Annotated in this window: 52 protein-coding genes and 2 tRNA genes (2 of these 54 running past the window's edge); 35 read left to right on the plus strand and 19 right to left on the minus strand. The window is 51.6% G+C overall.

Features of this window, described 5'->3' with window-relative positions; genetic code table 11:
• A protein-coding gene (locus ACJJI8_RS09665) for a DUF4345 domain-containing protein (protein ID WP_444934892.1) crosses the window boundary here: on the plus strand, window positions 1–374 show its 3' portion. 31 nt of this gene lie to the left of the window's left edge; 374 of the gene's 405 nt are visible here — the last part of the coding sequence; its start codon lies beyond the left edge, outside the window; the stop codon is at window positions 372–374.
• Between the two features lie 68 nt (window positions 375–442).
• On the opposite strand, the gene ACJJI8_RS09670 is transcribed toward ACJJI8_RS09665, so the two are convergent.
• The 5 genes from ACJJI8_RS09670 to ACJJI8_RS09690 all read right to left on the minus strand — a co-directional run bounded on the left by ACJJI8_RS09670 (window position 443) and on the right by ACJJI8_RS09690 (window position 5551).
• Window positions 443–1273, minus strand: coding sequence for a sterol desaturase family protein (locus ACJJI8_RS09670; protein ID WP_413664407.1), 831 nt, complete (start codon window positions 1271–1273; stop codon window positions 443–445).
• A 178-nt stretch (window positions 1274–1451) separates the two neighbouring features.
• Complete coding sequence (locus ACJJI8_RS09675; RefSeq protein WP_444934893.1) at window positions 1452–2519, minus strand: helix-turn-helix transcriptional regulator; 1068 nt, start codon at window positions 2517–2519, stop codon at window positions 1452–1454.
• A 3-nt stretch (window positions 2520–2522) separates the two neighbouring features.
• Window positions 2523–3089 (minus strand): lytic transglycosylase domain-containing protein, encoded by a 567-nt coding sequence (locus tag ACJJI8_RS09680; protein WP_108731817.1) that lies wholly within the window; start codon window positions 3087–3089, stop codon window positions 2523–2525.
• Window positions 3090–3210: 121 nt separating this feature from the next.
• Entirely contained in the window at window positions 3211–4938 is a 1728-nt protein-coding gene (locus ACJJI8_RS09685; protein WP_444914739.1) for a proline--tRNA ligase, read from the minus strand.
• Between the two features lie 214 nt (window positions 4939–5152).
• Complete coding sequence (locus tag ACJJI8_RS09690) at window positions 5153–5551, minus strand: HU family DNA-binding protein (protein ID WP_282934239.1); 399 nt, start codon at window positions 5549–5551, stop codon at window positions 5153–5155.
• Window positions 5552–5838: 287 nt separating this feature from the next.
• On the opposite strand from ACJJI8_RS09690, the gene ACJJI8_RS09695 reads away from it, so the two are divergent.
• From ACJJI8_RS09695 to ACJJI8_RS09775, 17 genes are all read left to right on the plus strand, one after another.
• Window positions 5839–6111, plus strand: a complete 273-nt coding sequence (locus ACJJI8_RS09695) for an FmdB family zinc ribbon protein (RefSeq protein ID WP_282934238.1) — start codon at window positions 5839–5841, stop codon at window positions 6109–6111.
• A 77-nt stretch (window positions 6112–6188) separates the two neighbouring features.
• Window positions 6189–7967 (plus strand): aspartate--tRNA ligase, encoded by a 1779-nt coding sequence (gene aspS / locus ACJJI8_RS09700; RefSeq protein ID WP_282934237.1) that lies wholly within the window; start codon window positions 6189–6191, stop codon window positions 7965–7967.
• A gap of 105 nt (window positions 7968–8072) precedes the next feature.
• Complete coding sequence (locus tag ACJJI8_RS09705) at window positions 8073–8816, plus strand: YebC/PmpR family DNA-binding transcriptional regulator (RefSeq protein ID WP_282934236.1); 744 nt, start codon at window positions 8073–8075, stop codon at window positions 8814–8816.
• A gap of 150 nt (window positions 8817–8966) precedes the next feature.
• The gene (gene ruvC / locus ACJJI8_RS09710; protein ID WP_444914738.1) at window positions 8967–9494 is read left to right on the plus strand and encodes a crossover junction endodeoxyribonuclease RuvC; all 528 of its coding nucleotides are present in this window, start codon (window positions 8967–8969) and stop codon (window positions 9492–9494) included.
• A gap of 57 nt (window positions 9495–9551) precedes the next feature.
• The gene (gene ruvA / locus ACJJI8_RS09715) at window positions 9552–10163 is read left to right on the plus strand and encodes a Holliday junction branch migration protein RuvA (RefSeq protein WP_444934894.1); all 612 of its coding nucleotides are present in this window, start codon (window positions 9552–9554) and stop codon (window positions 10161–10163) included.
• 23 nt (window positions 10164–10186) lie between these two features.
• Entirely contained in the window at window positions 10187–11206 is a 1020-nt protein-coding gene (ruvB, locus tag ACJJI8_RS09720) for a Holliday junction branch migration DNA helicase RuvB (protein ID WP_413664411.1), read from the plus strand.
• 12 nt (window positions 11207–11218) lie between these two features.
• On the plus strand, window positions 11219–11623 hold the full coding sequence (ybgC, locus tag ACJJI8_RS09725) for a tol-pal system-associated acyl-CoA thioesterase (RefSeq protein WP_282934233.1): 405 nt from the start codon (window positions 11219–11221) through the stop codon (window positions 11621–11623).
• 4 nt (window positions 11624–11627) lie between these two features.
• Complete coding sequence (gene tolQ / locus ACJJI8_RS09730) at window positions 11628–12317, plus strand: protein TolQ (RefSeq protein ID WP_108731827.1); 690 nt, start codon at window positions 11628–11630, stop codon at window positions 12315–12317.
• A gap of 20 nt (window positions 12318–12337) precedes the next feature.
• A complete protein-coding gene (gene tolR / locus ACJJI8_RS09735) occupies window positions 12338–12769 on the plus strand; it encodes a protein TolR (RefSeq protein ID WP_444892812.1) in 432 nt (143 codons plus the stop codon).
• 7 nt (window positions 12770–12776) lie between these two features.
• Window positions 12777–13571, plus strand: coding sequence for a cell envelope integrity protein TolA (gene tolA, locus ACJJI8_RS09740; protein WP_444912139.1), 795 nt, complete (start codon window positions 12777–12779; stop codon window positions 13569–13571).
• Window positions 13568–14863, plus strand: coding sequence for a Tol-Pal system beta propeller repeat protein TolB (tolB, locus tag ACJJI8_RS09745; RefSeq protein WP_444912140.1), 1296 nt, complete (start codon window positions 13568–13570; stop codon window positions 14861–14863). The genes tolA and tolB overlap by 4 nt, the downstream gene beginning before the upstream one ends.
• Before the next feature lie 99 nt (window positions 14864–14962).
• Window positions 14963–15451: an OmpA family protein gene (locus ACJJI8_RS09750; protein WP_444934895.1), complete on the plus strand. Its 489-nt coding sequence runs from the start codon at window positions 14963–14965 to the stop codon at window positions 15449–15451.
• 18 nt (window positions 15452–15469) lie between these two features.
• Entirely contained in the window at window positions 15470–16309 is an 840-nt protein-coding gene (gene ybgF, locus ACJJI8_RS09755; RefSeq protein WP_413664416.1) for a tol-pal system protein YbgF, read from the plus strand.
• 106 nt (window positions 16310–16415) lie between these two features.
• Window positions 16416–17075 carry a 7-carboxy-7-deazaguanine synthase QueE gene (gene queE / locus ACJJI8_RS09760; RefSeq protein ID WP_108731832.1) on the plus strand — a complete coding sequence of 220 codons (660 nt, stop codon included), beginning with the start codon at window positions 16416–16418 and terminating at the stop codon, window positions 17073–17075.
• 35 nt (window positions 17076–17110) lie between these two features.
• The gene (queC, locus tag ACJJI8_RS09765; protein WP_282934224.1) at window positions 17111–17788 is read left to right on the plus strand and encodes a 7-cyano-7-deazaguanine synthase QueC; all 678 of its coding nucleotides are present in this window, start codon (window positions 17111–17113) and stop codon (window positions 17786–17788) included.
• 132 nt (window positions 17789–17920) lie between these two features.
• Window positions 17921–17996, plus strand: a tRNA-Lys gene (locus ACJJI8_RS09770).
• Between the two features lie 105 nt (window positions 17997–18101).
• Window positions 18102–18177, plus strand: a tRNA-Lys gene (locus tag ACJJI8_RS09775).
• 588 nt (window positions 18178–18765) lie between these two features.
• On the opposite strand, the gene ACJJI8_RS09780 is transcribed toward ACJJI8_RS09775, so the two are convergent.
• The 3 genes from ACJJI8_RS09780 to ACJJI8_RS09790 form a co-directional block, all read right to left on the minus strand.
• Entirely contained in the window at window positions 18766–20337 is a 1572-nt protein-coding gene (locus tag ACJJI8_RS09780; protein WP_444934896.1) for a PepSY domain-containing protein, read from the minus strand.
• 41 nt (window positions 20338–20378) lie between these two features.
• Window positions 20379–22493: a TonB-dependent receptor family protein gene (locus ACJJI8_RS09785; RefSeq protein WP_444934897.1), complete on the minus strand. Its 2115-nt coding sequence runs from the start codon at window positions 22491–22493 to the stop codon at window positions 20379–20381.
• A 204-nt stretch (window positions 22494–22697) separates the two neighbouring features.
• Window positions 22698–23126, minus strand: a complete 429-nt coding sequence (locus ACJJI8_RS09790; RefSeq protein WP_444934898.1) for a hypothetical protein — start codon at window positions 23124–23126, stop codon at window positions 22698–22700.
• A 935-nt stretch (window positions 23127–24061) separates the two neighbouring features.
• Here ACJJI8_RS09790 and ACJJI8_RS09795 point away from each other — a divergent pair.
• From ACJJI8_RS09795 to ACJJI8_RS09810, 4 genes are all read left to right on the plus strand, one after another.
• Window positions 24062–24496 (plus strand): hypothetical protein, encoded by a 435-nt coding sequence (locus tag ACJJI8_RS09795; protein WP_444934899.1) that lies wholly within the window; start codon window positions 24062–24064, stop codon window positions 24494–24496.
• Between the two features lie 24 nt (window positions 24497–24520).
• Window positions 24521–25069, plus strand: coding sequence for a hypothetical protein (locus tag ACJJI8_RS09800; protein ID WP_444934900.1), 549 nt, complete (start codon window positions 24521–24523; stop codon window positions 25067–25069).
• 463 nt (window positions 25070–25532) lie between these two features.
• Window positions 25533–26726, plus strand: coding sequence for a hypothetical protein (locus ACJJI8_RS09805; RefSeq protein ID WP_444934901.1), 1194 nt, complete (start codon window positions 25533–25535; stop codon window positions 26724–26726).
• Window positions 26727–26996: 270 nt separating this feature from the next.
• Window positions 26997–27836, plus strand: a complete 840-nt coding sequence (locus ACJJI8_RS09810) for a hypothetical protein (protein ID WP_444934902.1) — start codon at window positions 26997–26999, stop codon at window positions 27834–27836.
• Between the two features lie 85 nt (window positions 27837–27921).
• On the opposite strand, the gene ACJJI8_RS09815 is transcribed toward ACJJI8_RS09810, so the two are convergent.
• Window positions 27922–29019, minus strand: coding sequence for an NAD(P)/FAD-dependent oxidoreductase (locus tag ACJJI8_RS09815; protein ID WP_444934903.1), 1098 nt, complete (start codon window positions 29017–29019; stop codon window positions 27922–27924).
• Window positions 29020–29181: 162 nt separating this feature from the next.
• On the opposite strand from ACJJI8_RS09815, the gene nadA reads away from it, so the two are divergent.
• On the plus strand, window positions 29182–30234 hold the full coding sequence (gene nadA, locus ACJJI8_RS09820; protein WP_444895159.1) for a quinolinate synthase NadA: 1053 nt from the start codon (window positions 29182–29184) through the stop codon (window positions 30232–30234).
• A 67-nt stretch (window positions 30235–30301) separates the two neighbouring features.
• Here nadA and ACJJI8_RS09825 read toward each other — a convergent pair whose 3' ends face one another.
• Window positions 30302–31810 carry a M48 family metalloprotease gene (locus ACJJI8_RS09825; protein WP_444895158.1) on the minus strand — a complete coding sequence of 503 codons (1509 nt, stop codon included), beginning with the start codon at window positions 31808–31810 and terminating at the stop codon, window positions 30302–30304.
• A gap of 192 nt (window positions 31811–32002) precedes the next feature.
• Here ACJJI8_RS09825 and ACJJI8_RS09830 point away from each other — a divergent pair, with 192 nt between their 5' ends.
• The 10 genes from ACJJI8_RS09830 to ACJJI8_RS09875 all read left to right on the plus strand — a co-directional run bounded on the left by ACJJI8_RS09830 (window position 32003) and on the right by ACJJI8_RS09875 (window position 43660).
• The gene (locus ACJJI8_RS09830) at window positions 32003–32296 is read left to right on the plus strand and encodes a sulfurtransferase TusA family protein (protein WP_444934904.1); all 294 of its coding nucleotides are present in this window, start codon (window positions 32003–32005) and stop codon (window positions 32294–32296) included.
• A gap of 23 nt (window positions 32297–32319) precedes the next feature.
• The gene (locus tag ACJJI8_RS09835) at window positions 32320–33405 is read left to right on the plus strand and encodes an AI-2E family transporter (RefSeq protein WP_282934585.1); all 1086 of its coding nucleotides are present in this window, start codon (window positions 32320–32322) and stop codon (window positions 33403–33405) included.
• A gap of 91 nt (window positions 33406–33496) precedes the next feature.
• A complete protein-coding gene (locus tag ACJJI8_RS09840; RefSeq protein ID WP_444934905.1) occupies window positions 33497–34600 on the plus strand; it encodes a phosphoribosylaminoimidazolesuccinocarboxamide synthase in 1104 nt (367 codons plus the stop codon).
• Window positions 34601–34809: 209 nt separating this feature from the next.
• Entirely contained in the window at window positions 34810–37122 is a 2313-nt protein-coding gene (locus ACJJI8_RS09845) for a marine proteobacterial sortase target protein (RefSeq protein WP_444934906.1), read from the plus strand.
• Window positions 37123–37124: 2 nt separating this feature from the next.
• Complete coding sequence (locus tag ACJJI8_RS09850) at window positions 37125–37703, plus strand: class GN sortase (RefSeq protein WP_444895154.1); 579 nt, start codon at window positions 37125–37127, stop codon at window positions 37701–37703.
• Between the two features lie 448 nt (window positions 37704–38151).
• Complete coding sequence (gene aceE / locus ACJJI8_RS09855; RefSeq protein WP_444934907.1) at window positions 38152–40821, plus strand: pyruvate dehydrogenase (acetyl-transferring), homodimeric type; 2670 nt, start codon at window positions 38152–38154, stop codon at window positions 40819–40821.
• A gap of 17 nt (window positions 40822–40838) precedes the next feature.
• Window positions 40839–42482: a dihydrolipoyllysine-residue acetyltransferase gene (aceF, locus tag ACJJI8_RS09860; RefSeq protein ID WP_444934908.1), complete on the plus strand. Its 1644-nt coding sequence runs from the start codon at window positions 40839–40841 to the stop codon at window positions 42480–42482.
• A 224-nt stretch (window positions 42483–42706) separates the two neighbouring features.
• A complete protein-coding gene (locus tag ACJJI8_RS09865) occupies window positions 42707–42979 on the plus strand; it encodes a hypothetical protein (protein WP_444934909.1) in 273 nt (90 codons plus the stop codon).
• Between the two features lie 95 nt (window positions 42980–43074).
• Complete coding sequence (locus tag ACJJI8_RS09870) at window positions 43075–43377, plus strand: hypothetical protein (RefSeq protein ID WP_282934207.1); 303 nt, start codon at window positions 43075–43077, stop codon at window positions 43375–43377.
• Window positions 43367–43660, plus strand: a complete 294-nt coding sequence (locus ACJJI8_RS09875; RefSeq protein ID WP_444895150.1) for a hypothetical protein — start codon at window positions 43367–43369, stop codon at window positions 43658–43660. The genes ACJJI8_RS09870 and ACJJI8_RS09875 overlap by 11 nt, the downstream gene beginning before the upstream one ends.
• Window positions 43661–43713: 53 nt before the next feature.
• On the opposite strand, the gene ACJJI8_RS09880 is transcribed toward ACJJI8_RS09875, so the two are convergent.
• Entirely contained in the window at window positions 43714–44496 is a 783-nt protein-coding gene (locus ACJJI8_RS09880; RefSeq protein WP_444934910.1) for a glycosyltransferase domain-containing protein, read from the minus strand.
• Window positions 44497–44751: 255 nt separating this feature from the next.
• Here ACJJI8_RS09880 and ACJJI8_RS09885 point away from each other — a divergent pair, with 255 nt between their 5' ends.
• Window positions 44752–45135, plus strand: coding sequence for a hypothetical protein (locus tag ACJJI8_RS09885; RefSeq protein WP_444934911.1), 384 nt, complete (start codon window positions 44752–44754; stop codon window positions 45133–45135).
• A gap of 45 nt (window positions 45136–45180) precedes the next feature.
• On the opposite strand, the gene ACJJI8_RS09890 is transcribed toward ACJJI8_RS09885, so the two are convergent.
• Together ACJJI8_RS09890 and ACJJI8_RS09895 are read right to left on the minus strand one after the other, a co-directional pair.
• Window positions 45181–48372 carry an efflux RND transporter permease subunit gene (locus tag ACJJI8_RS09890; protein ID WP_444934912.1) on the minus strand — a complete coding sequence of 1064 codons (3192 nt, stop codon included), beginning with the start codon at window positions 48370–48372 and terminating at the stop codon, window positions 45181–45183.
• A gap of 99 nt (window positions 48373–48471) precedes the next feature.
• Complete coding sequence (locus ACJJI8_RS09895) at window positions 48472–49614, minus strand: efflux RND transporter periplasmic adaptor subunit (protein WP_282934203.1); 1143 nt, start codon at window positions 49612–49614, stop codon at window positions 48472–48474.
• 380 nt (window positions 49615–49994) lie between these two features.
• On the opposite strand from ACJJI8_RS09895, the gene ACJJI8_RS09900 reads away from it, so the two are divergent.
• Complete coding sequence (locus ACJJI8_RS09900) at window positions 49995–50957, plus strand: AraC family transcriptional regulator (RefSeq protein ID WP_282934202.1); 963 nt, start codon at window positions 49995–49997, stop codon at window positions 50955–50957.
• Here the strand turns inward: ACJJI8_RS09900 and ACJJI8_RS09905 are convergent.
• The 6 genes from ACJJI8_RS09905 to ACJJI8_RS09930 all read right to left on the minus strand — a co-directional run.
• Complete coding sequence (locus ACJJI8_RS09905) at window positions 50954–51238, minus strand: hypothetical protein (RefSeq protein WP_444895145.1); 285 nt, start codon at window positions 51236–51238, stop codon at window positions 50954–50956. The genes ACJJI8_RS09900 and ACJJI8_RS09905 overlap by 4 nt on opposite strands.
• A gap of 156 nt (window positions 51239–51394) precedes the next feature.
• A complete protein-coding gene (locus tag ACJJI8_RS09910; protein WP_444934913.1) occupies window positions 51395–53707 on the minus strand; it encodes an immune inhibitor A domain-containing protein in 2313 nt (770 codons plus the stop codon).
• Between the two features lie 279 nt (window positions 53708–53986).
• The gene (locus tag ACJJI8_RS09915) at window positions 53987–55315 is read right to left on the minus strand and encodes a sensor histidine kinase (protein ID WP_444934914.1); all 1329 of its coding nucleotides are present in this window, start codon (window positions 55313–55315) and stop codon (window positions 53987–53989) included.
• Window positions 55315–56667: a sigma-54-dependent transcriptional regulator gene (locus tag ACJJI8_RS09920; protein WP_444934915.1), complete on the minus strand. Its 1353-nt coding sequence runs from the start codon at window positions 56665–56667 to the stop codon at window positions 55315–55317. The genes ACJJI8_RS09915 and ACJJI8_RS09920 overlap by 1 nt, the downstream gene beginning before the upstream one ends.
• 102 nt (window positions 56668–56769) lie before the next feature.
• Window positions 56770–57309, minus strand: a complete 540-nt coding sequence (locus ACJJI8_RS09925) for a nuclear transport factor 2 family protein (protein WP_444934916.1) — start codon at window positions 57307–57309, stop codon at window positions 56770–56772.
• A 137-nt stretch (window positions 57310–57446) separates the two neighbouring features.
• Window positions 57447–57671 carry the final stretch of an ABC transporter permease gene (locus ACJJI8_RS09930; protein ID WP_444934917.1) on the minus strand. It continues 984 nt past the right edge of the window, so only the last 225 of its 1209 coding nucleotides appear in the window; its start codon lies beyond the right edge, outside the window; its stop codon occupies window positions 57447–57449.

The following is a 57671-nucleotide window of genomic DNA, read 5'->3' on the forward strand; positions in this document are numbered from 1 at the left end:
TCAATCTATTGGTTTTTGCTTCTATCGGCCTCTGGGCCCTGTTTAAACCGCAGAGCCTAGCGGATGAAGTGGATTTTTCATTTGATACCCCCGAAGCCATGCCCGAGTTTATGGCCACTTATGGCGGGTTTATGTTGGCTATCGCGGTGATTCTGCTGGTGGCTTTGGCTATGCGCCCGCACCGCAGGGTTGCTTACGCTGCGCTGTCTATCGCCTATATCGGCTTCGCTCTTGGGCGCCTCTACGGAATGTTATTTATCAGTGGTTTTGACCAGCGCAATTTAGTGCTTTTTGCTATCGAAGTCGTCTTTGTGATCTGGGGACTTTACTGTTACCGAGAATCCCGCTGGTTGCCTTTGCAGCATGGCCATTAACACCGTTATTACGGCTAGTAGAAAGGAGCCGGGGGAACCCCGGCACCCATTTAAGTAATTTGAGTGGGTTAAGCGTGAGCTTTTGCGCCTTCTGCTGCGCTGTTGTCTATTTCCACCTCTTTTTCTCCCCCGTGTAATTGCCCATCCACTGCTTGCCGGAAGACTTGCTTGTAGTCCTTAAATTCTGTGCCCATCCAGCGATCCCACCAAGTGAAGTAAAAGCCGTAGTTACCCTGGAAGCGCTGGTGGTGCAAGTCGTGGTGAGTCGTGGTGGTGAGCCTGTCCATAGGGCCGTCGACCCAGCTGCGGGGGTGGAACTCGCGGCCAGTGTGCAGCATGGCGTTGCGGAAGATGCTGATAAATAAAAAGGTGAACCAAATAGTTGGATTAAGTGGCAGTATCAGGGCTATCAGGGGAGAGAAAGCGCCCATCAGGACCGCTTCACCTACGGAAAAACTGTATGCCGTCCAGGGCGTGGGTGTTCTGGACTGATGGTGTAGGCGGTGGAAGTGTTTAAACACCTTGGGATGGTGCATACCTCGGTGGGTCCAGTAAAAATAAGCGTCGTGGATCAAAATCACTACTGGCAGGCTGGCAATACTCCACCAGAGTGGATAATCGCTCCACTGCCAGTAAAATTTGGTCAGTCCCAGATCGTGCATCATAGTGGTAATAATCCCTACCAGGGTAAAGATACACACCGTTAATAGTGAATAACTCACCTCCCGCCGAATATCTTTCCACTCGGCACGACGCTTTTGGATACGGCGCCGGTTCATCCAGGTGCGAAACAGCCAGCCGGCCAAAATACTCATTACTGAAGCGGCCAGCACATAGCGAAATAAACTCAACTGGAAATGTTTGGCTCCGTCCTGGGATATGTCGACTAAAAAATCCATATTCTCACCATCATTATTCTTCTATTGAAGGGAGACTCACCGGTGTTAAATCGGGTCTCGGTGAGCCGGGCACGCAGCGGGAAAATCGCTTTCACCGCGCTCCCAGTCTGGGAGCCTTTTACTTTGCGGGCTTACGGAATATGAAAAAATGCTGACGGATTCTTTCAGGAGAGGAGATTCAGGCGGGCAGCTTTTCCCGGCGGTACTCAGTGGGGGTTTGGCTGTGACGGCGCTTGAAAGCAGCGTTAAATGGGCTCAAGGAGCGATAGCCGATGTCCAGAGCAATGGTGAGTACTGGCAAATGGGCCTGTTCCGGATCTGCCAACCGGTTGCTGGCTTCATCAATACGAAACTGATTTAGGTATTCGTTAAAATTGCGATAACCCAGATGGCGATTAATCAGCACACGCAGCACATGTTCGCGAATATCCAACTGCTCCGCGAGCTCCCTGATGGTGAGTCCGGTATGGCGATAACCACCGTTGTGCATATATTCCTGTAATTTTTGCAGCTGGGTTTGCTGTTGTTCATCCAGTTCAGGTGGCGGAGCTAAAGGCTGTTCTTCCTCCTCTGGCTCGCTCCTCTTCGGGCGCGGCAGGGATTCTCCCAGAGCGCTGGGGGAAAGGGCCAGCAACCATAGGCAGGCAACCAGTGACAACAGGCTGGCAAATAGTGCGTGCAGTGTCGGTACACCGTTGGGAAGCGGGCGGTAAGCAAAGATAGATTCTGCGCCAATTACTACCAGCATATAGGCGCCGACGGCGATAAGTAGGGTTGTGCGCAGGCGTCGGCGCTCTGCGACCAAGTCCAGGTGAAACTGTCGTTGTAGTGTCAGTAGGCCGAGGCTGATTAAACCGAGTTTGAGTAGCTGCGAAAGGGTAAATAGTGGGGATTGCTGATCTGACGTCAATGGCAAGGGTGCGTGGTAGGCGACTATGCCGATGACCAGGGTAATACCAATCGGAATCCAGCCCCACAGGGGAAAAGGTTCTTCCTCGCGGCATAACAGGTGAGTAAACAGCCAAAAAATTGCGGGAATCAGAGTAATTGGCAGGTTAAGCAAGAGCGCAGTAGGTCCACTTAACTGTGGCAGGATGGGCCAGAGTAAATAGCAGATCACGGCTATAAGTAGGGCCAGCAAGCAGCGCCCGGCAACAAGCCGGTAGTGATGTATAGCAACCTTGGTTGCTGCCAATAAAAGAAGAGCGCATGCACCGCCGGAGAAAAATAAGTAGCCGGCGGTCATCGTTTATCTCCAGCGCTCGGCCCAGGCATCCAAGACCTTGCTGCTATAAGTATGGCGGCCGTAGCTACCATTGTAATAGGCGAGGGCGTTGGCTAGATTGCCTTTGGCTTTCTTGATGTAGTGTTTAAGAATGGTACAGCCGTACCTTAGATTGGTGTCCATATCGATCAGGTTATCGTCGGGTCGACCGATTTCATTTTTCCAGAATGGCATTACCTGCATCATACCCAGAGCGCCAACGCGGGATATCGCATAGGGGTCGAAAGCACTCTCAATCTGGATAACCGCCAATACGATTTCCGGGCGTAGCCCGGCCCGAGTTGCCTCCCGGTGGACAGCTTTCAGTACGTGCATCCGCCGCTTGGGATCTTTGATATAGCGGGACAGAGGCTGGGATTTAGACATTAGCCACACTTCCGCATCGAAGCGGTCCACAAAGCTGTCGGCCTGGGTAACTGCGTCCTGCAGGGCGAGGCGCAACTCCGGGTCGATCTCGGCTCTACTGCTTTGAGCCTGGGCGGCACAGCAGGTAAGGCAGAGCAACAAGAGGGCGGTGGCTTTTTTTATCATGGGGTGATTCTACGAAAAGCCCGGCAAAATGGGCAGCGTGATTTTGTGACGCCGCCGATAAAAAGCACTTTTGCCGTAAGAGGTCCCGGCCTGCTTGGGGGCAGGCCGGGCGGCTCGACAATTATTGATTAAATTTTTCCAATAACACTTCTTCGAGCTGGGATACGGCAAACTCCTGGCTTTCCGCATCTCCACGACCTTTATATTCCACCACACCTTTTTCCAGGCCGCGATCGCCGATAACAATGCGGTGGGGAATACCGATCAGCTCCACATCGGCGAGCATAGCACCCAGTCGCGCTTTGGCTTCGTCCATCAGCAATACATCAATACCCTTGCTGCGCAGGGACTCATACAGGTGCTCGCACTTTTCCCTTACCACATCGCTCTTGTGCATATTGATTGGCACAATCGCCAGCTGGAAAGGTGCAATCGCAGTGGGCCAGATAATCCCTGAGTCGTCGTGGTTCTGCTCAATGGCCGCAGCAACGATACGGGAAACGCCGATGCCATAGCAGCCCATGGACATAACCTGCTCTTTACCGTTTTCATCCAGTACTGTGGCATTCATAGCGCGGCTGTATTTGTCGCCTAACTGGAAAATGTGGCCGACCTCGATGCCCCGTTTGATTTCCAGGGTGCCCTGGCCATCGGGACTGGCGTCGCCTGCCACTACATTGCGCAGGTCTTCGACGCGGCCCAACTCCACATCGCGACCCCAGTTCACACCGGTTAAGTGGTAGTCATCGCGATTGGCGCCGCAGATAAAGTCTGCCAGGTGCGCTGCAGAGCGATCCACAACAGTCTCGATCTTTATGCCCACCGGGCCCAGGGAGCCAATGTTGCAACTGAGTTCTTCGGCGATGCGCTCTTCCGAGGCGAACTGAATAGGGCTGGCGATTCCAGCCAGCTTCTCTGCTTTTAATTCGTTCAGCTCGTGATCGCCACGCAGTACCAGGGCAATTAATGGAGCGGTTTCACCCTCTTCGCACTCGCCCAGAACAATCAGGGTTTTTACTGAGTGGGCGGGATCACTTTTCAAAAACTCGCTGACATCGGCGATGGTTTTTTGGTTCGGCGTATGAACTTCCTGCATTTCCTGCGACGGAGCAGGGCGCTCGCCAGCTGGGGCAACCGCTTCTGCCAATTCGACATTGGCGGCGTAGCGGGATTCTGTGGAGAAGGCGATATCGTCTTCGCCGCTCTGCGCCAGCACGTGGAATTCGTGAGAGCTGGAACCACCGATTGAACCGGTGTCTGCCAGCACTGGACGGTAGTCCAGGCCAATGCGCTCAAAAATCTGGCAGTAGGCGCCGTGCATAATATCGTAGGTTTCCTGCAGGGAATCCTCGTTCACGTGGAAGGAGTAAGCATCCTTCATGGTGAATTCGCGCGCGCGCATTACGCCAAAGCGCGGACGGATTTCATCGCGGAATTTAGTCTGCACCTGGTAGAAATTGGCGGGCAACTGCTTATAGCTATTGATTTCACTGCGGATCAGATCGGTGATGACTTCCTCGTGGGTCGGGCCCAGGCAGAAGTCATTGTTGTGGCGATCCTTGATGCGCAGGAGTTCGGGGCCGTACTGCTGCCAGCGGCCGGACTCTTCCCAAAGCTCTGCCGGCTGCACGACCGGCATCAGTACTTCCAGGGAGCCAGCGCGGTCCATCTCTTCGCGAACAATGCGCTCGACTTTGCGCAACACCCGCAACCCGGTGGGCAGCCAGGTGTAGAGACCTGAAGACAGACGGCGGATCATGCCGGCACGCAGCATCAGCTGATGGCTGATCACCACTGCGTCGTTGGGAGTTTCTTTTTGGGTTGCGATGAGATAACGAGATGCGCGCATAGGAATTATATGGATTCTATTACGGGTAAGCTGGCTATTTTACGCTATTCGCTGGGCAATAAATATTGCCTGGGGGCAGTATTGCCTCAAAGCGGATTGCCTTTTGCTATACCGGGGTATCTATTTAGCAGGTGCCTGGGCACTGGCTTGGAATGGGAGTGAATAAAAAACCCCGCATAAGCGGGGTTTTTAAGCTGAGGCTTTACAGAGTGTATTAGTTCTCTGCCATTTCCTTCAGCTTCTTCAGTGGGCGAACTTTAACCTGGATGCTGGCAGGCTTCGCCTTGAAGGTAGTCTCTTCACCGGTGAACGGGTTGATACCCTTGCGAGCTTTCTTAGCTGGCTTTTTCACGGTGGTGATTTTCATCAGGCCCGGCAGGGTGAATTCGCCAACTGCGCGCTTCTTGATGTGGCCTTCGATGATATCGTTCAGCTCGTCCAGAACAGATTGAACCTGCTTGCGGGACAGCTCAGTGCTTTCTGCAATCTGATTAAGTACTTGAGTCTTAGTGTACTTTTCCTTGATTGCTTTTACTTTCTTGGCCGGTGCAGCTTTGGCCGCAGCTTTCTTTGCCGGGGCCTTTTTAGTAGCAGCTTTCTTGGAGACAGCCATGGCTTACTTCCTTCTTTGTTGTTCGGTATATATCCGGTAAAAGTGTGTTTTTTCTCCCGCTGCGCTGCATCCGTTACGGGTGTCTCAGCGGGTGATGGGGGAAGTATATATAGTTTTTGTTCGGCCGCACGAAGAAATACTAGAAAAATAGTGCTTTTTTTACATTTTTTAGCCTCACGTCGCCTTTATGGGACGCTTTACCCAGGGAAAAGACCCGTGCAGCTTCTTACCTCTGTAGGCCTCATGTATACTCTCTCCCCCTTTTTTTAAGCACCAGGTACTGTGTAATGCCGATATATGAATACCAGTGCAATGCCTGCGGCCATGAAATGGAAGCTTTGCAGCGGATGAGCGATGACCCGCTCAAAGACTGCCCAGCTTGCGAGAAGGCCGAGCTGCGCAAGAAAATCTCAGCGGCTGGATTTCGCCTGAAGGGCGCCGGTTGGTATGAGACTGATTTTAAAACTGGTAGCAAGAAAAACCTCGCTGGCGGTGACTCTGCCAACAGTGGTAAGGCCAAAAGCGACAAGTCTGGCACAGCGGCGGCAAAGACGGCCTAGGCGAGCTGTGCGGGGCTGTCCGTGCGGTGTACCCTCTAACTAATCTTTTCACCTATCGATAACGGGAATTTTCATCCATGCGCAGCGATTACTGTGGCGTCCTTCGTTCTGCGGACATTGACCGCGTAGTAACCCTCTGTGGCTGGGTCGACCGCCGCCGCGATCACGGCGGAGTGATTTTTATCGACCTGCGCGACCGCGAGGGAATTGTACAGGTGGTGTTCGACCCCGATGCGGCCGAACACTTCGAGATGGCCGATCGCGTGCGCAGCGAATATGTGCTTAAAGTGACAGGTCGTGTGCGCGCCCGTGCCCCAGAGGCCGTGAATCCCAATATGGTGACCGGTGAAGTTGAGGTTTACGGTACAGAGCTGGAGATCCTCAATACTGCTGAGACAGTGCCTTTCCAGCTGGATGAGCACACCGAAGTGGGTGAAGATATCCGCTTGAAATACCGCTATCTGGATCTGCGCCGCAACGAAATGCAGAACAACCTGTATTTTCGTTCCAAGCTGACTACCGCAATCCGCAATTACCTGGATGAGCACGGCTTCCTCGATATCGAGACCCCAATCCTGACCCGCGCCACCCCAGAAGGTGCCCGGGATTACCTGGTGCCGAGCCGCACTCACGAGGGCAAGTTCTTCGCTCTGCCACAGTCACCACAGCTGTTTAAGCAGTTGCTGATGGTTTCTGGTTTCGATCGCTACTACCAAATCGCTAAGTGTTTCCGCGATGAGGATTTACGCGCTGATCGCCAGCCTGAATTTACCCAGATCGATATTGAGACCTCCTTCCTCGATGAAGAGGAAATCATGTCGATCACCGAGAACATGGTTCGCAAGCTGTTTAAAGAGCTTAAGGGTGTTGATCTGGGTGAATTCCCGCGCATGACCCACTACCAGGCGATGCTGCGCTACGGTTCCGACAAGCCGGACCTGCGTATTCCGTTGGAGATGGTGGAGATCAAGGACCTGATGACCGAGGTGGACTTCAAGGTATTCTCCGGGCCGGCCAATGATCCGAAGGGACGTGTTGCCGCGATTAAAGTACCTGGCGGTTGTAAGAAACTGACCCGCAAGCAGCTGGACGATTACGGCAAATTTGTCGGTATTTATGGCGCCAAGGGCCTGGCGTACATCAAGGTTAACGATCGCTCTGACCTGGAAAATGGTCTGCAGTCGCCAATCGTTAAATTCCTGCCGCTTGAAACCCGTGCAGCCATTCTCGATCGCCTGCAAGCGGAAGACGGTGATGTTCTTTTCTTCGGCTCGGACAAGGCCAAGATTGTCTCTGAAGCTCTGGGTGCATTGCGCTGCAAGCTGGGTGAAGACCTGGATCTGTACACCAGCGAGTGGGCGCCTTTGTGGGTTGTCGCCTTCCCGATGTTTGAAGAAAATGACGACGGCAGCCTGACTGCGTTGCACCACCCCTTCACTGCGCCTTCCTGTACCCCGGAAGAGCTGGAAAAGAATCCGCTTGAAGCACTTTCCCGCGCTTACGATATGGTGCTTAACGGCACCGAGCTGGGCGGTGGTTCTGTTCGTATCCACGACCAGTTGATGCAGGAAGCGGTTTTCCGCATCCTGGGTATCGATGCTGAAGAGCAGCGCGAGAAGTTCGGCTTCCTGCTGGATGCACTCAAATACGGTGCGCCGCCCCACGGTGGCTTGGCCTTTGGCCTGGATCGTCTGGTGATGTTGATGACCGGCAGTGACTCTATTCGCGATGTTATCGCTTTCCCGAAAACCCAGAGCGCCGCCTGTGTGATGACAGATGCCCCGGGTGCTGTAGATGCGAAACAACTGCGTGAGCTGAGTATTCGCCTGCGACAAAAAGAAGAGAAAATCAGCTGATTTTTCCCCGATGGGCCGAGCGAAGCGGGCCCATCCAATCGTAGTGATGGGCGATTCGCTTCGCTCTTTGGCTCATCCTACGCACTGACTGAAGAGAGACGGAAAATGGCCGGACATAGTAAATGGGCCAATATTAAGCACCGCAAAGCAGCTCAGGATGCCAAGCGGGGCAAGGTCTTTACCAAGATCATTCGCGAGTTGACGGTAGCCGCCAAATCGGGTCCAAACCCGGACGATAACCCGGCGCTGCGCGCCACTATCGATAAGGCTTTGGGCGCCAATATGAAGCGCGACACCATCGATAAAGCTATCGCCCGTGGCGCCGGCAATGCGGATGGTGAAAACTACGAAGCCGTAGTTTACGAGGGCTACGGCGTTGGTGGTGTAGCGGTCCTGGTGGAGTGCCTGACTGACAACCGCAACCGCACTGTGGCTGAAGTGCGTCACGCCTTCACCAAGCGCGGTGGCAACCTGGGTACCGACGGTTCCGTTAGCTATCTGTTTACCCGCAAAGGTCAGATGTTCTACGAGACTGGAGTGGATGAAGATGCGTTGATGGACGCAGCTCTCGAAGCCGGGGCTGAGGATATCGAATCCAACGATGACGGCAGTGTTGAAGTTACCACTGAATTCCAGGACTACCTGACGGTTAAGGACGCCCTGGTTGCAGCCGGTTTTACCCCGGACAGTGCCGAAATTGCCATGATTCCGTCCACCACGATTCCGCTGGATAAAGACGGTGCTGAAAAAGTACTCGCTCTGATCGAGATGCTGGAAGACTTGGATGATGTGCAAAACGTTTACACCAATGCGGATATTCCGGCAGAGGTGATGGAGGAGCTGGGCTAAAGCCGGTTCCGTAACTGGAGGCGGCTACTGTCCCGCCTCTGGTTTTTTATCTTTTCAAGCCCTTCTTACTCCCCCTCCCTTGACGCTTCCTGTTCACCTTGGGACACTCCCACCACTATATAAACATACAGATATTTGGGGAGCTGCCTTTTGACCCGAATCCTGGGTATTGACCCCGGCTCGCGAAAAACGGGCTATGGAATTATCGATGTGGAGCGGGGCAAGGCTCGCTATGTGGCCAGCGGGGTGATTCGTATTCCCGAAGGTCCCCTGCCTGAGCGCCTCAAACTGATATTTGATGCAGTGAGCCAGATCGCCCAGCAATACCAGCCTGCTCAGATGGCAATTGAAAATGTTTTTATGTCCAAGAGCGCCGGCTCCGCCCTGAAATTGGGGCAGGCCCGGGGGGCAGCTATTGTGGCAGGGACAAATAGCGGTCTGGCAGTAGCCGAATATGAAGCTCGCAAAGTGAAGCAGGCAGTGGTCGGTAACGGTGGAGCGGATAAATTGCAGGTCCAGCATATGGTGAAAACCCTGCTGTCCCTACCTGCATCACCGCAGGAGGATGCCGCCGATGCACTTGCCGTAGCTCTGTGTCATATGCATACCGAACAAACCCTGGTATTTACCGCTGGCGGTGCGCGCAGTCGTTTTCGTCGTGGCCGCCTGAGCGTGTGATCGGCTGGTAGAATTGGCCCCATAAAGGGCGCAGACAATATAAACCTGGAATAACACATGATTGGAAGATTGAGCGGTACCCTGGCCGCAGTGCAGCCACCTCTGCTGTTGGTGGATGTACAGGGGGTGGGCTATGAAGTGCTCGCACCCATGACCACGATTTTTGAACTGCCCGCACTGGGGCAGCCGGTACAGCTGCACACTCATTTAGCGGTATCCGAAACAGCCCAGCAGTTATATGGTTTTATTCGCGATGGGGACCGCAAATTGTTTCGCACCCTGATCAAGGTGAGTGGAGTGGGTCCCAAGATGGCCCTGGCTATTTTATCCGGGCTGGACGGCGCTGCCCTGGCCCGCTGTGTGTCGGAGGATAATGTAGCGGCGCTGGTCAAAGTCCCTGGCGTCGGTAAAAAGACTGCCGAGCGCTTGATTGTGGAGCTGCGGGATAAATTGACCCCGGATTTTGGCGACGCCAAGGATATCCCCCTGATGGCCGCTGCTGCCGAGCCCAAGGTGGACCACACCGGTGAAGCGGAGAGCGCCCTGGCGGCTCTGGGTTACAAGCCCACTGAAGCCAGCAAAATGGTGGCCCGCGCCAGCAAGGAGCAGCCGGATGCCGATAGTGCGACTTTGATTCGCCTGGCCCTTAAGGGAATGGCCCCCGCTTAATCTGAGGCCCTGGAGTTGTTGCAATGATCGAAGCCGACCGTTTGGTGGCACCGGAGCCCGTGGGCCCCTCGGGCCAGGAAGAGCAGTACGACCGCGCCGTGCGCCCCAAAACCCTGGATGATTATGTGGGTCAGCCAGTGGTGCGGGAGCAAATGGAGATCTTTATTCAGGCTGCCAAGCTGCGCAAAGAGGCCCTGGATCACACCCTGGTATTCGGCCCGCCGGGGCTGGGTAAAACCACCCTGGCAAATATCATCGCCGCCGAAATGGGGGTGGCCATTAAGACCACCTCGGGCCCGGTACTGGAGAAGGCTGGCGATCTGGCTGCGTTGATGACCAACCTGGAGCCGGGGGATGTGCTTTTTATCGATGAGATCCACCGCCTCAGCCCCCATGTGGAAGAGGTACTGTATCCGGCGATGGAAGACTATCAGCTGGATATTATGATCGGCGAAGGACCTGCGGCGCGTTCGATTAAGCTGGACCTGCCACCCTTCACATTGGTGGGAGCCACCACGAGGGCGGGCCTGCTTACCTCGCCACTGCGGGATCGCTTCGGCATTGTCCAGCGGCTTGAGTTCTATAACGTTGAGGATCTCACCAGTATTGTTCGTCGTTCCGCTGGCCTGATGGGAGTGGAGATGGATGAAGGTGGTGCTCTCGAAGTTGCCCGTCGAGCTCGGGGTACCCCCCGAATAGCCAACCGCCTGCTGCGCCGCGTGCGTGATTACGCCGAAGTTAAAGGTGATGGTGCCGTGGATTCCGGTATTGCTGATGCCGCTCTTAATATGCTCAATGTGGATTCCCGTGGTTTCGACCAGCTGGATCGCCGTATGCTATTGGCCATGATCGAGAAGTTTGATGGTGGGCCGGTGGGGGTGGACAGTCTCGCTGCAGCAGTCAGTGAAGAGCGGGATACTCTGGAAGATGTGTTAGAGCCCTACCTGATTCAGCAGGGTTATATCGCCCGTACACCGCGAGGGCGAGTGGCGACCGGCCTGGCCTACGAGCACTTCGGCCTGCCGAAGCCAGATAATAAGTAGAGAGAGGATGGGGTGAAGGAAGTTTTCAGTATTCCGCTGCGGGTTTATATCGAGGATACCGACGCAGGTGGTATCGTTTATTACGTCAATTATTTGAAGTATATGGAGCGCGCGCGCACAGAACTGCTGCGCTCCCTCGGGTATGATAAGCCGGCGATGCCAGAACAGGGTCTGTTACTGGTGGTGCACTCCGCCGAGATTCAGTATCGAAAGTCCGCACTTCTTGATGATGCATTGCGCGCTACGGCCTCGATTGGCAAACTGGGGCGGGCCGCAGTGACTTTTGAGCAAAAAATCTGGCGCGGCGATGAGCTAATTTGCGAAGGTGTGGTCAAAGTTGCTTGTGTCGCTGACGACAGCCGCAGGCCCTGTGCCCTGCCGGAACCTATTTATTCAGCATTAAAGGCAGTTATTTAAGAAGATGAACGCCGGTGAACAACTTTCTCTTTGGGGGCTAATCCAGAACGCCAGCCTGTTGGTACAGTTAGTTATGCTGCTGCTGTTACTGGCCTCTGTGGTGTCCTGGGTGATGATTATCCAGCGCGGGCTTTACCTGTCCCAGGCCAAGCGCTCCCTGAACAATTTCGAACGCCGCTTTTGGTCCGGTGCCGACCTGAACAAACTCTTCCGCGAAGGTAACGAACGAGCGGAAAAAGGCCGAACCGATGGTGTTGAGTCCCTTTTCCGCGCCGGTTTTACCGAGTTTACCCGCCTGCGCCAACAGGGCAGCAGCGGCCCTGAAGCGGTGATGGAAGGCACTGAGCGGGCCATGCGTGTGGCTATGTCCCGGGAGCAGGAAAAGGTGGAAATGAACCTGCCGTTCCTGGCAACCGTAGGCTCTGTCAGTCCCTATATCGGCCTGTTTGGCACTGTGTGGGGGATTATGAATTCTTTCCGTGGTCTCGCTACTATGCACCAGGCCACTATTGCCACGGTCGCACCCGGTATCAGTGAAGCGTTGGTGGCTACGGCTATGGGCCTGTTTGCAGCAATTCCTGCGGTGATGGCTTTTAACCGCTATTCCGCCAAGGCGGAGTCGCTGTTGTCCAGCTACGAAACTTTCGCCGAGGAGTTTTCCTCTATCCTGCACCGCAAAGTGCATTCCGGCTGAGTAGTGAATAGGCGAACCCTATGAGTGTGTTTCGCAAGGGAACCAAAAAGAAGCTGGTCTCCGAGATCAATGTGGTGCCCTACATTGACGTAATGCTGGTGCTGCTAATTGTCTTCATGGTCACGGCACCATTGTTGATGCAGGGGGTCAAAGTCGACCTTCCAAACGCGCCCTCGGCGCCGATGGAGGAAACCGATGAGGAGCCGCTGATTATTTCTGTGCGCTCCGATGGCACCTATTACCTAAATCTGGGGACTGACGAGAAGAGCGCCAAGCCGCTCGAAGAAATTAAACAAACGGTCGCTAAGGTGTTGCGCCAAAAGCCGGGAACTCCGGTTTTGGTGTGGGGTGACACCGAGGCTCGCTATGGCCTGATCGTCAATGCCATGACCGAACTGCAGCAGGCGGGAGCGCCCAGCGTCGGCCTGGTGACAGAGCCACCTCAGGGGTAGGGTGCCGGTGAATAAAGGCTTTTATGCATTGGCGATCATCATCAGCCTCGTGTTACACGGGGCGTTGATAGCTGCCATGACCTACGGCTGGGAAGCCAGCAGTATGCCTGAGCGCAAACCGATGCCAAAGTTTGTGCAGGCTAAGCTGGTGACGATTGAAGCGGCAACACCGAAGAAGAAACTGCCGAAAAAGGTCGATAAAATAAAACAGCGTGCCGATCGCGCTGCGGAGCAAAAACGCAAGGCAGAGGTCGAACGTAAGCGCCGCGCGGCCCTGGAGCAGAAGAAAAAGCTCGAGGCGGAAAAGAAACGCAAAGCGAAAGTCGAAGCTGATCGCAAGGCACAGGCAGAGAAAGCCCGTCGCGAGAAAGAGCAGCAAGAGAAGGCGCGCAAAGAAAAAGAGCTGAAGGAGAAGCTGGCCCAAGAGCGCCAGAGTTCTTTTGATGAGGCCCTCCAGGATGAAGAGGAACTGCTGGATGCGAATGAGGCCGAGCAAGCGGTGATGTCCGTTGGCCAGGCGATCCAGCAGCAAATTGAGGCGGTATGGAGTCGCCCGCCCAGTGCCCGAAACGGTATGCTTACCAAGGTGAGAATAAACTTTGTCCCCACCGGCCGGGTGGTGGCAGCTAATATCGTCGAGGGCAGTGGTAATGCCGCCCTGGATCGCTCGGTACTGACCGCTATCAAAAAAGTGGAGGTATTTCCCGAAGTGGCCGACCTGGCCCGGGAAGAACCGGTGGTATTTGAGCGGGAAGTCCGCACAACTATTTTGAACTTTAAAGTCGAAGATCTGCGCCAATGATCAAGAGTTTACTGAAGACAGTCGTCATTATTGCAATCGCCTCGGTGAGCCTGGGGGCCCGAGCCCAGCTGGTGGTGGATATCACCAGCGGTATCGATGACCCCACACCGATCGCTGTGTCCCCATTCAGCTGGTCTGGTGGCGGGGTACTGGCGGAAGATGTTTCCGGGATTATTTCCTCAGACCTTCGCCGCAGTGGCCTTTTCTCCCCGGTGCCCAAGGAGGACATGCTGTCTTTCCCCAAGGCCCCGGAAGACGTGGTATTCCGCGACTGGCGTATCCTCGGCACCGAGTACATAGTGACCGGCCGCATTGAGCCGCAGGCCACCGGTTACCTGCTCACTTTTGATCTGGTCAATGTTTTCGGCCAGCACAAGATGTTCACCAAGCAAGTGCGCGGCGGCCAGACCCAGCTGCGGGATATCGCCCACCGCGCCGCCGATGAGATCTTTGAAGCTATCACCGGTATTCGCGGTGCCTTCTCCACGGAAATGGTGTACGTGCAGGAAGAGACCCGTGGCGGCAAGCCCAGCTATCTGCTGATGCGTGCGGATATCGATGGTGCTCGCGCCAAGCAGATCCGTCGTTTCAGTGCGCCGGTGATGTCTCCCATGTGGTCCCCCAATGGCCAGGAGCTCGCCTACGTCTCCTTTGAAACCGGGCGCCCGGCAATTTTTCGCGAGAACCTGCGCACGGGTGCGCGCAAGCAATTAACTAACTTCAAGGGCATCAACAGTTCGCCGACCTGGTCCCCGGATGGAACCAAACTGGCGATGGTGCTCTCCAAGGACGGCAACCCGGAGATCTACGTGCTGGATCTGGTCAGTAATAAACTGACAAGAATGACAAGGCACTTCTCCATTGATACTGAGCCGAACTGGATGCCAGATGGTAAATCACTGGTTTTCACCTCCGATAGGGGAGGGAAGCCACAAATTTACCAATTGACTCTTGCCACTGGTCAAGTCGACCGCTTAACCTTCGATGGCGATTACAATGCGCGGCCCCGTGTTTCTCCCGATGGAAAGACACTGGTGATGGTGCATCGTAATAGGGGCGTATTTACCATCGCTACGATGGATATCAACTCGGGCAGAGTGCGTGTCCTTACGGAGACTACGCTGGACGAATCCCCTAGTATCGCGCCGAATGGGGCCATGTTGATGTACGCTACCAAACGTGGGGATAAAGGTATTCTGGCAGCGGTGTCGCTGGATGCCGGGGTGAAGTACAACCTGCCCTCTCAGAGGGGTGATGTTCGTGAACCGGCCTGGTCGCCGTACTTTGAATAAGGCGGGGGTGCCCGACGCACTTAAGCGAAGGGTGTGAATTAGAGCAAGTAGAAATCTTTCAGGATTTTCGATAACACTATATATAAAGCGGAGTAGCTTATGTTGAAATCAGTAAAAACAGGCCTTGGGTTAGCCTGTGTATTGGCAGTTATGGCTGGTTGTAGCAGCACTGACACCACCGAAGGCAGCCAGGAGACCCTGGACCAGGCAGATCAAACTGCGGTTGAAACCACCGATTTTGATACCACGCAACCCGAGACAGTAGCACCTCTGGAAAACGTAGTTTACTTCGATTTCGACCAGTCCCTGCTGAAGCCCGAAACCCGTGAGCTGCTGATCCGTCACGCTGACCGTATGCGCGCTGCCACCGGTTCTGTTCGCCTGGAAGGCCACGCTGACGAACTGGGTACTCGCGAGTACAACCTGGCTCTGGGTGAGCGTCGTGCCAATGCCGTTCGCGACTTTTTGGTACTGCAAGGCGTAGACGCAGCTAACCTGGAAGTAATCAGCTACGGTGAAGAGCGTCCGGCTCAAATGGGTTCTAACGAATCTGCCCGTGCGATGAACCGTCGCGTTGTTATTAACTAATCGTAAAAATGGATGCCAATGGCTTTAACGATTAGAAAACTAGCGATCGCCGCAGCAGTAATGACTGCGGCATCGCCGGTATTTTCCCAGGCCCCGATTGTAGACCTGTCTTCTAAGAGCCAGGACCAGTCGACCATTACTTATACCGATGAAGTGGAAAGCAGTGCTCCGACACAGCTCGCCCGCGCCGGTATGTCACCACCCCGAGCCCAGGGCAACCCCCAGGCCGAAGCCTACTATCAAATGCAGGTTTTGCAGCAGGAAGTGCGGGAGTTGCGTGGCACAGTTGAAGAGTTGCGCCATGAGATCAAGCGTCTCAAACAGCAGCGCACCGAAGATTATATGGATCTGGACCGGCGTATTGCGCGCCTGAGTGGTACAGAGCCAGCGGCTCAGCCGCCGTCTACCGCTGAAGGCGGTGCTTCGTCCATGCAAGGGCAGGGGGGCTCAGCAATGCCGCCTAAACCCCAGGGCCCGAAAGACGGAAAGAGCGAGCGCGACCGCTACCAGGCCAGCTTTGGCTTGGCCCGCAATGGCGATTACGGCGGCGCCAGTGAAGAGTTCAAAAGCCTGTTGCAGGACTTCCCCAATGGTCAGTACGCCCCGAATGCGAATTACTGGCTGGGTGAGATTGCACTGGTTCAAGGCAACCTGGAAGAGGCTCGGGAGTGGTTCGTAGCCCTCCTCGACGGTTACCCGAATTCCAGTAAAGTCTGGGATGGCCGCTACAAGCTGGGTACTGTTTATCACCAGCTGGGCGACCAGCAAAAAGCCCGCAACCTGCTGGAGCAGGTGGCAGCCAGTGATGCCAGAGCATCGAACCTGGCGAAGAAGTATCTGCAGGAGAACTTCCAGTAGCCTTCAGCCGCTACTGACTGCCATCGCTGGTTTTTTGAGCAGAAAAAGCCTATGATCCCGCGCCCGGGTGGCATGTGCCACTCGGGCGTTTTTGTGTTGGGTGTGTATGACCGATCTTTCCAAAGAATCACTCAGAATCAGTGAAATTTTCTACTCCCTCCAAGGAGAGGCGCGAGAAAGTGGCCTTCCTACGGTGTTTGTACGCCTGACGGGCTGCCCGTTACGCTGTACCTATTGCGACTCCGAGTACGCCTTTTACGGTGGCGAGCGCATGACGCTGGAGCAGATTTTGCAGCAGGTGCAAAGCCATCCCGCTCGCCATGTGTGCGTTACCGGTGGTGAGCCCCTCGCCCAGCCCAATTGTTTTCCCCTGATGAAGGCGCTTTGCGATGCGGGCTATGCGGTGTCCCTCGAGACCAGTGGCGCTATGCCTGTGGATAAAGTGGATGAGCGGGTATCGAGAGTGGTCGACCTGAAAACGCCGGCCTCTGGGGAGCAGCACCGCAATCGTATGGAGAATATGCAAGTACTCACTCGCCAGGACCAGATCAAGTTTGTGATCTGTGATCGCGGGGATTACGACTGGGCTCGATTTACCCTGGATCAGTACCGCATACCTGAGCGGGTTGGGGAGGTACTTTTCTCCCCCAGTTACGAGCAGCTGCAGCCGCGCCAGCTAGCTGAATGGATACTGGAAGATGGGTTACCGGTGCGTATGCAGATGCAAATGCACAAGCTGTTGTGGGGCGACATCCCAGGGGTTTAAAGCGCCGCTGTGCCACATCAAGAAAAGAGGAAAAAATGACAGCAAAGAAAGCAGTAATCTTGCTATCCGGTGGCCTGGACTCAGCCACCGTACTGGCCATGGCTCGGGCTGAGGGCTACGAGTGCTACGCCCTGGGCTTTGATTATGGCCAGCGTCACGAGGCAGAACTATTGGCTGCGCAGAAGGTGGCGAAGGACTTGGGGGCCGTTGAGCACAAGGTGGTTAAGCTCGACCTGCGCTCAATCGGCGGATCGGCGCTGACCGATGACTCTATCGAAGTACCCGAAGAGGAAACCTCCGGTATTCCGGTGACCTATGTGCCGGCGCGAAACACGGTGTTCCTGTCTATTGCCCTGGGCTGGGCAGAGGTGCTGGGCGCCCAGGATATTTTCGTGGGTGTGAACGCCGTGGACTACTCCGGCTATCCGGATTGCCGCCCGGAATATATTGAGGCCTACGAGAAGATGGCCAATCTGGCTACCAGGGCCGGTGTCGAGGGCAACAAGCTGTCTATACGTGCGCCGCTGATGGACATGAGCAAGGCGGATATTGTTACTGAAGGGACCCGCTTAGGGGTGGACTACAGTTTAACTGTGTCCTGCTACCAAGCCTTGCCAGATGGCGCTGCCTGCCGTCGCTGCGACAGTTGCCGCCTGAGGGCTGCTGGCTTCACAGAGGCCGGCCTGGAGGACCCCACGGTCTACGCACCTTAATTGGCCGTTGGCGCCAATTTTTTGAACAAATACCTAACTCCTTAAATTTGTTAGATTTTTTTTCGAGTTAGGTATTGTCTTTTCGAAATAGATCCGTAAGATACGCAGCTCCTCACAACGAGGCATCGAAAAGGGTCGTTAGCTCAGTCGGTAGAGCAGTTGGCTTTTAACCAATTGGTCGCTGGTTCGAATCCAGCACGACCCACCATTTTCGACAGGGATGCCCAAGGCAACCCGCCCAGTTTTTACACTTCTGCGCGAAGGTGAAAACAACCCAAGTTGGACCATTACCAAGTTAGTCCAACCATCCTGGGGGTCGTTAGCTCAGTTGGTAGAGCAGTTGGCTTTTAACCAATTGGTCGCTGGTTCGAATCCAGCACGACCCACCACTTCTCCTTTTTTCCCACTATCAATTAACCAGTTTCTCTGTATTACCATCGTACACGTGGGCTAGTTTCAGACTTTCTATTACCGTGCTTATTTGCTGTGTTAATCAGCTCCTTTCGTTTTCGATTCTGAATGGTGGATATTACATGTATGGTGATCTATCAGAGTTTTCCGCATCGTAAAGGCTCGCCGACTGTGCAGATGTGCTCGCCAGGGTGTGCTTTAAGTTGTGTGTGCTTAACCCTGGGCTCAATAGCCGCTATTTACTTTAGAGGGCCTTATGTTGGTCTTGGCGGCGGCTTTTGCCGAGTTAGAGAGTCTCGCCAGATCGGCAATGAACACGATTTAGTGCTCGTTGGTGTCAAGGTTGCATGTGGAAAATAAGCTGTTGTAGAAACTTTTAGCTAAGATAAAAGTCAGTTCGAGACAGTAAAAACATCTTTATCGATAATTGTGGTTAACACTTGAGCTTAAAAGGGGGCGTGTATAGCCTTTAGGTTATTCTGCCCTATAAGTCTCTCAGTCAAGGGTAGATCCTGGGCGCAGGGGCTGCTCTTGACCGAGAGTTTTGCCTGAGAAAAAGGCTAGTTCTAATTCGAGGCTTTAATGTAGCCAGACGCTTCCTGAGGGGGTAGGCTGGAACCAACCCTCCTAGCTCTTGGCTTTCTGCGTGCTAAATAAATAGCCAATCCAAAGCAGGACATTGCAACTAAGGCGAGTAATGTAATTACAATCAATATGTCACGCTTTTCAGCTCCTATTAATGGACGTAAAAAATTCCACTTGTGAAGCAGTGAGAATGAAAGTGATTCCAACCGGTCAATCTTTCGATTTTGGTCAACTAAAATACCTGTTACTGGGTCAACAAAATACCTGCTATTGGCTGGGTCATTCAAGTCGACCTGCCAAACCGGTAACCGTTTATTGCGGAAGTCATAGTTTGGCCCAAAGTGTGTGACCAGCTTGATTTCATCAATTTTAATATTGTCGATTGTATTGCCATTAGACTGGATGAACTGTAGAGCTAGTTCTTTGGCCAAGTCCTGATCCTTAATCGACTCTTTCTCCCCCGTTTGAGCGTTGATTAAAGCTGATGATCTTTCCAGAGGCAGTCCGCCAAAGCGTGCTTTACGCTGTTGGTAATTGGACATTGACTCTTCAATCGGAATGCTAATCCCAAGTCGATAAAATGGCTTTTTATCGATGGACTGATTGAGCGAAATAGCATTTAAATGCGCTTTCTTAGGAATGCTACTCTCTATGCTATGCCGCCACTGAGCCATCTCTCTTTCCGTAACTGCAAAGCTTTCCAGTTGCACAGGTTCAAGCAGTCGCAAGCCTGAAATGGGCTGTATGTATTCTGCCTGTAATAAGTGGTAAAACCCGCTTGCTGACCAGCCAAGTAATGGCAGCCAAAGTAGGTAGCCGAGGCGGCGATGCCAGCGTCGATTAGACTTGGGAATTTTGCGGCTGGGGAGTGCAAAAATCAGATAGAGTCCCGTTGAGGCTATCACTACAAGCGTCAACATAAATAGTGCAACAGTGAGCACACGCCCATGGCCGGTAGTATCTAGCCAGCTCCAGGTATGTAGCGCTCTGAAAAACATTTGCATTTTGGCTTTAAAGCTATTGTTTAAAGCAGCTAAGGCACCTGTTTCGGTGTAGATAAAAGCTTTGAGTAAATTATCGTCGACGGCAATGGTCACTTCATAAACTGGTAGCAGGCGATTAACTCGCGGGTAATCAGCGCTAAAGCTCTCCTTGAATTTAACATCAATAATATTTTCTTGTGGTAAGTCCAAGTAATGAGAGGTGAGCCACTTTGCTTGTGCTATATCATGATCAAACAACTCACTTCCAGTTTCAAGGTTGAAATAACGCCTTGGGCTGTTATCAGCTTCTGTAATCTGCAGTAGATTACCCTCACTTGAAGGAACAACTTTAGCGATAGCCGCCCTTTCGATAGGCAGCTTATCAACAATTTTTTCAAGTTTATATAAGGTTTCTGTACTGGCTTGAAACGTGGGTGGCATTGTATTTTTGGCTTGCGGACCAAACCAAGCCATTATTGGATGGGATATTCCAGACAAAGACCAAGTTACAACACCAAAAAAAGCTATCCAGGTTAGGAATCTGTGCCATCTAATGAATTGCAGTTTCATCAAGCTACCTCGCTTATGTATTTCTTACTGTGAGGGGGCTATTAAAAGTTAGTGCTGATACCAACATAGAAGGCGCGACCTTGACCTGGAGTAAAAACTGAATTACTGGAAGCCATACTAAGATCTGATACTGTTGACACATTTGAGATATATTTTTCGTCGGTTAGGTTTTCCGCAGATGCAAATAAGTCGATCGCTTCGTTTATCGAGATACCGGCAATAATGCTAATTAATTCATATCCCGCAGTTCTTTCAGTGTTGGCGAAGTCAACGTAGGCTCCGTTGGCAATATGTCGCAAGTTAATGCCTGCATACCACCTGTCATTGCTCGAGTATTTTAATTCGCTGGCATAGATTGATTGAGGTATTCCAGGTAACTTGTTATCCCCTCTATCCGGATCATTATCAAAGCAAAAGTCGTTATAGTTATAGATGTTCCGCCAGAGAATATTCTTATTTATTTGTATATCGAGACCAAGCTCGACACCTTTGTGTAGTGTGTTACCTCTTGCGTTTTCTGTACTTGTTGTTTCGCCGCTAAACCCGGACTGCCCAACGTCTACAAATTCGTTGCTAATTTCACTGTGATAAATAGATGCGTCCCAGCTTACAATACCTTTCTGCCCGCGAGAGCCAACCTCAAAAGTCAATGACTCTTGTGCATCAAGAATTGTAAATGGATCCGCTCCGCCCGAAGTTAGATCAGTTATTCCTGGTGGCTCATAACCTTCACTCACATTAGCGTATAGCTGATTTTCATCTTGTAGGGTATAAATAACACCAAGACGCCCATTGAATTTCTCGAAGCTCAACTTACCGGTGTCATCTTTCGGTCCACCCGTATCCTGAGCGGGGTCAGAGTTAAAGATATTTTTGTTTTCTCTGACGCTACTAATATATTGAGCTCCTGCGATTAGGTTAAGTGACTCGCTTAGGGGGAAGTCTAGCTGTCCATAGATGACAGTATTCGTCGCATTCCGATCATCTTTACTTGATAAATTTCCCTTTTCGGCAGTTGGTGTTGGGCTAAAAGGGCCCTCAGAGTACGCAAACAGTTCTGACTCATTGTTACTTTCAGCATGGGTTATACCTATAACCCAGGAAATATCAGTGATATCCAGTTGGAAATCACCAGTAATATCAGTAGATATGCCAAACTCCATTCCGCCTTGCTCAATGATGCCGGCATATGGTGTTATGGCGTGATCCAAATATCTTGTTGCTAGCCAAGCCCCGGCTTCAATAGTGAGCGAATCTAGTGCAAAAACTGTTCGATTTGATAAGCGAAACACATCAAGGTTTCGATCCATATCGCGTTCAATATTTGATTCTGGCGATATGTCAGGATTGCTTAATGCTTGGTCGTGTGTCAAAGAGCCAGCCAGCTCAAAATTGTCCTGCAATGCGGTCAGGAAAAAGCGAGTTTCCATGTTGTCACTAAATTTGTAGCCAACATTACCAAAGCTATAAATACTGTCGACTTCGGAATGTTCTCTAAATCCACTACTATTTAGTTTGGTTACCGCACCATAATAATCAAAAGCGTCATTTCTTCCTTTAGTGTTAATACTGGTTCGGTATGTATCGAATGACCCGCTTTCCAACCTTATATTACTTCCAGCTTTTGACGTAGCTCCCGTCGGTGTTACCACATTGATTGCACCTCCCAGTGAAGCTGCACCATAACGAAGGCCGTTTGATCCTTTATAGATCTCGATATAGTCAATAGATAGTGGATCTATTTCTTGATACTCGGTGCTGCCACTGGCACGTGAAATCGGTACTCCATCACGCAATACAGTAATTCCTCGACGTTCATAAGTAGCATTTGCAGCGGATCCCCGAATAGAAATTCGATTGTCACGTTGCGCTGAAGTGTCTGCGTAAACGCCGGGTGTGAACTTCAGCGCGTCACCAATACTCTGCGTAAACTCAACTAAATAGTCTTCGGCACGAACCAAGTCAACTCCCCCTGGAACACGCTGAAGGTTATGAATTGCTTCACTTGCAGAGTGTGCAGATAGTGAATTGTCGATATCAGCTGTAACTACAACCTCCTCAATTGACTGGGAATGATGATCTTGGCCTTTAGCTTGAGGCGCGCTACTGATAGCAATAAGTGCTAAGGAGATGAGCAGCTTTCGAGTAATTTTCATGTATAGGTATCCTGTCGGAACGCTATGTAGCGTGCCGATAAAATAAATTAGATGCTGTAACGCAGACGATATAGCGACAGGCACAGGTGCTCTGATACTAGATTGGTAGTATCTACGAGCAAGCTGATTTGCTTATATCGAATGCCTTACTGGCTTCATGATTTGGGCAGGCGTAAACGAGCCCAAAAAGTGAAGAGCAAAGACTTAAATTGTGGACAAAGAGGTGAAGAAGGGAGGAGCGCGCTGCTGCTGTTTGCGATGTAGGCTGGCGATTACTTCCTCAGCCAAGTGTCGCTGCTGGATATAGCGTGTTTTTGACAGGCTAGATAGATAAGGGGTAGATAAAAATGTTACTTCGGAATTTGGCTTTGCAATACCAAACTTGCAGTCCAGCTGCCAATTACCTTCGGCATGGTGATCATGATCTGTACTTTCAGCAACTTTATCGGCTGACATACTCGCCATCTCATGGTGTATATGTTGATGATGGGAGTGGTGATTCTGCTCGCTCTTTGTACCGCTGCTTAATGGCTTTTGATTATGCCCCTGATGAATAATCGCCATTACTTCTGGTGAGACGCCACTAGGACAGAGTTTGATAACTGTGCCATCAGTAGCGATCGAGGCTGGCATGTACCCAGTGGGAATCAATGCTTGTACCAAAAATAAAAACAATGCTATACGAGGCAGCAGGTTTCGTGCGCCTCGTGATTTTTTGGTTTTGGTAAAGTAGCAGATTGACAAAGCTGGTACTTGCGAAGTGACAATTTGAGGCGCATTCTGCTCTACTTATTGAGAGTTATCAAGGGCTGGTAGTTGCTTTCTATGGTGAAAATGCAATTGCCGTTGGCAACCTCGATCTCTAGTAAAAAAATCTGCTGATAGGTTTGGCGTGATTCTGCTGGATGATTTTTGGTGGCTGGTTACCCAATTCCACATTCGTATATTGTTCTTGGCAGACAAAATATTTTCTTACTGATTGATATTGGAGGAGTCGATTTTTAGTGGCAGTAAATAGAGGCATGTCGAACCTGTTTTGGATAGAGTGGTAAATCGTTATGCAAAGTTATGGTTGGTTTAGTGAGATATCTCCAAAACAAGGCTGGTATAAGCTTTATATCTCGACTTTTAATCGGTTGCTCAAGGTATGAAGCCAAGTGCGACCAAAAATTCCTTTCTTATAGTTCTCAATGTCTGGTTTTCTTGGTTCTTCCCAGAATGCACTAAACCTGTTACTTCTATTCTTTGTAAAACTTTCTACCTAGTTATTGGGTACTTTATTCCCATAGATGGCTTAGATTATATTGGTAACAATGAATAAGCCATTGACTCGTGTTCTGGCGCATTGGTAGGAATTTGAAGCCAGTTAATGCTATGAATCTAGTTTCAGAGAAATAAGGATGCAGTCTTTGGCGTTGCTACCTCCTCAAGCATTTCGTGCACCAATCATGGTGGATACTGCTTGCCTTGATGTTGCGGATTTGGTTTCTAAATAGTGCGGTTCGATCTGTGTAGGTAAAGGAGTTGGTTTTTGTAAGAGATTTTTCTACTAGGTAAGGATTGCCGAAATGAAAACTGTAACCCCCATAGCTGCCGCCATCTGTTTGGTGGCAGTTAGTCACTCCTCTTTTGCGAATAATAATTCCTCCATTGTTGAACAAAATGGTATTGGAAATAGTGCTATGTCTGATCAATCCGATAGCACGGTTAATTTTAGCCAGGTAATACAGTCCCAGACTGGTGATGGTAATCAGGTCGTTGCGGAGCAATATACTGATGTAACGGCGGCGACGGTAATTCAGGTCCAGATTGGCGATGGAAATATTGCTACTGCGGAACAGTTCAACAACAATGTTTTCTCCAGTTTGAGTAATGTCCAACTTGAACACTTCCAGTCAGGTAACGCCAATACTGTGATGAGTATCCAGTTGGGTACTGTGACAAACAGTAGTTTGACCGTTAATCAACTAGGCAACATGAACCTGGTTGATAATAACGTGTAAAGTTTCAGTGTTGATGCAAGCACTATGACGATAAATCAGCAGGGAGATATGAACATTGTCGGCCCGAGTTTTGCTCTACAGCAGCAGACGGTCGATTCTACTTTGCTGGCCACACAAATTGGCCAGATGAACCAAATGGACGTCAATCAAAACTTTGTTATTAGCGATAGTACAATGATTGGCATTCAAGATGGCGTTGGCAATGTTGCGGCCTTGGATCAGATAGGTTCAGTAAGTTTTCTTCTGATGGAGCTATTGCAAATGGGTAATGACAATATGGCACTCCTGGAGCAGGAGTTTACGGTTGAGAATTCAACTATGATTGTCGACCAATTTGGTGATATGAATATGTCTACGCTGGATCAAGGAAATGCCTTCTTCACCAGCGCTACAGTATTGCAGACCGGCGACTCCAATGATGTAAATATTGATCAGGACAATATCACTATGGGTGTGGCCTCAATATCCCAAACGGGTACATCGAATGTGCATGTTACCTCTCAAGCGGGTACCGCCGAGACAGCAATAGCAACACAGTCTGGGGTAAGTAATACCGGCACAATTTTACAGTAGCAGTCAGTTCTTTGATTTCTGTGCTGCTAGGTTCTGATCTGTGTGGCACAGAAATTTAATCCCAAACTTTGTTCCTAGTTTTTCCCCACTTCCTTCTTATAGCTGTATCGCCGCTTATCGTTAACTCTTACCCAGTAGTTGGTCGGCCCATGATCAGCGATTTGAGAATAGTTTCTAAATATTCAGTCGTTCATTATCGCAAGTGACCTTGTGCCAGTGCATGTCAATTCCTCTTGGGATTTGTTGTTCGCATAATTGCCTGTGTCAATTTTATTGCCTCAGCGCTCGGGTTTGGCGAGCTTTAACACTTCTTTGGTGGATACTGCTGTTTGGAGTAGGGATGGCGCTAAATTGGATTTTGCGCATGCCTTACGCCGGCATGCCTATTGGTATCGATGTTGTTGATGAGGCCCTCTAAGTTGAGTCCCAAGAAAAGCTTGAATAGTTAATGAAGGATTGAATTATGAGGAAGTTGAAGCCTGTAGCTCTAGTTATATTGGCCGCAGTGAGTGGAAGTGCGATGGCCAGTAATAATACGACGTTAATAGATCAGCAGGGAGTGGGTAATACAGCGAATGCCAATCAGGTTGACCCTACGGCTATAGGGAACCTGATAGATGTCACCCAAATTGGCGATGCAAACTCTTCGTTATCGACCCAGGCGAGCGATGCCGTAAGTAATACCATGACCCACTACCAAGAAGGTGATGGCAATATGGCTGAGTCTTTCCAGCAGTTTATGACTGAGTCCAGTTCGTTGGAAATTAACCAGATTGGAAATAATAACGATACGACAGCGGAGCAACTTGAGTCACTTGGTTCTACTCAGGAGCTAAATCAAGCTGGGGAAATGAACTTTATGACCATCACCCAGACTGATACTGAAGCATCCAGTATCGCGGTGACTCAAACTGGGGATATGAATGATGCGATCATAATGGGGCAGGTCTTTGATATTTTGGGAAGTGATGTCATCCTAAATCAAATTGGCGATGACAATATGGCCCAGATTTCCCAGCAGAGTGTTGTTGAATTTAGCTCTGTGTCAGCAGATCAGCTTGGCAACCAGAATAACTTTGATAGTGAGCAATTAATGGGGGTTTTTAACTCTACCGTTACTGCTATTCAGTCAGGCGATATGAATGACATCGAGTCCGACCAGGAAAATGGAGTTACTTCAAGTACGGTCCTTATTGCCCAAACCGGTACCAGCAACTTTGGTGGGGCACTACAGCAGAATGGTGTTGCCAATAGTACTGTAAGTGTGACTCAAGTAGGGGATGGAAACTTTGGTGGCGGCGTTCAGGATACTGGTATAGATGCCAGTGTTGGTATAGTGAGCCAATCTGGTACTGCGAATATGGGCGTTACCCAGCAAGCTGGGGGAACTTCTTTTGCCTCTGCAACTGTTACTCAGTTAGGGTCAATGAATGATGCGACGTTGGGGCAAATCACTGCCACCTCAGTTACGGGCTCCATATTTCAAAATGGCACCAGTAATATTGCCGGTGTTCTCCAACAGGGAAATATGCTCAGTGTGTCGACAACTACTCAAATCGGTGATTTGAATCAACATACAACATCGCAAATGCTAGATTCACAAACTGCAATCGCAACGCAAAATGGTACTTCCAATATTGGATTTATTTTTCAATAGATTTCATTGGGGCTTTGCGATATCAGTATGAATACCGGCAGTTGTCGTGTATCTGCAAAGTCCCAGTTTTTCTTTTGTGTTTTATTCAGTCCTATATTTGAGATATGAGCGATTTTTTAGGGAGTTGCATGTTCTCTTCCTATTGACTCTCTCCTGTCTGGTTTGGCTTTTAACTCTAATTTAAATTGGCTTAGATTATTTTCTGGGATGCTTTGCTACGCCTGGACTTTAAACAGAAGGGGTGGAATTTATGTACAAGGGATTAGTTAAATGAGAATTTGGACTTCAGTTACTGCAATAGCTGCGCTCACTTTCAGTGGCCATTCTATGGGCGGCAATAATACGACAGATATTGATCAGGACGGTGTTGGGCATCTGGCAACAGTGGACCAGTCTAATCCGACCAGTACCAATAATACCGTCTCGATAACTCAAACAGGGGATTCCCACCAGGCATCGGTTTTACAAGGTGCCCTTACAGATTTGAACACGGGCACGGTAGAGCAATCGGGTTTAATGAACGAAGCAATCCTGGAACAAATTGCAGAAGTCTCTGAGAGTACGGCTCTAATTATCCAGTCTGGCGATGGTAATTTGGGCTGGGTGGTCCAGGATGATTTTGTTGAAGCTGGTAGCGCCACTGTTATCCAGTCAGGTTCAAATAATGAGGGTATTGCAGCCCAGGTGGATGTGGGGGGAATACAGGGTACTGTAGCTGTTACCCAATCTGGGACCATGAACTTCGCACAGGCTATTCACGAAGATTTTGCGCTCAACAGTACTGGATTAATTAATCAACTAGGGAGCGAAAATAGTGCTGAGTTATTCCAGGGGGATCTCACTGAGTCAAGCTTTATCAGTGTTGATCAAGATGGGACTCTTAATGAGGCGTTAGTAGCGCAGGGATTTGCCCTATTTTCCTCTATTACCACCTTTCAGAGTGGTGATATGAATTATGCGGAGGTTTCTCAGTTGGGGTTAAGCACTGGGCTGGCCACTATTACTCAAGTGGGAAGCTCCAATGTTCATGTTACAAGTCAGACAAATGATGGACAGGTGGCTACGGCTGTTCAGATAGGGACGGGCAACCAGGGGAATATTGTTCAATAGTGGTGGACTTCTAGGGGGGGATTACTATCTCTACAAAATTGTGGCTGTACTGAAATATAAATTTTAGTCATTGTTAAGTAATAAGTTAGCCAATAATTTCTGAAACCACCTTTCCCAAATATAGTGAAGAAGTTAGACCTGGAGATTCAATACCAAAGAATGCTATTAGCTGCGCATTGTTGTTTAGCCTTTTATGAAAAACCTGAAAATCACCGGTGGAGGCGCCTTTGGGAACAATCTTTGGGCGAATACCGGCATAGCCAGGCTGTAACGTATTATTTTCTACTCCGGGCCAGTAGCGCTGGATACTGCGATAGAATTTATCCCGCTTGCCTGGATCTACTTGGTAGTTAATGACTTTAATCCACTCCACATCCGGGCCAAACCGCGCCCCTCCAGCCAAATCCAGGGTGAGGTGAATACCCAGACCGGCACTTTCAGGCAGAGGGTAAATTAAGTGTGAAAAAGGTACCTTACTTGACTGAGTAAAGTAACTGCCCTTAACAAAATACGTGGAGGGAATTTCTCGTTTTATAACTTCGCTATTTACTGTGCTCATCAGTGAGCTGGTGTGAAGGCCTGCGGCCAGGATGAGGTTGCGGGCTGTCAGTCTGTAGCCATCCTTCATCACCAGTTGGCAAGTGCCATTGGATATCTCAATGCGCGCAACTTTACTCGCAAGTATGACTTCGCCTCCCTTGGACTCTGTGGCGCCTTCAAGAGCCAGCATCAGGCTGTGGCTGTCGATAATGCCTGTCGTCGGTGAGTAGATGGCCCCTGTACACTGTAATGCTGGCTCCATAGATAGAGCGTCTTTAGTGTTCAGTAAGTGAAGTCCCCCGGCGTTGTTTGCATCCCCCTGGGCTTTGAGGGCTCGGAGTTGCGGCAACTGTGCTTTATCGGTGGCGACTACCAGTTTGCCGATCTGTTTATGGGGCACTGCGTATTCTTGGCAAAATTGGTACAGCATGGATTTACCCTTAACACAGGCTCGGGCTTTCAAGCTGTCTGTTGGATAGTAGAGGCCTGCATGAATAACCTCGCTACTGCGCGCGCTGGTTTCAGTTCCAATGGCACTGTGTTCTTCCAGTACCATCACTTTGTGGCTAGCGCGGCTCAACTGGTAGGCGCAGGCAAGCCCTAATACCCCAGCCCCGACTATCACGGTATCCAATATCTCCATAGCGGTCCTACTGCCGAAATGTGTACTATCTGAGGTGACGAGGTTTAATCCCTTTGGTCTATTTTGCCTGTAACGCCAGATTAAAATTGCTGTCGAAAGGGTGCGTGGTGGTGTCGTTTCATTGCGCTATAATGCGCGCTTTTCCGCGACTGGAAGTTAGTCATGACTCATAAGTCCATTGCCGCAGACAAGGTAGATTCTCGCTCTTTGGTGCAAGCGCACCTGGCGGAGCCGGTAATGTCTCAATATAGCGAAGAAGAGCTGCAAGAATGGCGCGAGCGCATCAAGCGCTTGTTGAAAGAACAGAATGCAGTATTGGTCGCACACTACTATACCGATCCTTTGATTCAGGCCCTCGCGGAGGAAACCGGCGGCTGCGTTTCTGACTCATTGGAAATGGCCCGTTTTGGCGCTCAGCACTCGGCGGACACTCTGGTAGTGGCCGGGGTAAAGTTTATGGGTGAGACCGCTAAGATCCTTACCCCTAACAAGAAAGTACTGATGCCGACCCTTGAGGCAACCTGCTCCCTGGATCTTGGCTGCCCCCCACAGGAGTTCTCTGACTTTTGCGATCAGCACCCGGACCGCACCGTGGTGGTTTACGCCAATACTTCTGCTGCGGTAAAAGCCAGGGCGGACTGGGTGGTGACCTCGAGTATTGCGCTGGATGTAGTGGATCACCTGGATGCCAATGGCGAAAAAATCCTTTGGGCACCTGACAAACACCTCGGCGGCTATGTCCAGCGGGAAACCGGCGCGGATGTACTGTTATGGGATGGTTCCTGTATTGTGCATGAAGAGTTTAAGGCCAAGGGGGTTGAGGACTTAAAGGCCCTCTATCCGGATGCTGTGGTTTTAGTGCATCCTGAATCTCCCGCCTCTGTGGTAGCCCTGGCCGATGTGGTGGGTTCTACCTCGCAGATTATTAATGCTGCCAAGACCCGCCCAGAGAAGCGCTTTATTGTGGCTACCGACCAGGGCATTTTTTACAAGATGCAGCAGGAGTGCCCAGACAAAGAGCTAATGGTAGCGCCTACCGCCGGCGCTGGAGCTACTTGCCGCAGCTGTGCTAATTGCCCCTGGATGGCGATGAACTCTCTGGAGAACCTCTGCGGTGTACTGGAGCGCGGGGATAATGAGATCTTTGTGGACCCGGAACTGGGGCGCAAGGCGATGATTCCGCTGCAGCGGATGTTGGATTTCCGCAAAGGTTAGCTCTCGAGGGAGTAGCGGTGAGTAAACAAAAAGAGCGGCCAGTGGCCGCTCTTTTTGTTGGGGGGAGTTACAGCTCCTCGATTCTTTCCTGCATTTTCAGTACATCTTTGAGGCGCTGTTCCAGGATGGCATTGACCTGGTAATCGTCTTTTGACATGCGAATTCCATGGCGCAGGTGTTGAATAGCCTTGTCGAATATGCCGTTGAGAATGTAATACTCAGCCCGGGCCTCGTGCACGCCGACAATATCTCCGGCTAATCCGTGGGTCTCCGCCAATAGGTACCAAACTGCCGGGTCTTTCTTCCGTGTACGGCTATATTTCGCCAGCAGGCGCTCTGCAGCCAGGTAGTTGCCGGCTTTAAAGTGGGCATTGGCAAGGCCCATGATTAAGGCATGGTCTCCCGGGTTGCGATCGAGGGCCCACTGCAGGCGCTTGGTGGCACTGCTGTAGTCTTCTCGCAACAGATCGATATCCGCTCGGGCCAGCACATAGGCTGCTTTTGAGGGAGTTTTGTCTAACAGGGGCTGCAAGGTGTCCAGCGCTGAATCGGGCCTACCTGCGGCTACTTGGGCCAGGGCGAGGCCGTAACGGGCGGCATCCTCATTGTCATTAATACCATTCAGTTCCGCGCTAAAGCGTTTTACTGCTTGCTGCGGCGTTGGTTCTGTGGCGAGCCGCACTCGGGCGCGCATCAGGTGATAATCCAGATCCTCGCTGGGAGCCACTTTTTCCATACGCTGAGCGCGCAACTTGGCATCGGCAATACGCTTTTCTGTAACGGGGTGGGTCAGGAGAAATTCTGGCGGGCGCTGGTAGTAACGGGTGGCCTTGAGCATTTGCTCGAACATTTCACCGGCGGCCTCTGGATCGCGACCGGATTTGGCCAGGGTATCGATACCGACCCTATCTGCCTCTTGCTCATTCTTGCGGCTGAATCGCAGCTGGTTGTCCAGGGCTGCAGCCTGGGTCACGCTCATGGCTGCTATTCCCGCTTCACCACCGGCGGTAGCTGCCAGAACCAGGGCACCGAGCATACCGGCCAGGGTGGGAATTGTACTGTTGCGCTGTGCTTCCAGGGAGCGGGCGTAGTGCCGCTGGCTGAGGTGGCCCAATTCGTGGGCAACTACCGATGCAAACTGGTCTTCACGCTCTGCAAACAGAAACAGGCCGGTATGGACCCCCATGACTCCACCGGGGACTGCAAAGGCATTCATGGTTTTGTTGTTTACAACAACAACATCAATTTCTTTGTCTTCCAGTGGGCTGTACTCGGCCAATTCCTTGACCATGCCCTCGACAAATTGCTGGATCAGGGCATCACTGGAGGTGCGAACCTGACTGCGAAAAATACGCAGCCACATTTGCCCCAGTTCTTTTTCCTGGGTGTGGGAGACGACCCCGCTGGTCCTATCGCCCAGTTCGGGGAGGCGGATTTCATCACTGTCCGCTATGGCAGCAAACGGGACTGCGCCGAGTAACAACCCCATACCCAGGCTTCGCAGTCCTGCGCGAAGTCGGTGGAGGATAGCTGGGGGGCGCGTTCGGTGAAGCAGGCTGTTTTTGGAATCAGTCATCTTGATTACTGCTCGGTCTGTCCATGAAGGATCTATAGTCCAACTCTATACGCTACCCCGTTGGACTGTCGAGGGTTGGACTTAGTGGACCATAAAAGGTTCACGCTTGCGCCAGGCGGAAAGTTAAAAAGCGTAAAGCCTGTGCGGGTTATGGCGTCTGGTTCGCGCTATAATCCCCGGCAATTCTGGTTTGTGACTAAAAAGGCAATGTCAGTAACTTCTTCTACCAATCAGCCCGATACCCAGATACCGAACTGGGACGCGGCCACTATTGTGGATGCAAGAAATCTGCCCTGCCCACAACCGTTACTGGCCATGCGCCAGGCATTGCGGGAATACCCAGAGGGAACGCTGCTTTGTGTGCTGGCCACTGATGAAGGGTCCTGGCGAGACTTCCACAGTTTTGCGTCTTTAAGTGGCCGGTCCCTGCTCCGCGCTGAGCGACGTAATAATACCTTTCAATATTGGCTGTACGCTGGCAAATGAATAAAGATAAATCCCGAGAGTCTATGTTATCGATTGTAAAAGGCTGGGTGAACCGCTACTTCAGTCAGGAAGAAGTGGTGCTTCTGGTTTTAATATTGACCCTGGCCCTGGTGGTCCTGGCGACTCTGGGCGCTGTGCTGGCCCCGGTATTCACCGCGCTGGTGATCGCCTTCCTGATGCAGGGCATGGTGCAAAAGCTGAAGTCTTGGCGTGTGCCACACTGGCTGGCGGTTACCCTTTCCTGTTTGGTCTTGGTGGGCACTATTGTGGCCCTGTTATTTGTGGTGCTGCCTATTATCTGGCGTCAGTTGGTGCGGCTTGGGGCGGAGTTGCCCAATATGGTACAGCGAGGCCAGGAGCTTTTATTGTTGCTTCCTGAGCGCTACCCGCGTTTAATTTCGGCCGGGCAGATAGATGAAATTTTCAATACCCTTGGCAGCGAACTGGGCGGCCTGGGGCAGACACTGCTGGCCTTCTCCCTTACCAACCTACCCATTTTTGCCGGCTTGCTGATTTACGTTGTAGTGGTGCCGATCCTGGTATTTTTCTTCCTGAAGGACGCAGAGCAGCTGATCCGCTGGTGTACCTCTTTCCTGCCCAAAGAACGGCCCATGCTCCACCAGATTTGGCATGAGATGAATGATCAGGTGGCCAATTATGTGCGCGGTAAGGTAATAGAAATTGGCATTGTGGCTGCTGTCAGTTATGCCGCCTTCCTGCTACTGGGGGTGAACTACGCCCTGTTGCTGGCGGTAGCCGTGGGTTTCAGTGTGTTGATTCCTTATATCGGTGCAGCGGTTGTCACTATCCCCGTTGCGGCTATTGGGCTTTTCCAGTGGGGGTGGAGTAATGAGTTTCTATACCTGATGATGACTTACGGCATTATCCAACTGCTCGATGGCAACGTACTGGTACCACTGCTGTTTTCTGAGGCAGTTAACCTGCACCCGGTTGCCATTATCCTCGCGGTGCTGTTCTTTGGCGGCATCTGGGGTTTCTGGGGAGTCTTCTTTGCAATTCCCCTGGCGACCTTGCTCAAGGCCATTATGAGTGCCTGGCCCACCCATGAACACCAGGTGGAATGGGAGGCCCGGCGTAGCTCGGAGTAATTGCCCGATATCTTTCTTTGTCTGTAGGCCGCGGCATTTGCTAGAATGCCGCGCTTTCTTTTATTTGGTCCCTTCAAATAGGTGAGAGCCCATGAGCCTGGCTGACAAAGTTCTAGCGGTCAATAATGACCTGCCGATCCGCACCGACAAGCCTATCCACAGTGGCAAGGTCCGTTCCGTATACTGGCTGAGCGAAGAAGACAGCCGTCGCCTGATTGAGGAGAAGGGCTACCCGGTTTCTCCTGATACCCCACTTGCGGTAATGGTGATTTCCGATCGCATCTCCGCGTTCGACTGTATCTGGACTGGCGAAGGCGGTATGCGTGGCGTACCAGGCAAGGGCGCAGCACTAAATGCTATTTCCAACCACTGGTTCAAGCTGTTTAAAGAGCAGGGCCTCGCCGATAGCCATATTCTCGATATCCCGCATCCTCTGGTGTGGATCGTACAGAAGGCGCGCCCGGTTATGATCGAAGCGATCGCCCGTCAGTACATTACCGGCTCCATGTGGCGCTCCTATGAGAAGGGTGAGCGGGAGTTCTGTGGTATCGAGATTTCTGATGGCTTGCAGAAAGACCAGAAGCTGCCTGAATTGCTCATTACCCCCTCCAGCAAAGGCATTCTCAAGGGTATCCCCGGCGTGCCGGAAGCAGACGATGTCAATGTCACCCGCAAGAATATCGAAGACAATTTCGAAGCCTTCGGCTTCCGCAATGCAGGCGATATCGACCTGTACGAGAAGTTACTAAAAGAAGGTTTTGATTTGATTTCTGCCGAGCTGGAAAAGCTCGACCAGGTTTTTGTCGATACCAAGTTTGAATTCGGCTATGTCACCGATGCCAATGGTGAAGAGAAGCTGATTTATATGGATGAGGTGGGCACCCCGGACTCCTCCCGTATCTGGGACGGCGAACAGTATCGCGCGGGTAAGGTTGTAGAGAAATCCAAAGAAGGTTTCCGCCAGGCCCTGCTCAAATACTTCCCGGATGCCGATATCCTGCTGAACAAAGATCGCATGGATGAGCGCTCGGCTTTGGCTCGTGATAACGAGTTGCCAGAATCTATGCTGATGGATCTCTCTAATACTTATATTGGTATTGCGGAGAAGATTATTGGTACGAAACTTGAGATATCTGATAATCCCAAAGAGGAATTGCTTGAAGTTCTCCGCAAGGATTACGGCCTGGTCGACTAATCTGGATCGAACTGCAAAAAACCGGCGTTTTCGCCGGTTTTTTTATGCCTGCCATAATTCGCCACAATTCCTCCTGTTTTGTGCTCGTATTCCTGCCGCCTTTCGCCCGCTTCCCTCTGTTTAATGACTTCAACATCCAATTTAAAAGTGGAGGTAAATGAGTGAACAGGGTGATGTTATTCGGGCAGCGGTTCCATAAAGACGATCTGATGTTGCCGACCGAGGAATACTATCGTCGCCGCCAGAAACCTGGTGGTGTAGGGCGCTGGTTGTTATTTGTTGTGGTGGTATTGGCAGTTGTCATTGCGGCAATCGGGGCAGAGGTCAATGCTCAGGAGCTCCCCGCTGTGGGTGATGCGATCCAGCGGGAGTTTACCGAGACAGCTACCCTGGACGATGTAAAGGGGGGGGACTTACTTTTTACTGGCAATGAACCCGGAACGTACATTCCAGCGGTGCACCTGAAAAGTCAGGTCAGTATTTCCGTGCGGGGTCTGGTAGCGGAAGTAGAGCTTCAGCAGCAATTCAAGAATACCACCGACGGCTGGCAGGAAGCGGTGTACGCATTACCACTGCCTGAGCAAGCTGCGGTGGCGGGGCTTGAAATTCAGGTGGGCGAGCGCCGCATTGTCGGTAAGGTACGCGAGCGAAAAGAGGCCTCCAAGATTTATAAGGCTGCTCGTGCGGCGGGTAAGCGTGCAGCTCTGCTAGAGCAGCAGCGCCCAAATCTGTTCACTAATAAAGTGGCCAATATTGCCCCCGATGAGATGGTGCAAATTAATATCCGCTTTTTGCAGCCAGTGAATTATGACAGTGGCGTTTTTTCACTACGTATGCCCACGACATTGACCCCGCGCTATATCCCTGGCAAGCCAATACCCTCCCAGGCATTGAACGGCGATGAGCAGGAGTTGGTGGTAGAGAGTAGTGGCTGGGCACTGCCCACTAATCAAGTGCCGGATGCTGCGTCGATAACTCCGTTTATGCAGCCAGCGCAGGAGCTTGAGGAACTGGGTAGTCATAATATTTCTATCGAGGTGGATCTGCATGGCGGACTGCCACTAGCAAAAATCGATAGCCCCTATCACCAGATTGATATTGATAACCGAGGTGACGGTCGCTACCGGATTCAGTTGCGCGATGAAACAGCTGCTATGGATCGGGATTTCTTATTGAATTGGCAACCGCGCGCTTCTGCTATGCCGCGGGCGGCGTTGTTTAGCGAGAAAATCACAGCGCAAGAGGGGACAGAAGAGCAGGCTGGTGCTTATCTACAGGTCATGCTGCTGCCACCCAGCGACGGTACTTCCGCGCAGCGTTTACCGAGGGAAGTGATTTATGTGATCGATACTTCCGGCTCCATGTCTGGCAATTCTATTCGCCAGGCGAAGGAGAGTCTTACCCTGGCACTGTCTCGCTTGCACAGCAATGATCGCTTTAACGTTATTGAATTTAACAGTACAACCCGGGCATTTTTCCCGCGCCCGATAGCCGCAAGCGCGGAGAATATCCGCCGTGCGCGCCAGGAAATCGAAAACCTGACTGCGGAGGGGGGCACAGAAATGGCGCCGGCCTTGCGAATGGCATTCGGTCAGCAAATGCAGGACGACACCAGTACCGTTCAGCAAGTCGTATTTATTACAGATGGTGCGGTGGGCAATGAGCGGGCCCTGTTCGAGTTAATTAGCCAGTCCTTGCATAACGCCCGGCTGTTTACTGTGGGTATTGGTTCGGCTCCCAATAGCCACTTTATGCGCAAAGCTGCTCAGTTTGGGCGCGGTACTTTCGTCACCATCGGTGATATTTCCGAAGTTCGTGAGCGTATGCAGGCTCTGTTCGCCAAGTTGGAAAACCCTATGGCTACAGACCTGCAACTCAGTTGGCCCCAGGGCGTCGTCGCGGATGCCTACCCCAAGCGTATCCCGGATCTCTATAACGGTGAGCCTATGCAGTTGGTGGCCAAGGTGCAGGGTGATCTCTTGCAGGGAGATATCCAGCTGCGGGGCCGAATGGCGGGTAAACAGTTTGTGCGCAAACTCGCTCTGAAAGTAGAGAGTGGTAGCGATACTTCAGGCATCGGCAGTGTCTGGGCGCGCAGCAAGATAGATTCTCTGCGGGACCGGCAGCTTCAGTCTGGAGAGCAGTCGGATGCGGGCTTGGCTCTGCGCGAACAGATTTTACAGATTGCCCTGAGGCATCAACTTGCCAGCCCCTATACCAGTTTTGTTGCAGTTGAAGAGGAAGTTGTACGCAGCGCTGAAGAGAAGTTATCTCGCAGCTCGGTCACCAATATGATGGCTAAAGGGCAAGTGCTACAGCGCCAGGCCTATCCGCAAACTGCTACAGGTCTCTACGGGCAGTTATTGGCAGCGGCGGTATTGTTGATGTTTGCGGCGATCTTCCAGCGCGGTCGGGCCTTGCGCAGCAACTTGACCCGAGCCCTGCGCTCCTTCCTGCGCAGGGTTTTACCGGACCCCCGTCAACCCAGCGGCGCTAATCCTCTGCAACGGGGAGGTGTGTAAGCGTGGCTCGCTCACTGCTCTTTATGCTTTGCTTGGGAACGGGCTTGTGGCAGCTGGGTTCCGCCAGCTGGCTCCTGGCCAAGGCAGAATTGGCCCAAGTGTTGATTAATAGTGCTTGGGAAGAACAGCTACAGGGCGGGGCTCTGCAAAAGCCCTGGCCCTGGGCGGACACCTGGCCAGTGGCCAAGTTAAAGTTGGAAGGACAGTCGCCATTAATTGTTCTCAGCGGCGGTAGTGGCCAGGCGTTGGCTTTCGGCCCTGGTCTCTTAGCTGGGTCCGGCAATCCTGGCGAGCCTCGCACCACGGTTATTGCCGCACACCGGGATACTCACTTTGCGGGATTAGAGCGTGTCAGGCGGGGTACCTCCATTTACCTGCAGGATAAACGCGGACGCTGGCATACTTATCGGGTTGCGGAAATGCGAATTGTGGACAGTGAGAGAGAGCGTTTGCCGATCTTTGCCGAGCGGGGTTTATTGCTGGTGACTTGTTACCCCTTTAATGCCCTGGCGGCTGGTGGCCCGCTGCGTTACTTGGTCTACGCTGAATATCAACCCGGTGGGGAGCTGGTTCAGCTGTGACTGATGTCTTTGTTTGAGACTCGATTTTGTAGTTCATTTTCTCAAAAATTCCACTAAATGTTCCGGTGAAACGGCCAAACGGCAAATAATTGTTTTGCTCTTTTGTTTTATTTGTTACTAACCGTCCTATCTGGAAAATTTTTTGTAGTAATACTACAATTCCCTCCGCTAACAACCGGGGATGGGGTTTTGTCCGCCAGTCTGCGCGGGCCCCGGAACAAATAATCACAGTCAAACTAGGCACTTGCGGCAATTAATTGCGCCGCTTTCCTCACCGTCATATTCGAGTAAAGATTCACAAACTTTGCATTTACGCCAACAAAGTTGGTGAATTGGCGGAACCAAGAAAAAAAGGAAGCTTTTTTTTGCTCGCGCTGTAGTTTGCCCGCGTACCGATTTTTGAGAAATAGACCGACTCGACGTCGCCTAATTCGCCGAGGAGCACTTGATGCACGAAGATACCGATAACCTCGAAACGCAGGAGTGGCTGGACGCGCTGCAAGCGGTTATCCGCTATAGCGGCAAAGAACGCGCAGCCTTCCTCCTGAAGCAGCTGTCTGACCGCGCTACCGATGTAGGCGTACAATTGCCTGCGGCAATCACCACTCCCTATCGCAACTCCATTCCGCCCAATGCGGAAAAGCGTATGCCTGGCGACTTATTTATGGAGCGCCGGATTCGCTCCCTGATTCGCTGGAATGCCCTGGCGATGGTGGTACGTGCCAACCAGAATGACGATGGCCTCGGCGGCCATATCTCCAGTTTCTCCTCTGCGGCCACACTCTACGATGTGGGCTTCAACTACTTCTTCCGTGGCAATGAAGGTGAAGAGCGCGGCGACCTGATTTTCTTCCAGGGCCACAGCGCACCGGGTATTTATGCCCGTTCCTACCTGGAAGGGCGCTTCGATGAAGAGCAGCTGGACAACTTCCGCCGCGAAGTAAACGGCAATGGCCTGTCCTCCTACCCTCACCCCTGGCTGATGCCAGAGTACTGGCAGTTCCCCACGGTCTCCATGGGATTGGGGCCGATCCAGGCGATTTACCAGGCGCACATTATGCGCTACCTGTCTGCCCGCGGCCTGTCCCCGCGCGGCGATCGCAAAGTGTGGGCTTTCCTTGGTGACGGTGAGTGTGACGAGCCGGAAACCCTGGGCGCAATCTCCCTGGCTGGCCGCGAGCAACTGGAAAACCTGGTGTTCGTGGTTAACTGTAACCTGCAGCGTCTGGACGGCCCGGTACGCGGCAACGGCAAGATCGTGCAGGAGCTGGAAGGCGTATTCCGCGGTGCCGGTTGGAATGTTGTCAAAGTACTCTGGGGTCGCCTATGGGATCCGCTGCTAGAGAAAGATGACAAAGGCCTGTTGCAGAAAGTCATGGACGAAGTGGTCGATGGCGAGATGCAGAACTTCAAGGCCAACGGCGGCGCTTATACCCGCGAGCACTTCTTCGGCAAGTACCCGGAGTTGCTGGAGCTGGTTAAGGATATGTCCGACGATGAGATTATGAAGCTCAATCGCGGCGGCCACGACCCCTACAAAGTTTACGCAGCCTACGCGGCGGCGATGGCCCACAAAGGCCAGCCGACCGTGATCCTGGCCCAGACCGTTAAAGGTTACGGCTTGGGCTCCGCCGGTGAAGCGGCGATGGATACCCACTCTGTGAAGAAGCTGGATCTGGATTCCCTCAAGCGTTTCCGCGATCGCTTTGCCATTCCGCTCACTGATAAAGAGCTGGAAGAGGTCCCTTACTACCGCCCATCTCCGGACAGCCCGGAAATGAAATATATGGCGGAACGCCGCAAGGCCCTGGGCGGTCCGGTTCCCCGTCGCCCGGTTGAGTGCCCGAAACTGGAAGTTCCCGGTCTCGATGCCTTCAGCGCACTGACCAAAGGCTCCGGTGAGCGCGAAATCTCCACCACCATGGCATTTGTCCGCGCTATCGCGGCCTTGGTAAAAGACAAGAATATCGGCAAGAACATTGCGCCGATCGTTCCCGATGAAGCCCGTACCTTTGGTATGGAAGGCCTGTTCCGCCAGCTGGGTATCTATTCCTCCCAGGGGCAGCGCTACACCCCGGTGGATCACGGCCAGATCATGTATTACAAGGAAGATAAGAAAGGCCAGGTGCTGGAAGAGGGCATCAACGAAGCCGGTGCTATGTCCACCTGGATGGCGCTGGCCACGGCCTACAGCAACCACGGCGTGCCGATGGTGCCTTTCTATATCTACTACTCCATGTTCGGTTTCCAGCGTATCGGCGACCTGGCCTGGGCCGCTGGCGATATGCAGGCGCGCGGCTTCCTGATCGGTGCTACTGCTGGCCGTACCACTTTGAACGGTGAGGGTCTGCAGCACCAGGATGGCCACAGCCACGTACTGTCCTCCACTATCCCCAACTGCCGCAGTTACGACCCGGCTTACGGTTATGAGCTGGCGGTGGTTATGCAGCGCGGCTTGAAAGAGATGTACGAAGAGCAGAAGAACCTCTTCTACTACATCACTATCGAGAACGAAAACTACCTGCAGCCGGAAATGCCTCAGGGCGTGGAAGAGGGCATTATTCGCGGTATCTACAAGCTGCAGTCCAACGTCAAGAAAGGGGCCAAGGGCAAAGCGGCGAAGAAACATGTACAGCTGATTGGTGGCGGTACTATTTTGCGCGAAGTACTGGCAGCGGCGAATATCCTCGCCGACCAGTTCGGTGTGACCTCCGATGTCTGGAGCCTCACCTCCGCTGTGGAATCGGCCCGTGAAGGCCAGGATGTGGCGCGCTGGAATATGCTGCACCCGGAAGCCGAGCCGCGCAAAGCCTGGATCACCGAGCAGTTCGAAGGCAATACCTCTCCGGTTATCGCCTCCACCGACTACATCCGTTCCTATGTGGAGCCACTGCGCGAATTTATCGACGGTGAACTGACCACCCTGGGTACCGATGGTTTCGGCCGCAGTGACAGCCGCGAGCAGCTGCGTCGCTTCTTCGAAGTGGATCGCAACTACGTGGTAATTGCCGCACTGAATGGCTTGGCCAAGCAGGGCGTTATTGATGCGAAAGAGGTTGCGGAAGCAATCGTGAAGCTCAATATCGACGCCGAAAAAGTTAACCCGCGCATTAGCTAAGAGAAGGCAGAACTCCTATGGCAAAACAAGTCATTAAAGTGCCTGATCTCGGTGGTGCCGATCAGGTGGATGTGATTGAAATTTCTGTTGCTGTCGGCGATACCGTCGCGCAAGAGGATTCACTGATTGTGGTGGAGGGCGATAAAGCCTCCATGGATGTGCCAGCCCCAGTGGCTGGCAAAATCCTCAGCATCAGCGTGAAAGAGGGCGATAAGGTCTCTGAAGGCGACGTGATTGGGGAAATCGAAACCGATGTGGCGGAAGCGCCGGCAGAGGAGCCCGCTGCGGCCCCCGCCAAGCAAGAAGCTGCACCAGTTGCAGAGCCTGTGGCTGAAGCTCCTGCGGCAGCGGCGAGCGGCGAGCCGAAAGAGGAAACGATCCAGATCCCGGATCTGGGCGGTGCCGATGCGGTTGATGTGATCGAGATCAGTGTACAGCCCGGTGATGTGGTTGAAGAGGGGGACTCCCTGATTGTGGTGGAAGGCGATAAAGCCTCTATGGATGTGCCTTCCCCCAGCGCCGGTACCGTGGTTTCTATCGCGGTTAAAGAAGGCGACAAGGTTTCCACAGGTGACACCTTGGGCGTGTTGAAAGTAGTTACTGCAGGCGCCGCCGAGTCTGCGGCTACAGCTGCAGCCCCTGCAGCGACAGCGCCTGCCGAGAGCGCGCCACAGCAGGCAGCTGCGTCTGTTGAGCCCCCGGCAGTGCCGCAGAAAGACTATCAGCTGGAGCGCAACCTCACCGCAGCAGCCCAGGTTTACGCCGGCCCCGCCGTGCGCAAACTGGCCCGCGAGTTGGGTGTTACCTTGAATAAGGTGAAGCCTACCGGCCCGCGCAACCGGGTCTCCAAGGACGATCTGCACAATTACATCCGCGAGCAGGTGAAGAAAGCTGAGAGCGGCGCGGTTGGTGTCGGCGGTGGAATTGGCATCGCCAAGATGCCGGATATCGACTTCAGCCAGTTTGGCCCGGTGAATGTGGAGCCGATGAGCAAGATCCACAAGATTACCGCAGCCAACATGTCACGCAACTGGCTCAACGTGCCTCACGTCACCCAGTTTGACGATGCGGATATCACAGAGCTGGAAACCTTCCGCAAGTCCATGAAGGTCGAGGCGGAGAAGCGCGGAGTGAAGCTCACTCCAGTGCCTTTCCTGCTGAAAGCGGTAGCTGCGGCCCTGCGTGCAGAGCCGAGCTTTAATGTGTCCCTGCACAACGATGGCGAGCACATTGTGCGCAAGGACTATGTGCATGTGGGTATGGCAGTAGATACTCCAAAAGGCTTAATGGTGCCGGTTATCCGCGATGTGGATAAGAAAGGCCTGTACGAGCTGGCGGCAGAGGCCACTGAAATGGCCCTGAAAGCCCGCGATGGCAAGCTGAAGCCCAACGAGATGCAGGGTGCCTGCTTTACCATTTCCAGTTTGGGGGCTATCGGCGGCACCGGATTCACCCCGATCGTCAATTCTCCGGAAGTTGGTATCCTCGGTGTTTCCAAGCTGGCGATGAAGCCGGTGTGGAACGGTAAGGACTTTGAGCCTAGGCAGATGTTGCCCTTGGCGCTCTCCTACGATCACCGCGCGGTAAATGGCGGAGATGCCGGACGCTTTATGACTTACTTGGTCAGCGTGCTGGCGGATGTGCGCAGACTGTTGCTGTAATTGCCAGCGAGTTAAAGCCAGTAAAAAAAGCGGCCAATCGGCCGCTTTTTTTATAGTCAGGACTAAGGAGCCTTTAAGTGGAAATGAAATATTCGCCGCGTAAAACAACAATAAGATGATTTACGCGCAAATCGATTCTGGGTTGCTGGCTGCTAATGCCTCGGCAGCTAGACTCACAGAGAGGCTACTATCATCGCAGCACTGAAAATGTGAGGTGTCGGATTATGGGACCTACAAGGAAATTCGCGTTGCCGCTTGTGGCGGTATTTGCGATGCAGGGCTGCTTGTTTTTGCCTGCGGACGAAGTGGAGGGTGAAGACCCTTTCTTTTATGAGGCAGAGGCTGCCGGACAAAGCGCCAGCTTTGTGGAAGTCGGCAGTAACCACACAAAATACCCACAACCCCTTACCGCCAAAAGCGAATGCGAGACGGCGGATTGCGTAGATAGCTTGCAGGACTCCATGGCCTGGTTTTTCCCTATATTGCGGGTTTACTAACGATAGTAGCCGAGCCCAGTGTGGAGCTGTTGCGAAATAGCCGGATCTAAAAGTGCGTGGACTCTGTCCGCGCGGTGCTGATACGGAGCGCTACCATGCAAAAGTTTGCGATATTTATTTCTGCATTGTCGATGGGTGTATTCCTTGAGGGTTGTGGAACCCCCGATACGCGCAATCAAGTGGTTTATCCCGTAAGCCCGCCAATTCCCCGCCATGCGGAATACCGGGGTTATCCCTCTTCTCACTCTTCTCATTCCTCCCATGTGCCAGATGCGCCTGCATCTCCAACAAGCTGCCCGGGGGATTCTGAGGAGCTGGCGCCGGGTTCTATTTGCCCACCCAGTGCCCGTTGTTTTGACATTTCCGGTGGAAGGCGTTGTATTTCCTATGAAAATTAGCGTTGTTTTTTTTCTTGTTCTTGTAACGCAGTCCCTGGCGGGCTGCGTGGCTGACGGTTTCGGTTATGACTTAACCGGCACGGCAACTTACTACACCTACAAAACTACTCCGGTGCCACCGGATGAACTTACTGCATTCCCGCGTTTTTGCCTGGCCGGTGATCCCTATATGGGAAGTCTCGATAACTGTATTGCCGAGGGTGTGCACTGCTATCAACTGGACACCGGTGATTGGTGTGAAGGACCCTATTCACCGTTTGAATTAAGTTATAGCTTTTATTGATCGATATAAAGGTTATCTGCGATTGAAGGGAGTATTGGCTGGGTGATTTGGGGCTATTTTAATAGTGTTTTGATACTCTCTTTAATCGAGGTGCCAATATAGTACTTCAGGCCATGGAAAGTACCTTTGATGTTAATTCCTGGGTTGTATTCGTACCCGAGTTTTTCCAGAAGCACATTGAGTTTTTTCTTGATGCCAATAGCAAACCAGCTGCAAGGGAATGAAATAATACTCGGAGTTTCTCCATTGTGTAGGTATATTTCTTCGTTGTGAATTTTGCTTACTTGGCTTAGTAGATTGAAACTTGGATTGGCGGCATCAAAGTTAAAAAAAAGTTGGCTTTCACCGTCGATACCTATTTGTGTGCAGTTTTGGTGTGCATAATAGTGCCTAAGAATTTTTTGGTCATCAGAGTAATTGGGGTACATGTTACGAGCGGCCTGGAAAAGGTTTTGTAGCGCTATATTTCTGCCTATAAAGACTCCTGTAGAAAAAACACACTCGCTGGGAAAAAATTTTCTTTCAAAAAATCCTTGTATACCGCTATGTTCGTAATCATTGGAAAAAATAATTTCCTTGCCAAAGGTGAGAAATTTTTTTTCTAAGTGTTTGATTGATGGCAGTATTAGTGAATCGAAACCATCCAGGTAGCAGACGATATCCTCTTCCGGTAGGGATCTAAAGAAAGGCATTAAGATGTCTATTTTGGACGAGAAATCTTTCCAAGGGTAATTGTGCCCAAGGATAGATAATGACACGCCGTTGCGGTTGGCGGATTCCAGTAGGACGGGAAGCATCCTTTCCGAGTGGGTGGCAATCGTGGCGACATGCAACATCTTTTAGGAAGAGATCTCGATAATCTGAAGTATTTTTTAACGGCATGGATTTATTGCCGCTCGGAAAAAGTCTAGCCGAACGCGGCTTTTGCCACTGAAGTTCGGCGGAACTTGATTTTCTTACGAAAAAGCGTTTGTGTGCACGCTCGTGTTTTTATGGATTATTCTTTCATTGGTGATTGTTTTACTGTGGATGCCAAACCCTAGGTCTGGGGTATTAGGGAGGAGGGTTATCCGTCAATAAATAGGCTGGTAATGAAAGGTGCTAATAAAAGCTGGCTTTGGAATGTTATTGTTGCCGTGGATCAATTGGGCAATGCCATTGCTGGCGGCAATCCTGATGCAACTATATCTGCGCGCTGTGGTTATTTCTCAAGGGTGACAGAAACACGTTTTCGGCGTTACTGGAGGTTTCTGGAGCGGGTAATTAACTATACCCTGAAGCCGATTGATGGGCCCGATCACTGTTACCAATCCTACCTGTGGGATCACGCTGAGAAACACGAAGAAGGCAGTGATTATATGCGTGCTGTTTTAGGAGTTATTGTGATTTTGATTTGTGTGCCAATGGGCTTGTTGATCCGCTTGTATGTGATTGTTTTTCCTGGAGCCCGCTGGAAAAAGGAGGAGCGCAAGTAGAAAAAGCCCGGGCGCATAGTGTTGGTGCGCCCGGGATAAGCGGGGTTAAGTATTAGTCGCGTGCTCTAAGGGTAAATTGCTTTCTTGACTATCTGCGTGACGGGCAGCTGATAGTTTGCCGCCGGCAATCTTGCGCAGGGCAACATAAAATACCGGAGTGAGGAACAGGCCAAACAGGGTTACACCGATCATGCCGGTAAATACGGTAATTCCCATGGCATTGCGCACCTCAGCGCCAGCGCCGCCGGCCAATACCAGTGGAACAACACCGGCAATAAAGGCGACTGAAGTCATAATGATCGGGCGCAGACGCAGGCGGCAGGCTTCCAGTGCAGCCTCGACAGTGCCTTTGCCTTCCATTTCCAGTTCGCGAGCAAATTCCACGATTAAAATAGCGTTCTTACAAGCGAGCCCCATCAGTACAACCAGCCCGACTTGAACAAATACATTGTTGTCGCCGCCAGTAGCCCAGACACCAAATAGTGCAGCCAGCAGACACATGGGCACGATCAGGATCACCGCCAGTGGCATTACCCAGCTTTCATAGAGGGCGGCCAGCACCAGGAATACCAGTAGTACTGCGAGAGGGAAAACCACCATAGCGGCATTGCCCTGGTTGACCTGCTGGAAGCTGAGGTCGGTCCACTGGATTTGCATGCCCGGTGGCAGGGCTTGGCTGGCAACCTGCTCAACCGCTGCCAGTGCCTCGGAAGAGGACAAAATGCTGGGATCGGACTGCCCCATCAGGTCGGCTGCGGGATAGCCGTTGTAGCGGATCACCGGATCGGGTCCGTAACTCTGGCGCAGGGTCACCATGGTGCTGATGGGCACCATCTCCCCATTCATATTGCGAGTGTAGAGATTATCGAGATCCTGCACTTCATCGCGGAAGGGTGCATCAGCCTGGGCAACGACCTGGTAGGTGCGGCCGAAAAGGTTGAAGTCGTTGATATACATAGAGCCGAAGTAGAGCTGCAGGGTGCCGAACAAGTCGTCCATGCGCACACCTTGAGCCTTGGCCTGTAGTCGATCCACTTCCGCGTCCATCTGCGGCACATTGGCCTGGTAGGAGCTGAAGGGGTAGCTGAGGCCGCTGGCTTGGCTCAGGGCACCAGCCAACATATTGGTGGCGTTTTGCAGCTCACCGTAGCCGGCACCGCGACGGTCCTGAACATAGAGCGAGTAGCCGGAGCCGGCACCCAGACCGAAGATGGGCGGCGGCATAAAGGTCATGGCAAAGCCTTCCTTGATCTGTGAGATCTTGCCATTTAGCTCCGCAGCGATTTCCTGGGCACTGCGCTCACGTTCATCGAAATCGTCGAACAGGATAAATACCGTGCCCACGTTGGGAGTGTTGGTACCTTGCAGGGCATTGAAGCCGACAAAGGCCGCGGCGTTGGCAACACCTTCTGTTTCCAGGGCCAATTCACTCACGCGGCGAGCAACTTCCTCGGTGCGATCCAGGGAGGCACCTTCCGGCAGGCGGATACTACCCACCAGGTAAGTCTTATCCTGAACCGGAATAAAGCCGCCGGGGACCTGTTGGAACAGGGCGAAAGTACCGCCGAGCAATATCAGGTAAACACCAAATACGATACCGCGACGCTTGAGGCTACCACCAACGATCCGCTGGTAACGCTCGGAATTGCGCTGGAAGAAGCGGTTGAACGGGCGGAATATCCAGCCGAACAAACGCTCAATAATCCGCGCGGGCATATCCGGTTTGGCGCCGTGAGGCTTCAACAGAGTTGCCGCCAGAGCCGGAGATAGAGTCAGAGAGTTGATCGCGGAGATAATGGTGGCGATGGCAATAGTGGTGGCAAACTGGCGGTAGAACTGGCCGGTGATGCCGTCCAGGAATGCCATGGGCACAAACACCGCGCAGAGCACCAGGCTGATCGCGACAATTGGACCGCTCACCTCTCGCATGGCCTGGTGGGCAGCGGCTAAAGGTGTCAGTCCCTCCTCGATATTCCGCTCGACGTTTTCCACCACCACAATGGCGTCATCCACCACAATACCGATGGCCAGCACCATAGCGAACAAGGTCAGGGTGTTGATTGAGAAGCCCAACATCAACAGCACCGCAAAGGTGCCGACAATAGATACCGGCACGGCCAACAGTGGGATCAATGAAGCGCGCCAGGTTTGCAGGAACAGGATAACTACCAGAACCACGAGCAGCACGGCTTCCAGTAGGGTCTTGATCACTGAGCTGATGGAGGTGCTAACAAAAACCGTGGGGTCGTAAGCGACTTCCCACTTGAGGCCTTCCGGGAACTGATCATCCAGTTCAGCCATTTTCTCCCGTACCGCCGCAGAAACCTCCAGTGAGTTGGAGCCGGGGGATTGGAAAATAGGGATGGCGACAGCCTGGCGGCCGTTGAGCAGGGCGCGCAGGGAGTCCTGGGAAGAGGCCAGCTCTACACGGGCCACATCTCTCAGGCGGGTGATCTCACCATTATTGCCGGTCTTGAGTACAACATCGCCAAACTCCTCTTCACTTTCCAGGCGGCCTTTGGCGTTAATGGAAATCAGGAAGTCGGAGCCGTTCGGCATGGGGGAGGCGCCGATCTGGCCGGCGGAAACCTGTACGTTCTGCTCACGCACGGCACTGACAATATCGGCAGCAGTAATGCCTACGGCGGCGGCTTTCTGCGGGTCCACCCACAAGCGCATGGCGTAGTCACCGGAACCGAATACGGCGGCAAGACCCACGCCGGGAATGCGCGATAGCTCATCGCGAATATGCAGTACGGCGTAGTTGCGAATATAGGTAGCGTCGAGGCTATCGTCCGGTGAAATCAGGTGCACCGCCATCATCAGGTTTGGCGACTGCTTCTGGGTAGTAACACCTTGCAGGCGGACATCTTCAGGCAGGCGCGGCAGGGCCTGGGACACCCGGTTTTGCACCTGTACCTGGGCTTGGTCCGGGTCGGTGCCCAACTCAAAGGTCACGTTCAAAGTCAGGGTGCCATCACTGCCAGCCACTGACTTCATGTAGATCATATTTTCCACGCCGTTAATCGCTTCTTCCAGCGGCGTGGCTACAGTTTCTGAGATCGTCTTAGGGTTAGCGCCAGGATAGCGAGCACTCACTTGCACGCTGGGGGGTACAACTTCGGGATATTCGCTGACCGGCAGTGAGGGAATACTGATCAGGCCGACGACGAAAATAATGATCGACAACACGGATGCAAATATCGGTCTGTCGACAAAGAAACGGGAAAAATTCATATACTGCTACTCCGAGAGCGACTCAGTCAGCCGCTCGGATTCCATTGATAGGATTAGCTGAATGTATGGGCTCACTTCGGCAAGCCCCTTGCTCTTTGTTTAGTGGCCAGCGACTTGGGTCGCCTTTACCTGCTCCTGCATGGCCACCATTTCCGGTGCGACGGGCATGCCCGGGAAGAAAATCTTTTGCAGGCCATTCACCACAATTTTCTCGCCGGGCTCCAGGCCGCTGCGGATAACCACAAGGTCACCTTGGCGTTGGCCAGCGACCACGGGGCGCTTTTCGGTGACATTACTGTCGTTGACGATGTAGACATAGCGGCGGTCCTGATCGGTAAGAACCGCTTTGCTATTGATTAAAACTGCCTGTGAAACCTCTTCAATTGGCATTTCCACCCGGGCAAATTGCCCCGGTCTGAAAAAGCCGTCCCTGTTGTTAACCACAGCGCGGAACTGAATAGTGCCGGTATGGCTGTTCAAGCGGTTATCAATAAAGTCCAACTCTCCACTGTGTGGATAGCCCTGCTCACCGGCGAGACCTACGCGCACAGCAGGTTTTTGCCCGCTATTAAGTAAGTCGCGGCCCTTAGCAAAAGTCTGTTCGTCACTTTCGAAATACACGTACATTGGGTCGACAGAGACCAGCGTTGTCAGCAGGGTGCTGTCGGCATTGGCGAGATTGCCTTGAGTAACCAGGGCGCGGCTTACTCGGCCACTTATTGGTGCTTTAACTTCAGTGTATTGAAGGTCCAACTGGGCATTTTCCAGTGCTGCTTCGGCGGCGCTGAGAGCCGCTCGGGCCGAATCTCGCGAAGCGATACGCCGGTCGTATTCCTCGCGGGAGATGGCTTTGCTGTTGAGTAGCTGTTTTGCCCGGCCGGCTTGCTTCTCGCTATAGGAGAGGTCGCTGCGAACCCGAGCCAGGTCTGCGCGGGCGGCGCGTTCGCGGGCCTGATAAGGGCGGGGGTCAATGGTGAACAGGACATCGCCCTGTTTGACCAGAGTTCCCTCGGCAAATGAAACCTTGTCGATATAACCGCTAACCCGCGGGCGCAGTTCAACGGTTTCTGGGGCTGCCACACGGCCGGTAAAGCTGCGCCACAATGTCGTATTTCCTGCAGATACCTGGGCGACCTCCACAGCTGGGGGAGGCGGTTGTTGACCGCTGGGTGCGTCACTGTTGCAGCCGGCGAGTACCAGTGCAGATACGCCGAATAAAACCGTCGTTAATTTTCTTACCATTACGCGTGTACTCCCTTTGCTACGGAGGGGGAAGGGCTATTGGGTGCTTCTCCCAGTAAGGGCGTAACTCTAGCGCTGGCCAAGTTGGTTGCGGTATCCGGGAACTGTTAATTGATTGCCTATTTCTACTTAAGACGTGCTTTTGGGTTGGAAGGATCACATTCTATTGGATGTGTAAAGAACTGGATATATAACTAGTTATCGCAAAAAGTGATTAAGATATTACAGCGACTGTAGGGCTATTAATCGGTTATAGTTACCTATTACTGCACAGTGATTGCCCAATCCTGCAAAACTACACGGAAATTGCCTAAAACTCCGTATACTCTGTGCCACTTCGTGTTGAGTCGTGGAATTGTTAGCGGGCACAAGGGGAGCATATGAGCATTGAAAAAAGAGCGGAATTTAACTCTGTCGCCATGGATATGGAGTCGATACGGCAGAAGCTGATTGCCTCCCTGATGCGTCAGGCACCGGAACAGGGATTAAATGAAACGGTACTGGGTGGTCTCTCCCTGATTCGCTGCAATGAGCCGGGAGCCTGTGCGGCATCGGTGTATACACCGTCCCTGAATTTTATTATTCAAGGCCGCAAGACCTTGGAGCTGGGAGACCGGGAAATCTCCTATATGCCGCTGAGCTATGTGGCAACCTCAGTGCACTTGCCGATCCTGGGGCGTGTTGAAGACGCTTCCCTGGATACTCCGTTTCTCGGCGTAAAGATAACGATCGATCCGCAAGAGGTGGCAGACCTGGTTATGGAGCTGGGTGATAAGGCGCCGGGTGTGGAGGCTGGCTACGACTGCCCCGAAGTCAGCTGCGGCCTGTGCCTGACCAAAATGGATTACGGTATGCTTGATGCGCTAAACAGGCTGGTCTCCTTGCTGGATAGCCCTAAAGATGTCCCGATACTGGCGCCATTAGCCCGGCGTGAGATTATCTATCGCGCCCTGATGGGGGAGATTGGCGCGCGGATGCGCAAGTTTGCCATGGTAGATAGCCAGGCGAACCGGGTATCCCGCGTGATTGAGGTGCTAAAAGACCGTTTCTCAGAACCGCTGCGTATCAGTGACTTGGCCGACCAGGCCAATATGAGTGAGTCATCCCTGTATCACAGCTTTAAGCAGATCACGCGCATGTCCCCGTTGCAGTTCCAGAAAAAGCTGCGTTTACATGAGGCGCGACGCCTAATGTTGACTGAGGGACTGGAAGCGGCTTCCGCCAGCTATCGGGTTGGCTATGAGAGCCCCTCTCATTTCAGTCGTGAATACAGCCGTATGTTTGGTCTTCCGCCCCGCGCGGACGTGATTAAATTGCGCGGTGAACAGCGGGTCCCAGCTTAATTTGAAACTGGGTTGCCCTGCTTCAAAACAAATAAGCTACACCACCCTTCGGGACTGATATCGCCCTCCACAACCAGGCAGGCATTGGGGGGCTCAAACAGCTGACAGTCCACGCACTTTTTCCCATCCTTGGGAGTATCCTGGTAATTTACCTTGTCTTTTTGCGCTTTGATTTGGGCCTGAGCTGAGGGTGTTGAAATAAATGTGGCAGGAATTAAAAGTAGCGATGTTCCTGAAAGCTTAAGAAAGTGGCGACGGGAGTTGTCTAGAGGCTTTTCCATAAATGAACGCCTGAATGATGAAAATAAGTTTCTGGCATTCAGGTTAGCTGGAGAAGGGAGTTTTGCTCAAATTAAAGGCTTTGTTTTAAGCGGTAATCTTATTCTATTTGTTAAATTGGAGACGGCGCCATGTAGGCGCCGTCTGTTTTTACTTCTTTACTTGGTTACGCGTATTTTAGCTACAGATTTATCTCCGCTGCGAGATACGACCCGAACCTTTAAGCCGTAAGGTGTGATAGCGCGGCCGGCATCTGGTATTTCTTCGCTGCTATAGCTCCGGGTGTCATTAAACAATGGGTAGCGGCGGTTGTGAGTGTCACTTAAGAGTATGCCGTAGTCCTCGAGTAAATCCAGAACCATGTCGTCGGCTCTTTCGATGTTAAATGTGGCATCGTGAACCTGATAGCGGGTACTGGCAACGGAATCATCACTCCATCTCAATACATTTTGGTCGGCATCAACAACTCCGAGGAAGCCATTTCCTGGGTGTACGCCAACCCAGTTATTATCGTAGCTGGAATCTACGTACCAAACCAAGAGTCCTTCTGTGAAAGTGAGCATCTCGCCGGCTACATTCACATGTGCCAATCCGGCATCAACGCCGCGATGAGTACGCCATTCGAGTAAGTAGTAGTGATCGTGCTCAAGATAGCCTGGGTTTCGGCTAAAGCCTGCAAGGCTAAAGTTGCCATCAGTTTCAGCATCATCGAAAAGGAATGTTGTGTCATCAATTTCGATGCTGATGTCATCGGCAAAAAGACCTGAATTCGCTACGGCGCCATCAGTAATATAGGTAAGTGAAAGGCTAATTTCTTGCCCGGCGTAAGCGCTTAGATCGAATGCAACGTCAATCCAGCCCTCGGAGCTACCAGTAATACCATTACCTGGGTTGGTGCCGTTGGGGTTGGTATCTGTAGTTACTGAACCAGGAATGGAGACAAAGCCATCACCGGAATCTACCATGATCGCGGCGTAATCCCAATCCAGCTCAATGTCGTACCAAGCTTTGAAAGAGAGGCTTGCTGTTTCTGCATTGCTCAGATCAACAGATATTGTCATAGAGTTTTGCAGGTTGTTGCCGCTACCGCTGAAGTAGGCGTATTCTCCACTGCTGGGTTCGGTAACTATTTCTTGTTTTGCTGGTAGGTCAATTCGGACTGCATCGTTATTGGTCCCCTTATTAACCGCTTCATCGAGTAGCAACTCGATACCGCGGCGAGGAATTTCATCTAGTGCAATAGTTTCACCATGAAGCCAGTTCCCACCATGGTTGTGTTGCAGGTATTCCTTGGCATAGGCAGAGAAGCCGGTGGGCTCTGAGCCAGGAATAATACCAGCCCAGCTACCACTGGACATGATGGACCAGGAGGAGACGGGTTCACCGCGACCGCTACCATCGGTATCGTATTCATCGGGCAGGCCTAGATCATGGCCATATTCATGGCTGACAACGCCTGCAGCGGCGTCCGCCGGCTGAATGGTGTAATCATAAGCAGCCATGGTGCCGCCCCAGTAATCTACCTCCGCAGTGGTCCCTTCAAGTGGATAGACTCCGCCAAGATTCCAACGGTGAGACCAAATGGCGTCTTCACCCAGTTGCCCGCCACCAGCTTCTTCACCAACCGAGGAGTGGAAGATCATGATGTGGTCTACTAAACCATCTGCTTCCCAAAAATCGCCATCACCATCCAAGTCGTAACGGTCTTCAATATCAAAATCTGACAGGTTTACTGTGGGGTCGGCAGCTGCAGCTTCCAGGGCTTCACGAATCAGGGAGCGGGCATCACCATCGGTGTTATTGCCGTAATAAGCGGCTGGTTGGCTGGCCATATACCAACCTGCTACAGAGCCCTCAACTGAGTAGCTGTTACCGGATTGCTGCCAGTAAAACTGCTGCATAGATAGCATGTTTTCTCCATTGGGGCCTTCAAAGCCGTTTTGGGAGAAAAGTAAGTCAGCGTAATGTTCAGCGGCGTAATCTGCGTAGTACATATCGCTTTCCCCAGGCTCGATGCTGTTATGGGGAAAATCGGGGAACTCCATCAAAATAGCGAGAACCCGTGCAGTTTGGGCTTCACCGTCGAAGCTCTCTAGTTGAATGTTTCTAGGGTGGCGGCTGCCATGGTTGTGGTGAAGAGAGCCTTTGCCCCTTTTAAGCCGAGGGTGATGTCCTCCTCGGGCATCGCGCATCATTGTTACGGTATCGCTGGAAAGATCTTGAGCCCCATTAATGCTATGGGTGGCCCGCTCTTTTAAGTAAGTTCTTAAAGTACGTTCAGCTTCTGCAATAGAGGCATCTTGGCTGATGCGCCCAGAGCGCTTGAGCATATCAATTAATTTGGCTTCATTGGCAATGACCAAGTCAACTTGATCACCACCTTTTTGATGTGAATTAATCGCCTGGGCATTGGCTGCCATCAGGCTCAGTGCAAGTGTGCTGGCGGAGAGCAAACTATTTATTTTTAACATAGTCCCTTCTTGTGCGTTTCGAGATAAATTAAAACTAGTATCGAAACCTGACCCAAATAGAATTTTTTATAGTAGCCAGATTTCGAACTTTGGTAGCTTGGTTTTTTTATTGTCAGCTACAAAGGAATGACGTTTTTGTAGGAGTTGGCCGCAATATTTTTGTGGGGGGCGGAGTAATTTTACACCTTAGTATTACTTTTACGTGATTTTATAGTGTTTTTTAAAAGTAAAAACTCATTAGCTTATCAATAACAGGGGGTTGATAATGTAAGGTGTTGCTCACTTATGTGTTTTGGTTTTCCAGGGCATCCAAAGGCAAATCTGTAAGCCTCCATTAGGGCGGTTTAAAAGCTGAATATGTCCATCATGAGCATCAATGATTTCTCTACATAGAGCTAATCCCAAGCCCACGCCTTGCTCTTTTGTTGAGAAGAAGGGGAGTAGTGCCTGCTCAAGTACTTTCTCACTCATCCCGCAGCCTCGGTCGGAAAGTACTAGCTTCTGTCCAAAATTGTCGGTGCTAACTTCAAGTTCAATATCTTTGCTATCGCTACCAGCTTCTCGTGAATTCTTAATTAGATTTAGTAGAGCTTGCTCTATTTGGATGGGGTCAAAGTAGCCGGGTTCATCTGGCAGGCTTCCCTTAAGGGAAAAAGCTTGAATTGGCATTATGCGATTGACTAGCTCCTGCCAGCTAATAGTCTCACAGCTTGGAGCTGGTAGTTTGGCAAAAGAGGCGTATCCCTGAGTGAACTCTGTCAGGTGTTTACAGCGGTCTGCAATAATATCGAAAACCTTCTCCAAAGCCTGTTCTTTTCCAGGTTTTGTTACCAGCATTTTTCCAGAATGCGCGAGTGATGAAATTGGGGCTAGAGAGTTATTCAGCTCATGGCTGATCAAACGGATAACTTTTTTCCAAACTTCTACTTCTGCACGAGTTAGCTCACGGGTCATTTCGCGTAAAACGATTAGTCGGTGTTTTTGTGTGTTTAAAACAAAAGTACTGTTTCCGATATGCATGGAGTGGGGACCATTGATGTCGGCATAATTAAACAGTCCATTCTTCCAACTGTTAATGGCGCTGGCAATTTCTTTGGGACTCTGGGATAAAAGCTTCTGTAATAGTAGTCCTTGTATTGGCCTTCCATTGTTAAGAAGTTGCTTGGCACTACTGTTTGAATAAATAATACGATCGTTTTGATTCACCAGTAGAAGAGCTTGGGGTGATGTTTGGATAACCGTATCCAAAAGGAGTTCCCGTTGATAAATATGGGCACGTTCCTTGCGTAAGTGTTCCCCTATCTCGTTATAGAGAATTGTTATTTGTCGGAGTTCACTATCCTTGGGATGTACTAGGGAGATTGAGAAATCGCCGTCACGGAAATTTAGCAGGCCGTTTTGTAATGATTTCAGGGTGCTAGTTAGGGGGGCAATTATAAGGCGAACCAGTACAATTAATAACGGCAATGAAATGATAAGTCCCGCTGACCAGGCGAGTGATGGGCTAAAACCAGCCCGAGTACCGAGCCAGGATATGGTAATACCGGCGACTAAGGGAATGGCCGCTGTTGCAATAAGGCGGCCTTCAAGTGAAAAATATTTCGACATCAATAGGGTATACCGTGTTTTTCCAGGCGGCGGTATAGTGCTTGGCGGCTCATGCCGAGTTCTCGCGCAGCCTGGGCAATAATGCCATTGCAGTTGGATAGTGTCTCTTGTAGCAACTCGCGGCTGGGCTCAAAACTCACTTCCACTTTATCGGTTGTCATTTGCTCAGGAAGTGCCAGGACGGCTTCATCGATAGTATCCTCCTGACTTAGGACGGCCGCTCGCTGCATAACATTTTGCAGCTCCCGTACATTGCCGGGCCAATGATAGCGAGTAAGGGCATTTAATGCTTGAGGAGATAGTTTTTTGGAGTTACCACTTTCTGCGAGGAAGCTTATTGCAAGGGGGGCGATGTCCTCAGGGCGCTCATGCAGTGGAGGAAGGCGCAGCTCTATAACATTGAGTCGATAAAATAAATCCTGGCGAAACTTGCCTTCCTCGATAGCCTTGTGGAGATCCCTATTGGTAGCACTGATTACCCGAACTTTGGTTTTGCGGGTTTGGCTGCTGCCTAAACGCTGGAATTCCCCGGTTTGTAGTACGCGCAGTAGTTTCACCTGGCCACTGGGTGACAGCTCGCCAATCTCATCGAGAAATAGGGTGCCGCCATTGGCAGCTTCAAACCTGCCTTCCCGTGCCCGATTGCCGGCGCCGGTGTAGGCTCCAGGTTCGGCTCCGAACAGCTCTGCTTCCATCAGATCTTCTGGCAGTGCACCTACGTTAACTTTAATAAAAGGCCCTTCTCTAGATGAAGAGTTCGCCTGGACAATCTCAGCAATCTTTTCTTTGCCTGCCCCATTTGGCCCTGTGATCAGGATGGGAACTTCAGATTTCGCTACTTGAGTGGCCATCTCCAACAGCTTTTGCATTTTATCGCTGCGGTAAATTATGTCTTGTAGTAAAAAGTCCTCCCGTAATTGGCTGCGAGCATTCAAAGCTTGTTGCTGGGATGCCTGCTGGCGCTTTTGTAGTTCTCCCAGTTCCAATAAATTGTTAATTGTGGATATTAGTTTATTGTCATCCCAGGGCTTACCCAGGTAATCAGCAGCACCAGCTCTGACTAACTCGACGGCCATTTCCAGTTGAGTCCAAGCTGTCAGCAGGATAATCGGAAGGTCCGGATTTATTTCCCGAATCGCGAAGAACAGTTCTTTGCCTTCTTCTCCAGAAGTTGTGTCAGCGGTGAAATTCATATCCTGGATAACCAGGCTGACATCGCTGTTCTCTCGTAGTAGCTGTAAGCCGGCTTGAGGAGTAATCGCACAAAGTGGCTGCAAGTCATGCAGAGACAACAGGATCTCCAGGGCGGAAACGATACTGCTGTTGTCGTCAATAATAAGTACTTTGTCCATAGTTTCTAAGACACGCTATTAAGGCGCCTATTATGCAATGTGTTGATGGCGAGGGGGAATGCTTGTGGCAGGTTTTCCCTGCCACAAATAGATTAGGGAGAGTTAGTGGACGATGTGTTGCTCAGCAGGTTTATGGTCGAAGCTGAGTACCCTCGCGAGCTGCCACTTTCCGTCTACCTGTTTCCAGAGATGAGTAAACTGTGAACTTTCCCGTAAGATCTCAGATTTGTCGTCATTGATGCCATAAAATCGATGGGTGCCTGACTGAATAGCACCGTAATGGTTAACAGGGTAGATTTTAGTACTCTCGATTACCAGTTCACGACGTGCACGAATACCATTTCCATTCTCACGCTGTTTACACATATTGGTAATGGCATTGACAAACTCCTCTCCAGACTTTGCTGTTTGACCCCACTTGTCATGGTACATTTCAAAGTCATCGGTAACCAAGTTTTGTGCTTCTCTTAGATCACAATTATTGAATAATGCATCAAATAAACGTTGGTCGGCTCTAGTAATTTGTTGTACTAGTTCTTCAGTTACTAGTGGGCCAGCAATAACCGGATGTTTTTCAGCTTGTGAGTTTGGGCTAATGAAGGTTAGCCCCACAAAAAATAAAGAAGATATTTTTTTTAACAAGATCAATGTCCTTATTGTTTATTTTCTGTAGTCTGGGCATGTCCGCCGGATGTGACAAATAAATCATGCGAAGTGAATAAAAAATTTTGACCTTTATTTGGGGGTGAGTATGTAGTTCACCCCCTCAAGGTTGTTGTTTAAATACTTCGAGTGGCTGTTGCCGGTGATATATTCGCTGCTCGCAAAGCTGGGGCAAGTGCAGCAGCAAGGCTGACCAAAAGGACAAGTAGTGCACAAACAACTAGGGGAACAATCGTTAAAGCAGGCTGTGAGTAATCGCGAACCATATATTGATTGGCAATCAGTGCCGCTGCACTGCCAACTGCGATACCCAGACTCGCTATCATTCCGTTTTCAATAAG

The organism is Microbulbifer maximicatervae (SeqCode) (genome assembly GCF_052467695.1).

Coding starts and splice junctions, on each gene's coding strand:
- ACJJI8_RS09670 (WP_413664407.1), bottom strand. CDS start 1,273: ATGGATTTTTTAGTCGACATATCCCAGGACGGAGCCAAACATTTCCAG.
- ACJJI8_RS09675 (WP_444934893.1), bottom strand. CDS start 2,519: ATGACCGCCGGCTACTTATTTTTCTCCGGCGGTGCATGCGCTCTTCTT.
- ACJJI8_RS09680 (WP_108731817.1), bottom strand. CDS start 3,089: ATGATAAAAAAAGCCACCGCCCTCTTGTTGCTCTGCCTTACCTGCTGT.
- ACJJI8_RS09685 (WP_444914739.1), bottom strand. CDS start 4,938: ATGCGCGCATCTCGTTATCTCATCGCAACCCAAAAAGAAACTCCCAAC.
- ACJJI8_RS09690 (WP_282934239.1), bottom strand. CDS start 5,551: ATGGCTGTCTCCAAGAAAGCTGCTACTAAAAAGGCCCCGGCAAAGAAA.
- ACJJI8_RS09695 (WP_282934238.1), top strand. CDS start 5,839: ATGCCGATATATGAATACCAGTGCAATGCCTGCGGCCATGAAATGGAA.
- aspS (WP_282934237.1), top strand. CDS start 6,189: ATGCGCAGCGATTACTGTGGCGTCCTTCGTTCTGCGGACATTGACCGC.
- ACJJI8_RS09705 (WP_282934236.1), top strand. CDS start 8,073: ATGGCCGGACATAGTAAATGGGCCAATATTAAGCACCGCAAAGCAGCT.
- ruvA (WP_444934894.1), top strand. CDS start 9,552: ATGATTGGAAGATTGAGCGGTACCCTGGCCGCAGTGCAGCCACCTCTG.
- ruvB (WP_413664411.1), top strand. CDS start 10,187: ATGATCGAAGCCGACCGTTTGGTGGCACCGGAGCCCGTGGGCCCCTCG.
- tolQ (WP_108731827.1), top strand. CDS start 11,628: ATGAACGCCGGTGAACAACTTTCTCTTTGGGGGCTAATCCAGAACGCC.
- tolR (WP_444892812.1), top strand. CDS start 12,338: ATGAGTGTGTTTCGCAAGGGAACCAAAAAGAAGCTGGTCTCCGAGATC.
- tolB (WP_444912140.1), top strand. CDS start 13,568: ATGATCAAGAGTTTACTGAAGACAGTCGTCATTATTGCAATCGCCTCG.
- ACJJI8_RS09750 (WP_444934895.1), top strand. CDS start 14,963: ATGTTGAAATCAGTAAAAACAGGCCTTGGGTTAGCCTGTGTATTGGCA.
- ybgF (WP_413664416.1), top strand. CDS start 15,470: ATGGCTTTAACGATTAGAAAACTAGCGATCGCCGCAGCAGTAATGACT.
- queE (WP_108731832.1), top strand. CDS start 16,416: ATGACCGATCTTTCCAAAGAATCACTCAGAATCAGTGAAATTTTCTAC.
- queC (WP_282934224.1), top strand. CDS start 17,111: ATGACAGCAAAGAAAGCAGTAATCTTGCTATCCGGTGGCCTGGACTCA.
- ACJJI8_RS09780 (WP_444934896.1), bottom strand. CDS start 20,337: ATGAAACTGCAATTCATTAGATGGCACAGATTCCTAACCTGGATAGCT.
- ACJJI8_RS09785 (WP_444934897.1), bottom strand. CDS start 22,493: ATGAAAATTACTCGAAAGCTGCTCATCTCCTTAGCACTTATTGCTATC.
- ACJJI8_RS09790 (WP_444934898.1), bottom strand. CDS start 23,126: ATGCCAGCCTCGATCGCTACTGATGGCACAGTTATCAAACTCTGTCCT.
- ACJJI8_RS09795 (WP_444934899.1), top strand. CDS start 24,062: ATGAAAACTGTAACCCCCATAGCTGCCGCCATCTGTTTGGTGGCAGTT.
- ACJJI8_RS09800 (WP_444934900.1), top strand. CDS start 24,521: ATGACGATAAATCAGCAGGGAGATATGAACATTGTCGGCCCGAGTTTT.
- ACJJI8_RS09805 (WP_444934901.1), top strand. CDS start 25,533: ATGAGGAAGTTGAAGCCTGTAGCTCTAGTTATATTGGCCGCAGTGAGT.
- ACJJI8_RS09810 (WP_444934902.1), top strand. CDS start 26,997: ATGAGAATTTGGACTTCAGTTACTGCAATAGCTGCGCTCACTTTCAGT.
- ACJJI8_RS09815 (WP_444934903.1), bottom strand. CDS start 29,019: ATGGAGATATTGGATACCGTGATAGTCGGGGCTGGGGTATTAGGGCTT.
- nadA (WP_444895159.1), top strand. CDS start 29,182: ATGACTCATAAGTCCATTGCCGCAGACAAGGTAGATTCTCGCTCTTTG.
- ACJJI8_RS09825 (WP_444895158.1), bottom strand. CDS start 31,810: ATGACTGATTCCAAAAACAGCCTGCTTCACCGAACGCGCCCCCCAGCT.
- ACJJI8_RS09835 (WP_282934585.1), top strand. CDS start 32,320: ATGTTATCGATTGTAAAAGGCTGGGTGAACCGCTACTTCAGTCAGGAA.
- ACJJI8_RS09840 (WP_444934905.1), top strand. CDS start 33,497: ATGAGCCTGGCTGACAAAGTTCTAGCGGTCAATAATGACCTGCCGATC.
- ACJJI8_RS09845 (WP_444934906.1), top strand. CDS start 34,810: ATGTTGCCGACCGAGGAATACTATCGTCGCCGCCAGAAACCTGGTGGT.
- aceE (WP_444934907.1), top strand. CDS start 38,152: ATGCACGAAGATACCGATAACCTCGAAACGCAGGAGTGGCTGGACGCG.
- aceF (WP_444934908.1), top strand. CDS start 40,839: ATGGCAAAACAAGTCATTAAAGTGCCTGATCTCGGTGGTGCCGATCAG.
- ACJJI8_RS09865 (WP_444934909.1), top strand. CDS start 42,707: ATGGGACCTACAAGGAAATTCGCGTTGCCGCTTGTGGCGGTATTTGCG.
- ACJJI8_RS09870 (WP_282934207.1), top strand. CDS start 43,075: ATGCAAAAGTTTGCGATATTTATTTCTGCATTGTCGATGGGTGTATTC.
- ACJJI8_RS09875 (WP_444895150.1), top strand. CDS start 43,367: ATGAAAATTAGCGTTGTTTTTTTTCTTGTTCTTGTAACGCAGTCCCTG.
- ACJJI8_RS09880 (WP_444934910.1), bottom strand. CDS start 44,496: ATGTTGCATGTCGCCACGATTGCCACCCACTCGGAAAGGATGCTTCCC.
- ACJJI8_RS09885 (WP_444934911.1), top strand. CDS start 44,752: ATGAAAGGTGCTAATAAAAGCTGGCTTTGGAATGTTATTGTTGCCGTG.
- ACJJI8_RS09890 (WP_444934912.1), bottom strand. CDS start 48,372: ATGAATTTTTCCCGTTTCTTTGTCGACAGACCGATATTTGCATCCGTG.
- ACJJI8_RS09895 (WP_282934203.1), bottom strand. CDS start 49,614: ATGGTAAGAAAATTAACGACGGTTTTATTCGGCGTATCTGCACTGGTA.
- ACJJI8_RS09900 (WP_282934202.1), top strand. CDS start 49,995: ATGAGCATTGAAAAAAGAGCGGAATTTAACTCTGTCGCCATGGATATG.
- ACJJI8_RS09905 (WP_444895145.1), bottom strand. CDS start 51,238: ATGGAAAAGCCTCTAGACAACTCCCGTCGCCACTTTCTTAAGCTTTCA.
- ACJJI8_RS09910 (WP_444934913.1), bottom strand. CDS start 53,707: ATGTTAAAAATAAATAGTTTGCTCTCCGCCAGCACACTTGCACTGAGC.
- ACJJI8_RS09915 (WP_444934914.1), bottom strand. CDS start 55,315: ATGTCGAAATATTTTTCACTTGAAGGCCGCCTTATTGCAACAGCGGCC.
- ACJJI8_RS09920 (WP_444934915.1), bottom strand. CDS start 56,667: ATGGACAAAGTACTTATTATTGACGACAACAGCAGTATCGTTTCCGCC.